Source organism: Leptolyngbya sp. KIOST-1 (assembly GCF_000763385.1).
Classification (GTDB): domain Bacteria; phylum Cyanobacteriota; class Cyanobacteriia; order Phormidesmidales; family Phormidesmidaceae; genus Nodosilinea.
The window spans coordinates 3,543,760-3,599,909 of sequence record NZ_JQFA01000002.1 but is presented as its reverse complement, the minus strand read 5'-3'; the positions used below and the strand labels follow the sequence as shown (position 1 = coordinate 3,599,909).

General features: G+C 58.0%; 56 protein-coding genes and 1 other RNA gene (2 of these 57 only partly in view). 24 read left to right on the top strand and 33 right to left on the bottom strand.

The features are described from left to right. Positions 1 to 298: the 3' end of a hypothetical protein gene (locus NF78_RS28360; protein ID WP_052050546.1), read on the top strand. The gene continues 1,799 nt to the left of window position 1, outside the view; only the last 298 of its 2,097 coding nucleotides appear in the window; its start codon lies beyond the left edge, outside the window; it ends in the stop codon at positions 296 to 298. Positions 299 to 717: 419 nt separating this feature from the next. After that, a complete protein-coding gene (locus NF78_RS15935) occupies positions 718 to 1,860 on the top strand; it encodes a hypothetical protein (RefSeq protein WP_052050545.1) in 1,143 nt (380 codons plus the stop codon). Between the two features lie 120 nt (positions 1,861 to 1,980). Here NF78_RS15935 and NF78_RS15930 read toward each other — a convergent pair whose 3' ends face one another. From NF78_RS15930 to NF78_RS15890, 10 genes are all read right to left on the bottom strand, one after another. Further along, positions 1,981 to 2,487, bottom strand: a complete 507-nt coding sequence (locus NF78_RS15930; RefSeq protein WP_035987841.1) for a PAM68 family protein — start codon at positions 2,485 to 2,487, stop codon at positions 1,981 to 1,983. A gap of 66 nt (positions 2,488 to 2,553) precedes the next feature. Then, the gene (rpsO, locus tag NF78_RS15925; protein ID WP_035987838.1) at positions 2,554 to 2,823 is read right to left on the bottom strand and encodes a 30S ribosomal protein S15; all 270 of its coding nucleotides are present in this window, start codon (positions 2,821 to 2,823) and stop codon (positions 2,554 to 2,556) included. An 82-nt stretch (positions 2,824 to 2,905) separates the two neighbouring features. Continuing rightward, positions 2,906 to 3,532, bottom strand: coding sequence for a Holliday junction branch migration protein RuvA (gene ruvA, locus NF78_RS15920; protein WP_035987837.1), 627 nt, complete (start codon positions 3,530 to 3,532; stop codon positions 2,906 to 2,908). Continuing rightward, positions 3,529 to 4,368: a hypothetical protein gene (locus NF78_RS15915; protein ID WP_225885310.1), complete on the bottom strand. Its 840-nt coding sequence runs from the start codon at positions 4,366 to 4,368 to the stop codon at positions 3,529 to 3,531. The genes ruvA and NF78_RS15915 overlap by 4 nt, the downstream gene beginning before the upstream one ends. Continuing rightward, positions 4,269 to 4,829 (bottom strand): pantetheine-phosphate adenylyltransferase, encoded by a 561-nt coding sequence (gene coaD / locus NF78_RS15910; RefSeq protein WP_035987833.1) that lies wholly within the window; start codon positions 4,827 to 4,829, stop codon positions 4,269 to 4,271. The genes NF78_RS15915 and coaD overlap by 100 nt, the downstream gene beginning before the upstream one ends. 76 nt (positions 4,830 to 4,905) lie before the next feature. After that, on the bottom strand, positions 4,906 to 5,424 hold the full coding sequence (locus NF78_RS15905; protein WP_035987831.1) for a GNAT family N-acetyltransferase: 519 nt from the start codon (positions 5,422 to 5,424) through the stop codon (positions 4,906 to 4,908). Positions 5,425 to 5,478: 54 nt separating this feature from the next. After that, complete coding sequence (locus tag NF78_RS15900; RefSeq protein WP_035987829.1) at positions 5,479 to 6,075, bottom strand: tRNA-(ms[2]io[6]A)-hydroxylase; 597 nt, start codon at positions 6,073 to 6,075, stop codon at positions 5,479 to 5,481. 69 nt (positions 6,076 to 6,144) lie between these two features. Continuing rightward, positions 6,145 to 6,600, bottom strand: coding sequence for a type II 3-dehydroquinate dehydratase (aroQ, locus tag NF78_RS15895; RefSeq protein ID WP_035987827.1), 456 nt, complete (start codon positions 6,598 to 6,600; stop codon positions 6,145 to 6,147). A gap of 132 nt (positions 6,601 to 6,732) precedes the next feature. Beyond that, a complete protein-coding gene (locus NF78_RS33010; RefSeq protein ID WP_263970617.1) occupies positions 6,733 to 6,864 on the bottom strand; it encodes a hypothetical protein in 132 nt (43 codons plus the stop codon). Between the two features lie 138 nt (positions 6,865 to 7,002). Beyond that, positions 7,003 to 8,316 carry a competence/damage-inducible protein A gene (locus NF78_RS15890; RefSeq protein ID WP_052050543.1) on the bottom strand — a complete coding sequence of 438 codons (1,314 nt, stop codon included), beginning with the start codon at positions 8,314 to 8,316 and terminating at the stop codon, positions 7,003 to 7,005. A gap of 155 nt (positions 8,317 to 8,471) precedes the next feature. Between NF78_RS15890 and NF78_RS15885 the strand changes: the two genes are divergently transcribed. Continuing rightward, positions 8,472 to 10,205, top strand: a complete 1,734-nt coding sequence (locus NF78_RS15885) for an ArnT family glycosyltransferase (protein ID WP_081972655.1) — start codon at positions 8,472 to 8,474, stop codon at positions 10,203 to 10,205. Here NF78_RS15885 and NF78_RS15880 read toward each other — a convergent pair. Together NF78_RS15880 and glyA are read right to left on the bottom strand one after the other, a co-directional pair. Next, positions 10,161 to 11,219: a glycosyltransferase family 4 protein gene (locus tag NF78_RS15880; RefSeq protein WP_035987825.1), complete on the bottom strand. Its 1,059-nt coding sequence runs from the start codon at positions 11,217 to 11,219 to the stop codon at positions 10,161 to 10,163. The genes NF78_RS15885 and NF78_RS15880 overlap by 45 nt on opposite strands. A gap of 347 nt (positions 11,220 to 11,566) precedes the next feature. Then, complete coding sequence (gene glyA, locus NF78_RS15875) at positions 11,567 to 12,850, bottom strand: serine hydroxymethyltransferase (protein WP_035987823.1); 1,284 nt, start codon at positions 12,848 to 12,850, stop codon at positions 11,567 to 11,569. A gap of 470 nt (positions 12,851 to 13,320) precedes the next feature. Between glyA and crtB the strand changes: the two genes are divergently transcribed. Beyond that, positions 13,321 to 14,247: a 15-cis-phytoene synthase CrtB gene (gene crtB, locus NF78_RS15870; protein WP_035987820.1), complete on the top strand. Its 927-nt coding sequence runs from the start codon at positions 13,321 to 13,323 to the stop codon at positions 14,245 to 14,247. Between the two features lie 234 nt (positions 14,248 to 14,481). Then, the gene (locus NF78_RS15865; RefSeq protein WP_035987818.1) at positions 14,482 to 14,949 is read left to right on the top strand and encodes a thiol-disulfide oxidoreductase DCC family protein; all 468 of its coding nucleotides are present in this window, start codon (positions 14,482 to 14,484) and stop codon (positions 14,947 to 14,949) included. Positions 14,950 to 15,249: 300 nt separating this feature from the next. On the opposite strand, the gene NF78_RS15860 is transcribed toward NF78_RS15865, so the two are convergent. The 3 genes from NF78_RS15860 to NF78_RS15850 form a co-directional block, all read right to left on the bottom strand. Continuing rightward, a complete protein-coding gene (locus tag NF78_RS15860; RefSeq protein WP_035987817.1) occupies positions 15,250 to 15,579 on the bottom strand; it encodes a DUF2973 domain-containing protein in 330 nt (109 codons plus the stop codon). A 103-nt stretch (positions 15,580 to 15,682) separates the two neighbouring features. Continuing rightward, positions 15,683 to 15,949: a TIGR02450 family Trp-rich protein gene (locus NF78_RS15855; protein WP_035987816.1), complete on the bottom strand. Its 267-nt coding sequence runs from the start codon at positions 15,947 to 15,949 to the stop codon at positions 15,683 to 15,685. Between the two features lie 11 nt (positions 15,950 to 15,960). Next, positions 15,961 to 16,413: a hypothetical protein gene (locus NF78_RS15850; RefSeq protein ID WP_035987815.1), complete on the bottom strand. Its 453-nt coding sequence runs from the start codon at positions 16,411 to 16,413 to the stop codon at positions 15,961 to 15,963. Between the two features lie 104 nt (positions 16,414 to 16,517). Here NF78_RS15850 and NF78_RS15845 point away from each other — a divergent pair, with 104 nt between their 5' ends. Then, positions 16,518 to 17,963, top strand: a complete 1,446-nt coding sequence (locus NF78_RS15845; protein ID WP_035987814.1) for a phenylalanine--tRNA ligase subunit alpha — start codon at positions 16,518 to 16,520, stop codon at positions 17,961 to 17,963. A 55-nt stretch (positions 17,964 to 18,018) separates the two neighbouring features. Here NF78_RS15845 and NF78_RS15840 read toward each other — a convergent pair whose 3' ends face one another. The 7 genes from NF78_RS15840 to NF78_RS15810 form a co-directional block, all read right to left on the bottom strand. Then, positions 18,019 to 18,306 carry a hypothetical protein gene (locus NF78_RS15840; protein ID WP_035987813.1) on the bottom strand — a complete coding sequence of 96 codons (288 nt, stop codon included), beginning with the start codon at positions 18,304 to 18,306 and terminating at the stop codon, positions 18,019 to 18,021. 53 nt (positions 18,307 to 18,359) lie between these two features. Beyond that, positions 18,360 to 18,974, bottom strand: coding sequence for a hypothetical protein (locus tag NF78_RS15835; RefSeq protein WP_035987812.1), 615 nt, complete (start codon positions 18,972 to 18,974; stop codon positions 18,360 to 18,362). 229 nt (positions 18,975 to 19,203) lie between these two features. Next, positions 19,204 to 20,388 carry an MSMEG_0565 family glycosyltransferase gene (locus NF78_RS15830; RefSeq protein ID WP_035987811.1) on the bottom strand — a complete coding sequence of 395 codons (1,185 nt, stop codon included), beginning with the start codon at positions 20,386 to 20,388 and terminating at the stop codon, positions 19,204 to 19,206. 75 nt (positions 20,389 to 20,463) lie between these two features. Continuing rightward, a complete protein-coding gene (locus NF78_RS15825; protein ID WP_035987810.1) occupies positions 20,464 to 20,811 on the bottom strand; it encodes a carbon dioxide-concentrating mechanism protein CcmK in 348 nt (115 codons plus the stop codon). Between the two features lie 119 nt (positions 20,812 to 20,930). Further along, positions 20,931 to 21,242, bottom strand: a complete 312-nt coding sequence (locus NF78_RS15820) for a BMC domain-containing protein (RefSeq protein WP_035987809.1) — start codon at positions 21,240 to 21,242, stop codon at positions 20,931 to 20,933. A gap of 64 nt (positions 21,243 to 21,306) precedes the next feature. Beyond that, positions 21,307 to 21,894 carry a hypothetical protein gene (locus tag NF78_RS15815; RefSeq protein WP_035987808.1) on the bottom strand — a complete coding sequence of 196 codons (588 nt, stop codon included), beginning with the start codon at positions 21,892 to 21,894 and terminating at the stop codon, positions 21,307 to 21,309. Positions 21,895 to 21,936: 42 nt separating this feature from the next. Further along, positions 21,937 to 22,872: a nucleoside hydrolase gene (locus tag NF78_RS15810; RefSeq protein WP_035987806.1), complete on the bottom strand. Its 936-nt coding sequence runs from the start codon at positions 22,870 to 22,872 to the stop codon at positions 21,937 to 21,939. A 112-nt stretch (positions 22,873 to 22,984) separates the two neighbouring features. Here NF78_RS15810 and NF78_RS15805 point away from each other — a divergent pair, with 112 nt between their 5' ends. Beyond that, entirely contained in the window at positions 22,985 to 23,971 is a 987-nt protein-coding gene (locus NF78_RS15805; protein ID WP_225885309.1) for an S-layer homology domain-containing protein, read from the top strand. Positions 23,972 to 24,083: 112 nt separating this feature from the next. Here NF78_RS15805 and NF78_RS15800 read toward each other — a convergent pair whose 3' ends face one another. Further along, positions 24,084 to 24,407, bottom strand: coding sequence for a TMEM14 family protein (locus NF78_RS15800; RefSeq protein WP_035989961.1), 324 nt, complete (start codon positions 24,405 to 24,407; stop codon positions 24,084 to 24,086). A 632-nt stretch (positions 24,408 to 25,039) separates the two neighbouring features. Between NF78_RS15800 and NF78_RS31225 the strand changes: the two genes are divergently transcribed. Together NF78_RS31225 and NF78_RS15795 are read left to right on the top strand one after the other, a co-directional pair. Then, positions 25,040 to 26,038: a glycosyltransferase family 4 protein gene (locus NF78_RS31225; protein ID WP_072016093.1), complete on the top strand. Its 999-nt coding sequence runs from the start codon at positions 25,040 to 25,042 to the stop codon at positions 26,036 to 26,038. Positions 26,039 to 26,314: 276 nt separating this feature from the next. Continuing rightward, the gene (locus tag NF78_RS15795; protein ID WP_035987804.1) at positions 26,315 to 27,772 is read left to right on the top strand and encodes a lipopolysaccharide biosynthesis protein; all 1,458 of its coding nucleotides are present in this window, start codon (positions 26,315 to 26,317) and stop codon (positions 27,770 to 27,772) included. Positions 27,773 to 28,434: 662 nt separating this feature from the next. Here the strand turns inward: NF78_RS15795 and NF78_RS15790 are convergent. Further along, a complete protein-coding gene (locus NF78_RS15790; protein WP_035987803.1) occupies positions 28,435 to 28,758 on the bottom strand; it encodes a TMEM14 family protein in 324 nt (107 codons plus the stop codon). Between the two features lie 514 nt (positions 28,759 to 29,272). On the opposite strand from NF78_RS15790, the gene NF78_RS15785 reads away from it, so the two are divergent. From NF78_RS15785 to NF78_RS15755, 7 genes are all read left to right on the top strand, one after another. After that, entirely contained in the window at positions 29,273 to 30,295 is a 1,023-nt protein-coding gene (locus NF78_RS15785; protein WP_081972654.1) for a glycosyltransferase family 2 protein, read from the top strand. 62 nt (positions 30,296 to 30,357) lie between these two features. Continuing rightward, positions 30,358 to 31,845: an NAD(P)/FAD-dependent oxidoreductase gene (locus tag NF78_RS15780; protein WP_035987799.1), complete on the top strand. Its 1,488-nt coding sequence runs from the start codon at positions 30,358 to 30,360 to the stop codon at positions 31,843 to 31,845. A gap of 19 nt (positions 31,846 to 31,864) precedes the next feature. Then, a complete protein-coding gene (locus tag NF78_RS15775) occupies positions 31,865 to 32,788 on the top strand; it encodes a glycosyltransferase (RefSeq protein ID WP_035987798.1) in 924 nt (307 codons plus the stop codon). Positions 32,789 to 32,889: 101 nt separating this feature from the next. Beyond that, positions 32,890 to 33,900: a glycosyltransferase gene (locus NF78_RS15770; RefSeq protein ID WP_035987797.1), complete on the top strand. Its 1,011-nt coding sequence runs from the start codon at positions 32,890 to 32,892 to the stop codon at positions 33,898 to 33,900. An 80-nt stretch (positions 33,901 to 33,980) separates the two neighbouring features. Beyond that, positions 33,981 to 35,459, top strand: a complete 1,479-nt coding sequence (locus NF78_RS15765) for an oligosaccharide flippase family protein (protein WP_052050541.1) — start codon at positions 33,981 to 33,983, stop codon at positions 35,457 to 35,459. Between the two features lie 121 nt (positions 35,460 to 35,580). After that, complete coding sequence (locus NF78_RS15760) at positions 35,581 to 36,492, top strand: glycosyltransferase family 2 protein (protein WP_035989954.1); 912 nt, start codon at positions 35,581 to 35,583, stop codon at positions 36,490 to 36,492. Positions 36,493 to 36,589: 97 nt separating this feature from the next. Beyond that, positions 36,590 to 37,798 (top strand): hypothetical protein, encoded by a 1,209-nt coding sequence (locus NF78_RS15755; protein WP_035987795.1) that lies wholly within the window; start codon positions 36,590 to 36,592, stop codon positions 37,796 to 37,798. Between the two features lie 81 nt (positions 37,799 to 37,879). On the opposite strand, the gene NF78_RS30420 is transcribed toward NF78_RS15755, so the two are convergent. Continuing rightward, on the bottom strand, positions 37,880 to 38,347 hold the full coding sequence (locus NF78_RS30420) for a response regulator (protein WP_156119792.1): 468 nt from the start codon (positions 38,345 to 38,347) through the stop codon (positions 37,880 to 37,882). 719 nt (positions 38,348 to 39,066) lie between these two features. Here NF78_RS30420 and NF78_RS15745 point away from each other — a divergent pair. Together NF78_RS15745 and NF78_RS15740 are read left to right on the top strand one after the other, a co-directional pair. Further along, on the top strand, positions 39,067 to 40,395 hold the full coding sequence (locus tag NF78_RS15745) for an AAA-like domain-containing protein (protein ID WP_225885308.1): 1,329 nt from the start codon (positions 39,067 to 39,069) through the stop codon (positions 40,393 to 40,395). Continuing rightward, the gene (locus tag NF78_RS15740; protein ID WP_035987793.1) at positions 40,389 to 43,919 is read left to right on the top strand and encodes an AAA-like domain-containing protein; all 3,531 of its coding nucleotides are present in this window, start codon (positions 40,389 to 40,391) and stop codon (positions 43,917 to 43,919) included. Before NF78_RS15745 ends, NF78_RS15740 begins: the two co-directional genes overlap by 7 nt. A gap of 439 nt (positions 43,920 to 44,358) precedes the next feature. On the opposite strand, the gene psaK is transcribed toward NF78_RS15740, so the two are convergent. Beyond that, positions 44,359 to 44,619 carry a photosystem I reaction center subunit PsaK gene (gene psaK, locus NF78_RS15735; RefSeq protein WP_318655476.1) on the bottom strand — a complete coding sequence of 87 codons (261 nt, stop codon included), beginning with the start codon at positions 44,617 to 44,619 and terminating at the stop codon, positions 44,359 to 44,361. 329 nt (positions 44,620 to 44,948) lie between these two features. Here psaK and NF78_RS15730 point away from each other — a divergent pair, with 329 nt between their 5' ends. The 4 genes from NF78_RS15730 to thiD all read left to right on the top strand — a co-directional run bounded on the left by NF78_RS15730 (position 44,949) and on the right by thiD (position 48,735). Further along, complete coding sequence (locus NF78_RS15730) at positions 44,949 to 45,374, top strand: hypothetical protein (protein WP_035987791.1); 426 nt, start codon at positions 44,949 to 44,951, stop codon at positions 45,372 to 45,374. A 99-nt stretch (positions 45,375 to 45,473) separates the two neighbouring features. Next, on the top strand, positions 45,474 to 46,316 hold the full coding sequence (locus tag NF78_RS15725; RefSeq protein ID WP_035987790.1) for a cell division protein FtsQ/DivIB: 843 nt from the start codon (positions 45,474 to 45,476) through the stop codon (positions 46,314 to 46,316). Positions 46,317 to 46,785: 469 nt separating this feature from the next. Beyond that, the gene (gene ftsZ, locus NF78_RS15720) at positions 46,786 to 47,916 is read left to right on the top strand and encodes a cell division protein FtsZ (RefSeq protein ID WP_035989948.1); all 1,131 of its coding nucleotides are present in this window, start codon (positions 46,786 to 46,788) and stop codon (positions 47,914 to 47,916) included. 3 nt (positions 47,917 to 47,919) lie between these two features. Next, positions 47,920 to 48,735 (top strand): bifunctional hydroxymethylpyrimidine kinase/phosphomethylpyrimidine kinase, encoded by an 816-nt coding sequence (gene thiD / locus NF78_RS15715; protein WP_035987789.1) that lies wholly within the window; start codon positions 47,920 to 47,922, stop codon positions 48,733 to 48,735. A 5-nt stretch (positions 48,736 to 48,740) separates the two neighbouring features. On the opposite strand, the gene NF78_RS28355 is transcribed toward thiD, so the two are convergent. The 3 genes from NF78_RS28355 to ffs all read right to left on the bottom strand — a co-directional run bounded on the left by NF78_RS28355 (position 48,741) and on the right by ffs (position 49,914). Beyond that, a complete protein-coding gene (locus tag NF78_RS28355) occupies positions 48,741 to 49,271 on the bottom strand; it encodes a hypothetical protein (RefSeq protein ID WP_052050540.1) in 531 nt (176 codons plus the stop codon). A 4-nt stretch (positions 49,272 to 49,275) separates the two neighbouring features. Beyond that, positions 49,276 to 49,665, bottom strand: coding sequence for a phasin family protein (locus tag NF78_RS15705; protein ID WP_035987788.1), 390 nt, complete (start codon positions 49,663 to 49,665; stop codon positions 49,276 to 49,278). A 152-nt stretch (positions 49,666 to 49,817) separates the two neighbouring features. Continuing rightward, positions 49,818 to 49,914: signal recognition particle sRNA small type (ffs, locus tag NF78_RS29580), an RNA gene on the bottom strand. Between the two features lie 24 nt (positions 49,915 to 49,938). Between ffs and NF78_RS15700 the strand changes: the two genes are divergently transcribed. Next, the gene (locus tag NF78_RS15700) at positions 49,939 to 50,529 is read left to right on the top strand and encodes an HD domain-containing protein (RefSeq protein WP_035987787.1); all 591 of its coding nucleotides are present in this window, start codon (positions 49,939 to 49,941) and stop codon (positions 50,527 to 50,529) included. 101 nt (positions 50,530 to 50,630) lie between these two features. Here NF78_RS15700 and NF78_RS15695 read toward each other — a convergent pair whose 3' ends face one another. Beyond that, positions 50,631 to 51,770 carry a HetZ-related protein 2 gene (locus NF78_RS15695; RefSeq protein ID WP_035987786.1) on the bottom strand — a complete coding sequence of 380 codons (1,140 nt, stop codon included), beginning with the start codon at positions 51,768 to 51,770 and terminating at the stop codon, positions 50,631 to 50,633. 435 nt (positions 51,771 to 52,205) lie between these two features. On the opposite strand from NF78_RS15695, the gene NF78_RS15690 reads away from it, so the two are divergent. Beyond that, positions 52,206 to 52,874 (top strand): sugar transferase, encoded by a 669-nt coding sequence (locus tag NF78_RS15690; protein WP_035987784.1) that lies wholly within the window; start codon positions 52,206 to 52,208, stop codon positions 52,872 to 52,874. Between the two features lie 131 nt (positions 52,875 to 53,005). Here the strand turns inward: NF78_RS15690 and proB are convergent, their stop codons facing one another. From proB to mltG, 3 genes are all read right to left on the bottom strand, one after another. After that, on the bottom strand, positions 53,006 to 54,133 hold the full coding sequence (proB, locus tag NF78_RS15685; protein WP_035987781.1) for a glutamate 5-kinase: 1,128 nt from the start codon (positions 54,131 to 54,133) through the stop codon (positions 53,006 to 53,008). Positions 54,134 to 54,451: 318 nt separating this feature from the next. After that, positions 54,452 to 54,961 carry a YqeG family HAD IIIA-type phosphatase gene (locus NF78_RS15680; protein ID WP_035987779.1) on the bottom strand — a complete coding sequence of 170 codons (510 nt, stop codon included), beginning with the start codon at positions 54,959 to 54,961 and terminating at the stop codon, positions 54,452 to 54,454. Between the two features lie 146 nt (positions 54,962 to 55,107). Continuing rightward, positions 55,108 to 56,150, bottom strand: the 3' portion of a protein-coding gene (gene mltG, locus NF78_RS15675; RefSeq protein WP_035987778.1) for an endolytic transglycosylase MltG. It continues 19 nt past the right edge of the window; 1,043 of the gene's 1,062 nt are visible here — the last part of the coding sequence; its start codon lies off the right edge, out of view; the stop codon is at positions 55,108 to 55,110.

Here is a 56,150-nt window from a genome sequence, read left to right as displayed (position 1 = left end):
CGCACCCACTACGAACTCGGATGCCCCCTCCATTCCCCCAGCATCCCCAGAGGCTGTTGACCAAGCGCTGCAGGTAGAACCAGCCCCTGCCGAAGAACAGATGTTATCTTCCCAAGGGCGTGACGGGGTGCTGGGCTTTGCCAAAGTTTCCCTAACCGAGTCAATCCTTGAGCCCGAGGCGGACTCGACCAGCCAGTTCAGCCCCATTCCCTCCACCGGTAACAACTCAAACGCCTCTATCGAACCGCCCCCAGCCTCCAACCCTGGAACCTCTAACTCTCAACCGGAACCTTTGTAGCGCTACGTTATGTTCAAAATAAGAAGTTGCAAATTTAATTCTTTTGAACGTCAACGTTTTAAGGACCCACAACGACAGTTTTTCTTCGCCAGGAGAATTTTTCAAACTAATTGCGAGACTACTCATCAATGCAGGCCTAGTCGGGTCAATATCTGCGATAGACATTATCTTTTTTGACGCCGCCCCTGATTATGGTTGGAAACCGTAGTTTCCCTACGGCGGATGGCCAACGTTGCCACCACATCGGTCATGTCCCGACAGTCTCGGCGATGGTTACAGACTGCGTGGGCAAATTTCTTTCGGGCTTGACCTAGAGCCATCCACTATAAAGATTAGGGAGTATGAGCTTAAGAATTGGCGGCTTGGCGTCTACGGCGGCATAGCATAGAGAGGATCCTGATCGTTAAATTGCTAGGCCTATGCCGAAGCCCGAAATTCCTGGGCTGTCTAACGACCTTGCTGCCCTGGACTTGAACAGCGGCAACGAATCCGTTGATAGCCGCCTCAATACAGCTCAAATGTTGTCGCTGATCGACAGCATTTTTCCCTTCGAGGCCTGTCTCTACCACGAAATCATTCCGCTGTCTGTGGAGTCTAGCTGTCTCCACCTGGGTATGGTCGACCCGAGCGACTCCTCTGCCGCTGACTATGCCCGCAAACAGGCATCCTTCATCCACTGCTCGATGGTGTCCTGGCCCATCCCCTCTGACTGGCAGCGAAAAATGCTCTCTAAGTATTTGAGCCATGCTGCCCGTACCAAACCCCATTCCCCTATTGCCGAAGACGCCTCTGCAACCCAGGATGCTGTGATTTCTAGCAATGAGTTGCTGACTTTTGTCGTCGACAGTCCTGAGGATTTGTATAGCGATCGCCCCGAGCCCAGCCCTCCTGTTCCTCAGCCCGCCGCTATCCCCCCTGTAGCGCCACCAGAGGCCCAGCCTCTGAGCCTGGATCTAGACCCAGCCCTAAGCGAAATTTCCCTCGACCAGCTTCCCGGACTGCCCCCACCTCAGCTGACCCAGGCGCTGCTGAACCAGGTGCTGACCGAAGGCATTGGCCGGCTTTACCTGGAGCAGCGCCCCAACCACGGGCGAGTGCTCTGGAGCAAAGACGGCGTCGTGCAGGCAGCGCTGACTGACCTGAGTTGCGATCAGGTGCAAAGCATTATCAATGAACTCAAGCGGTTGACCCACCTGCCGCTGCTGCCCATCAGCCAGCCCAAGCAGGCCGACATCGAGCGCCTTCACCACGGCGATCGCGTCCTTTTGCGCCTACGGCTGATGGCAGGCAAGCATGGCGAAGAAGCCACCGTACAGGTGCTGCGGGGAGCGGCGCTAAAATTTTATGAGCAACAGCAGATTCGCCAGCTGGGAGAAGAGGCCCTGGGTGTCGCCAACAATCTGCAAAAAAGGATTAGCGCCATCCGCCATCGAGCCCAGCAGACCCTCACCATTGAGGCTCCCTCAGCCCGCACCCTCGATGACCTGATGCAGATGCTGAAGACGATGGAAGCCCAGATCGAGCAAATTATTGAATCCTCTGCCCAACAGGACAGAGATTAAGGCGCTATCGCAAACCCTTTGTAGGCTGGAAAAGGTCTAAAGCCCATGCCTTTCCCTGGAATAATGAACACCTTCGGCTTTGCCCATCCTGCATTCAGCAAAGGCTACGGCGACGCTTCACTAGGACTCAGATTTTTTTTCCCAGGCACTGGTCACCCGGCCAAAGTTTACCTTAAACTCTTCAAGCCCCAGCCAGTCTCCCGCGCGGCCCTCGTCCCAGGAAGCTGATAGGACACCATAGGTGAGGCCCACTACCCCAAGCCCAAAACAGCCGAGGGTGACCAGCAACACAAAGTAGGAGGGCAGCTCTACTACCCGATTGACCACCAGATAATAGCTGACAAAAAACGTCAGAATACCCGAAAGCGTTGGAATACCCGAAAACGCCAGCATCCGTCGCAACATTCGACTGCTGACCTCTTCAGGAATAGCAGTGGCAGAACTGGCGGATTTGCCCTTTGAGGGTTTTGCAGCTTTAGAAGAGGCTGCTTTGGCCGGGCTTTTAGGCTTGGCAGGGGCTGACTTGGCCGACGGTTTGGAGTCTTTTTTCGGCTCTTTTGAGGTTTTGTCAGCCCCCTTGCCACCGGGTTCAAAGGGCAAACGTTTGCGGGAAGACTCTGGGGCCATAGGTCGAGATGATCACAACAGGCAATGACAGGAACCCGACTCGGTGGATCAGACTCGGTGGTGAACCTAGCCGCGAATACCGAGCTTTTGAATCAGAGCCCGGTAGCGCTCGGAGTCTTGCTTTTGCAGGTAGGCCATCAGGCGCTTGCGGTGGCCAATCATTTTCAGCAGACCACGGCGGGACGAGTAGTCTTTTTTGTTCTTTTGCAGGTGAGCACTGAGCTGATTGATGCGATCGGTGAGCATAGCGATCTGCACATCGGCAGAGCCAGTGTCGGTGTCGTGCACCTGATAGTCGGAGATTAGTTCCTGCTTGCGCGCTTGCAACAGAGTCATGGGACAGACGGCTTCTCTAGATGGATATTTTGACCAGGATTTTTCACTATAGCACAAGCGCGGCGGCGCTCACCCCTCAAGCTTACTGGCTCAACCAGGCGATCGCCTCCCGCACCCAGTTTTCTGGATCCGCCGTCTTTTGCAGGGTAGAGTTTTTGCCCACCGCCTGAAGGGCCTTGAGAATTTCGCTCTGGCTGTAGCCCAGGGCCGTGAGGGTCACCTCGACCTCTTCGTAGAGGGTGGGCACTGGCCCCGCCGCAGGCACCAGCCCAACCCCCGACTGGGTTTGCCAGTCCTGGAGCTTAGTTTTTAGCTCCAGCACCAGGCGCTCGGCGGTTTTACCCCCCACCCCTGGAGTGCGCGACAGCAGCCGCGTGTTGCCACTGACCACCGCCTGGGTCAGTTCGGCCTCGCCCAGGGTGTCGATCAGGGCCAGGGCCATCTGAGGACCAATGCCGCTGACGCCAATCAGCAGCCGGAACAAGTCGCGCTCCTGACGCTGGCCAAAGCCAAACAACACCGCCTGATCGTCGCGGAAATAGAGATGGCTAAACAGCTGCACCGCCTCCCCCATGGGCGGCAGCAGGGCCAGCTGACGAGCTGGCACCTGGAGGTCATAGCCCACCTGATTCACATCGAGGGTAACAATGATTTTGTGGCTACCGGGTTTTTGAATGTCGGCCAGCAACCCCTTCAGGTAGCTGATCATGGCTCAACGGCAGGCTTTTTGGGGGGGCGGGGGCGATTGGGGCTGCGATCGGGGGCTGCATCGGGGCGGGGGTCTGGGGCTGCCCCGCTAGCAGGGGCGCTCTGGGGCGCTCTGGGCCGCTGGGAGGGGGAAGGGGAAGGGGAAGGGGCGGGTTGAGCGGGCTGAAGGTGGCTGCGGCCATTTTGAATGATCCGCAGCATCTGGGCAAGCTGCTGTTCAACATTGGAAAGCACCTGGTCAGCGTAGACATCGGCCTCCTGCTGAATCAGGTCCTGCTCAGCCAGAGCCTTTTGCCGCATGGATTCCCATTCTCGCTGGGCCTGGATCTGCATTTGCTCAATGTCGCCCATCACCTGGGTACGCAGGCCGTCGCAGTCCTGCTGCACTTGAGCTTTAATCTGCTGGGCCATTTGCTCCGCCTGACGCACAATCCCCAGCTCGTCCAAAATTTGGGCGGCCTGCTGCTCTGCCGCTGAAATCAGCTCCTGGGCATATTGTTCGGCCTCAGAAATTAAGGCGCTGCGCTGCTGCAAAATTTGTACGGCCTGACGAAAGGCCGGCGGCAGGTTGAGCCGAATCGCATCGAGCTGATCGAGCAGCTGGTCTTCGTCGATCAGGGTGCGGCCGCTAAAGGGCACCCGCGGGCTGGCCAGAATGATCTCCTCCAGCTTGTTGAGATCCTGCTGTATGTCGATGTCGCCTGGGCTGGGTAGGGCCGACCCAGGCTCGGTCGCCTCTACAGACAATCCATTGGTTTGGCCACCGACTGGCTGGGCACCTCGGGGTTGACCATTGCGGGGTTGGGCATTGAGGCGGGCGGGATCTGGGCGTAGCATTGGTAAACGTCTCGCGCTACATGGTGAGGAACAAGGTGATCGATGGGGCCGCCAAAGCGTGCGATTTCTTTGACCAGGCTGCTGCTGAGAAAGCCGTACTCCGTCGAGGTTGAGAGAAAAAGGGTTTCGATATCATCGGCCAGGGTTTTATTAGTATGCGCCATCTGCAGCTCTTTTTCGAAATCGGAGAGCACTCGCAGCCCCCGCAGCAGCACCTGAGCCTGGCGCTGACGGACGTAGGTAATGGTAAGCCCGTCGTAGTGATCTATTTCAACGTTGTTGAGATGCCCCACCGATCGCTCAATTTGCTGCATCCGCTCAGCAGTGGAAAACATCGGCACTTTGTTGGGATTGCTAGACACCAGGACGATCACCCGGTCAAACAATCGACTGCCACGGGTGATGATGTCGATATGGCCCAAGGTGATGGGGTCAAAACTGCCGGGGTAGATGGCAATCAAAACGGCCTTGCCCAGTGTGAATATGGCCAGGATGAATGTGGCGATTATAGCTAAATTCTGGCGGTAGAGAACCAATTTAAGCGGTTGACGCCGGGGATGCAGGGGGCAACGGTTTGCGGTAGACCCGATCGCAGCGGGCAGTCTCTACCCCACTGGCGGGCTCGTAGCCGCTGGCTTCGTAGAGTCCCACCGCTGCTTTCAGCACAGAGGCGGTCTCCAGCCAAATTTCATTGAAGCCCCGCTGCTGAATGGCGGCCTCCAGGGTGCTCAACAGGTGGCGGCCCAGCCCCTGCCCCCGAGCCTGGGGCAGCAAGTACATTTTGCGCAACTCCACCGCGCGATCGCCCCGCTCAGTCGGCCGATAGCCCGCTGTGCCCACCAGGGCACCATCCGCTTCCACCACCCAAAATTCTCCACCGATTTGCCAGTAGCAGGCCTCCACCTCACGGGCATCGCGATCGCTGTCGGAGGGTTCGCAGGTCAGGCCGTATTCTTGCAGCACCTGGGCGATCAGGGCGACGGCGGCGGCGCGATCGCCGGGCTGCCAGCTGCGAATTAGATAGGGGCCAAAGGTGCTGTGGTGGGCGATGGGCATGGGAGAGCGCGAGTTGGGAGGCCGAGAGCTTGGCAGGTTGTGGGCCGAGCAGCCCTAGCTGTGGATGCGGGGCAAAGGGTGCAGGGTGGCTAAAATGCTGCTTTCGGCGGTGGCCAGGGCGATCAACCGGTCTTCAACCTCAGGGCGAGGAAATCGCTCAGTAGCGAGCACCCAGTAGGCGCCGTAGTGGCGAGCCTCCGAAGCCATCAGGCTGCAGTAGAAGTGAGCCAGCTCTGGATCGGAGATGTGCTGGCCCAGCAGCCCCAGCCGCTCGTGGCTGCGGGCTTCGATCAGAGCCGAGACCAGCAGCAGGTCGAGTTGGCGGTAGGGCTCGACCGACCGCACCTGCTGGCGCAGGGCCGCTCCGTAGGGCGGCGGGGGCAGGGGGCCGAGGGGAACCCCGCGCCGCTCCAGCCACTGGTTGACCTGGGCAAAGTGGGCCAGCTCCTCCTGGGCGATCGCGGTCAGCGCCTTTACCAGGTCACCATCGGAGGGGTAGCGGTTGATGAAGCTCATCGCCACTCCGGCCGCTTTGCGCTCGCACTGGGCGTGGTCGAGCAGAATCACATCCAGGTGGGCCAGAGCCTGCTCCACCCAGGCCGGTGAGGTCGGGGTTTGCAAAAACTTGATGGTGGCGGTAGCGACAGCCATAGGGACGGGGTGGCCAACGTAGTTGGAGTAGGGTGATTTGCGCAGAGTACCAGTTTAAATCACCCGCCGCTAAAGGGTCTTGAGATGCTGCGCCAGGGCCTGCAATCCCAGCCGGTAGCTGTCGGCTCCAAAGCCACAGATCTGCCCCACGGCTACCGCCGCAATGTAGGAGTGGTGGCGGAAGGGCTCACGCCTGTGGATGTTGCTGAGGTGCACCTCGACTGTGGGCAGGCCGACCGCTGCGATCGCATCTCGAATTGCCACGCTGGTGTGGGTATAGGCCCCAGGATTGATCAAAATACCATCCTGCTGCCCAAAACAAGCTTGGATGCAGTCAACCAGAGCCCCTTCACTATTCGATTGAAAAAACCCTAGCGCCAGATTGAGCTGACTGGCTTCCTGCCCCAGCATGGCCTCTAGGGTAGCCAGGGTCTGAGGGCCGTAAATTGCTGGCTCTCGTAGGCCCAGCATATTTAAATTTGGGCCGTGTATAACCTGAACTCGAAACGAAGGCTTAACGTCCAAGACCAGCTCCTAACCGCACCGCCATTTCAGATTATTGCACCTGACTTCGCTGGAGCTTAGCTCCATTTAGCCACTTGCCAAGCACGCACTCGGCTTTTTGTCACTCAGCCGTTTCAGCTTAGCCCAACAACATTAGCGACGAGGCTCGTCTATAGGAATGGGGATTAGCTCAGGCTCAACCTGGGTTTCGGGACCAAACAGAGCCTCAATGACTCGGTCGACCCACTCACGCAGTTTTTCGAGAGCCTCTTCGATGTAATCCATTAGGACAAAACTCCTTACTGGCACACGTTACCCCGCCTGCTCATGCTTGAAGCTGACCCTGCGTCAACTTAGTGAACTGGGGCTGCACTTTTCCATAATTACATAATAGCCATTTGAAGCAAATGATCAACCTGACCATTACAGGAGGTTGCGGCGTAGGGCATCCAGGGCCGAAAGGGCACTGAGCTGCCGCACCCAGTCGCGCCCCCGGTAGCCAGAAAACTCATGCCTGTAGCTCACCACGTCGCCCGTAGGTGAAGCTAAACCAATGTAAACCAGGCCTACAGGTTTGTCGGGACTGCCGCCCCCCGGTCCAGCAATGCCGGTGATACTCAGGGCCCAGTCGGTGTGCAGCAGCGCCTTAGCACCCAGGGCCATCTGCTCTGCCACGATCGCGCTGACCGCCCCCTGCTCCTCTAGCGCCACCCCATCGACCTTGAGCAGGTTGAGCTTAACTCGATTGTCGTAGGCAATAATGCCGCCGTAGAAATAGGCCGAGCTGCCGGCAATCTCAGTCAGCAGCTGGCCCAGGCCACCGCCCGTGCAGGACTCGGCAACCGCCACGCTCTGCTGGCGCTGCACCAGCAGCTGCCCCACCACCGAGGCCAGGGAGTCGTCATCGGCCCCGTAGCAGTCGTCTTTGACCAGAGCCCGAATACCCGCTTCCACCGGCTCAATTTGGGCCAGGGCCGCCGCTCTGGAATCGGCCCTGGCGGTAATGCGCAGCTTGGCCTCCCCCTTGCTGGCGTAGGGCGCCACGGTGGGATTACCCTGGCTCAGGTAAGCCGCCACCCGCTCCGACAGAGCCGACTCGCTGATGCCCCAGAACCGCAGCATGCGGCTGACAATCGTGGTCGTGCCCCAGCCCTGGGCGCGCAGGTAGGGCACGGCGGTTTCGCGCCACATGGCCTGCATTTCGCGCGGTACGCCGGGAAAGGTGATCAGGGTCAGGCCGGGGCGAGGGGACCAGATGATGCCCGGAGCAGTGCCCTGGGGATTGGGCAAGACCGTGGCCCCCTCTGGCAGCAGCGCCTGCTTGCGGTTGCTGGGCGGCATGGTACGCCCCCGGGCCGTAAATTTCGCTTCAATGTCAGCCACCAGGTCGGCATGCTCCACCAGGGGAACACCAAACAGATGGGCCAGCGTCTCCAGGGTAAGGTCGTCGGGGGTAGGGCCCAGGCCGCCGGTAAACAGCAACAGCTTCGAGTCGGCGTCGGCGCGATCGGCAGCCAGGGTCACCGTCTGCTGAATCCGGGCCGGGTTGTCTCCTACCACGGTCTGATAGTAGTGGGCAATGCCCAGGTCAGCCAGCTCTTTCGCCAAAAACTGAGCGTTGCTGTTGAGAATATCCCCCAGCAGGAGCTCTGTACCGACGCAGATGATCTCTGCACTTTTGGTGGTCGCATTTGGATCGTTGGGGGGTGAAATCTGCACGGCTGGGCTTGGGCGCATGGGTGGTGCTGAGGAGGAAGGAAGGGTAGCTGAAGCGCAATAGTGTCATTATGACCATGGCAGGGGAGCCAGGAAAAGCCCAATCGGCCGCTTAAAGCGGTTTCCCCGGCCGCTTGCATCGGTCATTGTGCAGTGGATGTAGCCAGGGAGGCCCAATGTCAGGTTGGAGCAATGGACACAGTCCCGCCCGCTGGGGCGGTGGCAAGCCGGGTGCAGCTACCGGGCTGCTGGGGCTGGTGTTGGGAGGCTTAGTCTACCGCACGGTTGTCGCAGTTTGGATGCTGCCCGGCTTTGATGAAGCCTACTACTATCTCTACGGCCGCTACCTGAACTGGAGCTATTTTGACCATCCCCCCATTGTGGCCTGGACCACCGGGGTAGGCTGGTGGCTCACCGGGGTGATTTCTCCTTTTACCCTGCGCCTGGGGGCGCTGGGGCTGTACTGCCTCAGCCTGGTTTTTCTCTACCTGGCGGCGGCGCGTCTGTTTTCGGCCGCAGTCGGACAAATGACGGTGGCCATTGTCACCCTGATACCGCTGTTTGCCATTGGCTTTGGCATTCTGACCTCCCCCGACAACGGGCTGATCCTGTTTTGGAGCGCCACGCTGCTGGTGGCGGCCTGGGAATTTTTCCCCCACAGCCGTCGCCTGGGCCACTACGGCCTGATCAAAGCCACCTACGTACCTACCTGGCGGATTGCGCTGCTGGGCTTCACGGTGGCCCTGGCCTGCCTGAGCAAGTACCACGGCTTTGTGCTGGGTCTTAGTCTGGTGGGGTTTTGTGTGGCCTACCGGCCCTACCGCGCGGCGCTGCGATCGCCCTGGGTGCTGCTGGCCGTCGCTGTCTTTGGCCTCACCCTGTTTCCCCTCTGGTACTGGAACAGCCAGCACGACTGGATCTCCTTTCGCTTCCAGCTGGGCATGCGCTTTGACGGCAGCCCCGACGACAGCAGCTTTAGCCTGGGGCAGATGGTGGGTTACTGGCTGCTGTCCAACGTCTACCTGTTTCCCCTGTTTGGGTTTCCGCTGTGGTGGGTAGCGGCCAAGCAGAGCGGTAAACAGGCGCTATTCTTGGTTTCTCCCAGCCTCAGCGGCGAGGAGGCCCAGGATCACTACAAACGGGCCCTGATTCTCTGGCTGTCGCTGCCGATCATGCTGCTGTTCACCCTGCTGGGTGGGAAACAACAGATCTTGCCCGCCTGGCCCGCCCCCGGCTACTGGGGGATGGCGATTTTGCTGGCGGCCCAGGTGCTGGTCTGGCAGCGCCAGCGGCCCCGGCTGGTGCGCCGCTGGCTGTGGGGGTCGGGGTTGTTTTTGGCGTCGCTGTCGGTGGTGGCGCTGCTGCACCTGCGGCTGGGGATTTTGCAGCAGCCCAGCACCTACGCACTGTTTGGCGGCCTGGTGCCGGTCGAGCAGGATGGCTCGACCGAACTGCTCGACACCACCCAGATGCAGCGCCTGCTGGCCACCACGCCAGAACTGCGGGAAGCGCTCAATCAGGTGGGCTTTGTCTTCACCAACGAATACTATCTGGGGGGCTACTTTGCCATGGCGATTCACCCCCTGGTCGATCGCCCCGTGACCGCCTTCAGCCAGGACCCGCGCGGCTTTGCCTTCTGGTTTAATCCCCAGGCCTGGGTGGGACAGGATGCCCTGTATATGACCCTCGATCGCTTCACCGAAACCGACGATATTCTCGACGGCTACCGCCCGCTGTTCGACAGCATTGAACCGCTGGGCACTCTACCGCTGCGGCGGGGTGGAGCCATCACCGAAATTATCCACATCTATCGGGCCAACAATCTGCTGCAGGCCTACCCCTATCCCTATGGCCCCTATAGCCCCTCAGCGGGTGCGCTGCCGCAGCCGCCAGCCGGTGTAGCTGAGTAGGGCCGTAGCGCCCAGGGCGTAGACCAGGCCGCTAGGAATACCGGCGAAGGCCAGGGCCAGGCTGCCCGCCCACAGGGTCAGCACGTAGATAAACAGCACCGTCACCCGGTGGGAGAGCCCCGCCTGGAGCAGACGGTGGTGCAGGTGGCGCTTGTCGGCCACAAACGGCGACTTACCCTCCCGCAGGCGGTCCAAAATTACCGCTGACATGTCCAGGATGGGTACCGCCAAAATCAGGTAGGGCAGCAGCACCGCCGCGGTAGTCACCGTCTTGACCAGGCCAATCACGCCTACCCCGGCCAGGGTGAAGCCCATAAAGTAGGCACCGCCATCGCCCATGAAGATCTTGGCCGGGTTGAAGTTGTAGCGCAAAAACCCCAGCGCCCCACCGGCCAGGGCCGCAGCGATCAGGGCGGCAGCGGGCTGGTTCATAAACAGGCTGACCACCAGCATCACCAGGGCGGCGATGCCAGAGACCCCCGCCGCCAGGCCGTCGAGGCCATCGATCCAGTTGATGGCGTTGGCCATCCCCACCAGCCACAGAATGGTGACCGGCAGGCTGATAAAGACCGGCAGCTGAATCAGGCCGTAGAAGGGAATGGTGAGAAAGTCAATGCTGACGCCGACGTACCAGGCCATAGTGGCCACAACCGCCTGCATAAATAGCCGACTGATCGGAGAGAGGCCAAACAGATCGTCGGTCAGGCCGATCAAAAAGAACGCCAGCCCTCCCAGGGTGACGCCCCAAATTTGAAATTCCTGGGGAGGAGCGAGGTGGGCACCGGTGACATCGATAAATCCGCCCAACGACCACACGGCCAACAGCGCCAGCAGCGTGCCCAAAAAGATGGACACCCCGCCCAGGCGCACCATCGGCTTATCGTGCACCTTGCGCCCGCCGGGCTGGTCTACGCGGCCACTTTTGAGGCCGATGCGGCGCACGATGGGCGTCGTACCCAGCACCACCGCGGCGGAGATCCCAAAGGCCAGCACGTGATAGAAAACAAACGGCATCCTCACCCCTCCTAGTTTGAGAACCCTTTACTCCGTCAGCCGGGTTCTTCCTCAGCAGCCTACTATGCTTTGACGGCACTCTTGTCCCAGGTTTGCCTTAAGCGCTGGGTGAGCGTGCGCCAGATCGAAGCCAGGGAGTATTCTGGCTCGAAACAGTCCATAGGATAGGTCGAGTCCGCTAAATAAGCAAAAACTCCATGCAATTATGACAGATCGTTAAGGTGCCCCCCAACTTTCTGCTGAATTACACAGAGTTTGTGCCTCTTTAAGGCGCTAAATCTTGACGTTTTGCAGTGGGGTTTCAGGTTAAGCCCACCCTGACCACCGCAATGCCCGCTGCGGTGGCGCTAGACCAGGGCAGGGACCAGCCCCCCCAGGTGTGCATAGAGGGGGAAGCGATCGCACAGGACCGCCACCCGGCGCTGGCAGTGTTCAACCATGGTGGCATCCTCGGGGTTGAGCAGGCGATCGGCAATGATATCGGCAATTTCGGTAAACTCGGCTTCACCCATGCCACGGGTGGTCATAGCCGGGGACCCCAGGCGCAGCCCACTGGTAACAAAGGGCGATTCGGGATCGTAGGGCACCGTATTTTTGTTGGCGGTGATGTTGACCTCGCTGACCAGCTGATCGGCCCGCTTGCCGGTCATGCCAATGGAGCGCAGGTCGCACAGCACCAGATGGTTATCGGTGCCATCGGAGACCACCTTGATGCCCCGCTGCTGGAGCTGGGCCGCCAGCCGCTTGGCGTTGGCGATCACCTGAATGGCGTAGGTGCGAAACTCGGGTTTGAGGGCTTCGCCAAAGGCCACCGCCTTGGCGGCTATCACGTGCTCCAGGGGACCGCCCTGGCTGCCGGGAAACACCGCTTTGTCAAACTTTTTGCCCAGTTCGAGGTCGCGGGTGAGGATGAGGCCGCCCCGAGGACCCCGCAGGGTTTTGTGGGTGGTGGTGGTGACCACGTCGCAGTGGGGCAGGGGATTGGGGTGCTGACCCGCGGCCACCAACCCGGCAATGTGGGCGATATCGGCCATCAGGTAGGCCCCGACTTCGTCTGCGATCGCCCGAAACTTTTCAAAGTCAATGGTGCGGGGGTAGGCCGAGTAGCCGCAGATGATCAGCTTGGGCCGGTGCTCCACCGCCAGGGCGCGAATTTGATCGAAGTCAAGCTGCTCAGTGTCACGGCTGACGCCGTACTGCACCACCTTGAACCACTTGCCCGACACATTGACCGGTGAGCCGTGGGTGAGGTGACCACCGTGGGAGAGATCCATACCCAAGATGGTGTCGCCGGGCTCGAGCAGGGCCAGAAAAACGGCAAAGTTGGCCTGGGCACCCGAGTGGGGCTGCACGTTGGCGTGGGCCGCGCCGAAGAGTTCCTTGGCGCGATCGATCGCCAGCTGCTCAGCCTCGTCCACAAAGGCGCAGCCGCCGTAGTAGCGCTTGCCAGGCAAACCCTCAGCGTATTTGTTGGTCAGCACCGACCCCTGGGCGGCCAGCACCGCCGCCGAGGTGAAGTTTTCGCTGGCAATCAGCTCCAGGTGGTCGCGCTGGCGCTGGAGCTCGCGCTGCACAATGCTGGCCAGCAGCGGATCGGACTCTTGCAGAAAATCAAAATTAGTTTGAGGCACGGGCAAGGCTCCCAACAATCGACAGAGGTATACGGACTAACGTAAAGGGGGCCGGTTAACGGGTAGTTGATAGCAGAGCTGCCTTCCCCCGAAGCATGTGCGGCTGCTTAAAGCCAGACTGCCTGCCCTCTCCGTGGCGCGCCGCAGCATGATCGCGCTACGGCTTTGCGTTAGGGTGACAGGGCAGCCATTGAGCAGTTTGCGCGCAGTCTATTATCTTATCTGGATGGCTTTGATTTTGGTAGCTCACTCCCCAATTCGGCTGGAGCAGACCGCATGAATTCAGAATTTGCAGGCAAATGTTACGGATTGCAACATATAATCTTTAACAACGGCGGGGGCAGGGTTGCTTCTGAGAATGGGCCGATTTCAACTGTTTTGCCAAAGTTGGGTGCAGTTGTGAGAGGCTAGGTTAAGCAGAATTGCCTGTAGTCGGTTTGAGATTTATATTCTCCAGGTTTGGGTCATTAATGCTGCAACTGACGGATTCCCCCCCCATCCAATCCCTATCCTCCGTTGAGGATGCCTACGAGGTATGTCGGCGCGTCACGGCCAAATATTCCAAGACGTTCTACACGGGCACCATGCTAATGGCCCCCGCCAAGCGGCGCGCCATTTGGGCCATCTACGTCTGGTGTCGCCGTACTGACGAGCTGGTGGATGGGCCGCAGGCGCAGTTTACCAGCGAGAAAACCCTCGATCGCTGGGAAGCGCAGCTAGAGTCAATTTTCGCCGGCTGTCCTGTGGACGATGAGGATGTGGCCCTCGTCGATACCCTGGAGCAGTTTCCCCTCGATATTCAGCCCTTTCGCGACATGATTGCAGGCCAGCGGATGGATCTGCACCGCAATCGCTACGAGACGTTTGAGGATCTAGAGCTCTATTGCTACCGGGTCGCCGGTACCGTGGGGCTGATGTCAACGACGGTGATGGGCGTCGATACCCAGCTCCAGACTGCCCCCTGGAGCCAGCATCAAACCCTTGATCCCACGCCCCAGGCGATCGCGCTAGGCATTGCCAACCAGCTCACCAACATTCTGCGCGATGTGGGCGAGGATGCCCGCCGAGGGCGCATTTATCTGCCTCTGGCCGACCTCGCCGCCTTCGACTACACCGAAGCCGACCTGATGGCGGGGGTGGTAGACGATCGCTGGCGTGCCCTGATGGCCTTTCAGATCGATCGCGCCCGGCAGTTCTATGCTGAAGCAGAGAGCGGCATTGGGCTGCTGAGCGAAGATGCCCGCTGGCCCGTATGGTCGGCCCTGGCCCTCTACCGCCAAATTTTGGACGTAATTGAGGAAAACGACTACGACGTCTTTAGCCAGCGGGCCTTTGTGCCCTCCTTGCGCAAGCTGCTCACGCTGCCCGGCACCCTGCTCAAGGCCCGGGTGCTCTAAGCGGTAAGCCTGGGAGAACGACTCAAACATCCCTGCGGCACTTCACAGGCCAATTCATTAAGATATATGTAGAGATACCCCTAGGAGCTGTCACCAATCAGCCTCTGACGACTCCAGCATCAGCGGTTGTAGCCCCTGCTAGGTTTAGGGCGGACGTAGCAACGCTGATTTCGGATTCTGGCCGGAAATGATGACCCGCCCTGGGTGCTCTGCTGTCTTGATCTTGGGGTTCCAATGACGACTACCGCTGCCGCTGCTGCTGAAGTGCCAAACGCCACCTGGAAAATAAAGCTGCTCTACGACGGCGACTGCCCCCTGTGCCTGCGGGAAGTGAACTTTTTGCGAAAAAGAGACGGCGGACGCGGCCTGGTGGCCTTTACCGACATTGCCGCCGCCGATTACAGTCCTGACGACAACGGTGGCGTTGACTTTGCCACCGCCATGGGGCGCATTCATGCGGTGCTGCCCGACGGCACCGTGATCAAAAATGTGGAAGTCTTTCGCCAGATCTACTCAGTCCTGGGCCTGGGCTGGATTTACGCCCCCACGGGATGGCCGCTGATTGGCCCGCTGGTGGACTGGGTCTATGGGGTTTGGGCTAACTGGCGGCTGGCGGTCACAGGCCGTCCCAGTCTCAAGACTATCCTGGCTGAGCGGGAGGCACGCCTGGGGTCAGGATGCAGCGATCGCTGCCAGGTTTGAGCGAGGCTAACCGTGAGTCAGTGCCCGGTGGGCTTTGGCGGGGGAAAACGTCCCAGGCACAATGGCCATCGTTGAATACGAAGTTCTGCCTGGCTATACCAGGTGGATTGAACAAACACTGTAAAGCCTCTGGCCTAGATTCGCCTATGCCCCTACGCAAGCCGTCGGTTGAAATCGAGGGGATGGAATTTGGACGAGAATCCTGACGTTTGGCTTTGACGCTGCGCTGGTATAGAAAGGAAGGGACAGGTATGACCCTCGGGAAGCCTGAAATACCGACACGCTAAGGACTTTGCTTCCCTACAACTCCGCCTCAGAGCCGTTGTCTTCGGCGTCATCGAGGGGAGGGTTGGTGCCGTTGTAGAGGGCGTCCAGCTGTTCGCGGGCGTCTTTGACCGAAATCGACTTCATCACCAGCAGCGGTTCGCGGATGACCTGGCCGTCCTGGTCGAGCAGTTCGGGGTGGGGCACGGAGCGATCGCCCTGACCGGTCTGCTGCCCACCCCCGTAGGTTCTAGGCGCCTGAGGATTGCGGGCGTTGCCGCCGAGCAAAATCAGGTTTCTAACCAGATTCGCGATCGCCATCATGGCCAGAACCGCAAATGCAATGATATAAATGACGTGCCACATAGCTACTGTCCTCTGGCCACCTTTGCCTGTATTGACTTTAGCGCGTTTCCAGCCTTCGTGCTGAACCAGCCCCAAAACCTGGGGGATCACCCGCCTATCCCCACTAGTTTAACCAGGAATCCTGCTCCCCATCCTCCGCCCCAAGGCGGCTGAGCGGCTGCCACCCAGGCTGCCAAAGGGCGCGATTTTTTAGCTGCTTGGCGTTGACCCACAGGCGTACCGTCGGATCGCAGGACGCCACCAGCTCAGCAAAAACCCATGCCCCCTCCTGCTTGCGGTTAGCCACCTGAAAGTGCCGCCAGCCTTCGGTCTTTTGGCGTGCCGTCCACTTGGAGCCCAGCAGATGGGGGTATTTTTGTTTACGGACCATTCCCTCCACCCCTACCGAATACCGCTGGCCTCAAGCCGTTTTTTAATACCGCCCATGTGAATGACCCGGCTGCTGATCTGGGCCTGTTTTTCGCCAATCAGCACATAGATACGACCGGAGAGCAGCTGGCGCACAAAGGGACGGCGGTAGACCAGAATGCCCTCTAACTGGGCGGTTTGATCTTCGGTATAGCCCATCTCCGCCAGGGCGGCATCCAGCTCGCGCTTGAAGGTTTTGCGGCTGCTGATGGGCAGTTCCAGGGTGGTACTGCGGTTAACCAGCGCCCCTGTCAGGCCTCCCACCGCTCCCAACAGGGTGCCGTAGAGATTGGGCAAGCCCGTATCCAGGCCAACGCCGAGGGTTTTGACCGCCAGCAGCGCCGTGACTACGGCTGTGCCCGCAAAGTAGTACAAGAACGTGAGGCCAAAACCAGGGCCAGAGGGCAGCGTGGGTTGATCGGACATGGGAGCATCTCGCAAAGGGGCGCTGGTATCTATCTTTTCATCAATCCTGACCCTTGGGAACGGTGGAGGCCTGGTAGGCTGATAGAGATTTTTGGGGCCTGGGTATGCTCGATCTGCTTCAGCTCAGCGGCAAACAGCGACAGTTTGTAGACCTCTTGCAGCAGCAGCAGACGGTGACAAGCCTGCGATCGCTCTGCGCCCAGACCGGTTTTGACGTCAACTTTATCAATGGCTTTTTGCGCAGCGGTGCCCTGGATGGCTACGTGCAGTGGCAGGAGCATAGCCAGCAACGGTGGGTGCTGACCGCCAAGGGAGAAGACTTGGGCGGCCTGCTGCCGGGGGTAGCCCTGGCCGATCGCCTGCTGGCGGGCATCCGCGATCGCGCCACCCTCCAAGCGGACCTGGGCCCGGCCTTCAGCCTCAACTACGGAGCCCTGCGGCGCGAGCAGGCGGTGGATCTGGTCGATGGCGATGGGGAAGGGGCGGTGGCGGTGCTGAAATCGTCGGTGCTGAGCGCCTATCAGCAGCGGCAGGGGGTATTTAAGGCGATCGCTTGCGGGGAAGTTCCCGCCGCCGGGGCGGCCTCCTCGCTGGAATGGCTCCAGCAGCAGGGCTACATCACCAGCCGAGTGGAGTCAGACTATAGCCTGACGGTGCTGCCCGCCCTGCAAGCCCTGGAACTGGGCAATGTGATCACGGCCCTGGGCAGCGAACTGATTCTGTCGGGGCAGTGGCGGGAGGTCGAGCTAAAACCCTACGACATTCACGCCGAAGTGCCCGACGTCGCCTACGGGCGGCCCACCATTCTGACCCAGTGCATTCAGCGCATTCGCGATATTTTTCTGAACATGGGCTTCAACGAAATGTCGGGCTACCTGGTGGAATCGGCCTTCTGGAACTTCGACGCCCTGTTTACCCCCCAGGATCACCCGGCCCGCGAGGTGCAGGATACGTTTTATCTGGCCCATCCCCAGACCCTACCGCTGCCGGAGGACCCCACCCTGGTGGCGCAGGTGAAGCAGGTGCACGAGGCCAACTACGGCGGCCAGTGGACCGAGGCCGAAGCCAGCCGGGCCATTCTGCGGGCTCACACCACCACCTCCACCGCCCGCCGTCTGCACCAGCTCCAGGGCAAAGACGGCAAGTACTTCTCCATTGACCGGGTGTTTCGCAACGAGACCGTAGACCGCACTCACCTGGCCGAGTTTCACCAGATCGAGGGCGTGGTGGTAGGGGAACTGCTGAGCGTGCGCACCCTGATGGGCTACCTCACCTACTTCTACGAGCGCCTGGGGTTTAAAAACCTCAAGTTTAAGCCCACCTACAACCCCTACACCGAGCCGTCCCTGGAGGTGTTTGCCTACCATCCCCCCAGCGATCGCTACCTGGAGGTGGGCAACTCGGGCCTGTTTCGCCAGGAGATGCTGGCCCCCCTGGGCGGTGGCGAAAAGTCCACGGTGGCATGGGGGCTGGGCCTGGAGCGGATCGCCATGCTGCTCTACGACGTGGAAAAGCTCTCGGACCTGATCGGCCCGGATATTCGTTTGTAGAAAACTGTATAGACAGCAATGACAAAAAATACCTGAATCGGAAAGTCAATCCGGATCAGGCAGCCGTTTCTTCGGGCAGATTTTCTAGGGAGCCGACCAGCACTTCTAACTCGAGGGTCAGCTGTTCAGCGGGTTCGGTCTCTGGCGCTGGCTCGGCCGCCGGTTCGGGCTTCGCTGCCTCTGAGTCATCGGCTTCGCGCTCTAGCCAGGGGGAGTCAAAGTGATGCCAGGGCAGCACGGGTTCGTTGGGCAGGCTTTCGGTGAGCACCGTAATATTGCTGACGTCTGGCTCGGGCAGGGCCACCCGTCGCTCTAGGGTTGTCTCTTGCTGTCCATCACTCATACTGGTTCCCGCTGAATGCGTTAAGCCCCCACGGTCAGGGGCTTTGAGGTTGGCTAGAGCGGCCCGAGGGACGACCCAGCCGCCACGTAAATTACCAGAATATGTACCAGCATAATAGCAGTTGTGCCCCAGATGGTGTAAGCCGCATATTTAAGGCTTTGGGAGGTGTCTTCGAGGCGCTGCTTGTTGGCGTTGTAGGTTTCTGACAGGTTAACCAGCATTTGCAGCTGGTAATCTTGCTCTGGCAGGGCCAGGTAGGTTTCTAAAAATTTGCGGTCCTCCAGGTTAGGGGTAACGGCCACCTGGCGGGGCAAAAACGCGCCCATCAGCAGCGAAAAACTGACCAAAAAGCCCAGAATTTCCGCCAGGCTAAACAGGCTACCGCTGACTAGCAGCCGCGAAATGCTGAGGCTGGTCAACAGCGCGCCATTGGCCACAAACAGAATGTTGAGCTTGGTGGTCAACAGCTGGCCCTGTTCACTCTGCTCGCGCAGCACCATCCGCACGTCCTGGGCGGCGAGGGCCAGCGTTGCCGGGGGAATGGGCGGGGGCTCCGGCGCGGGGTCTGCTACGGGCAAACTGAGCTGCACCTCGTCGACAGACGAGGCTGCATCTTCCCTAGCGGCGGGCGGTTCGACCGGAGCGGAGACCGAAACGGCGTTGACCATAATTACTGATGCAGTGAAAATCCCCTACCCCAATAGTAGTGAGGATTTCAGCGGATGGGCAGCCGATGGAATAAGGATTTGAGCCAGAATTGATGACAACGCCTAGGGGCTATCATCAATTAGCTGCCAAACGCCCAAAAATTAAGGGTTACAGCCCCTAGCCTGTCGTTTGGGTCGGGCGTGGCAAAGCTTGATATACCGAGCTTTCGACCACAATTGATGACACGCCCTAGGCTGGAGATCTGAGCAGACGGCGGTAGTGCTGCAGGTGCAGCTGCGCTGACTGTGCCCAGGTGTACTGGGTTAGAATGGTGCGGCTGCAGGCGACGAGCCTCTGCGCCAGGGCCGGGTTCAGGCTCTCTACCATCGCCTGGGCGATCGCTGCTGCCGAATTAGGATCCACCAGCAGCGCCTGGTCGGAGCTGAGAAATTCGGTAAAGGGCGGCTGATCGGCGGTGATCACGGGCAGGCCCGAGGCGATCGCCTCCAGCACCACCAGCCCCCAGCCTTCCTTGGTGGATGGGAAGCAAAATACGTCGGCGGCGCGGTAGAGAGCAGGCAGATCCCCATCGGGAATAACGCCCGGCAGCATGACCGATTTACCCAGAATTGGCCCCTGCTGCTGCTCTAGCCGGTTGGCCAGCCCCAGGAACTCCTGCCGGTAGGGCTCGTAGTCAAACAGGGTAGCTCCGCCCGCCATCACCAGCTGGGCCTGGGGATGGGTGGTCAGCACCTGGGCAAAGGCTGCTAGCAGGCGGAGAGAATTCTTGCGCGGTTCTATGCCCCCCACGGTGAGGAAAATGGGCGCCCCGGTTAGCCCGTAGCGGGCCTTGATGGCGGTCTCCTGGCCTGAGGGAGCGGGGGAAAACCGCCGCAGGTCAACACCATTGAGGACTCTGGGAGCGTCGATACCATAGTCGTGGCGGAGGGCAGCTTGCCAGCGATCGCTCACGCACAAACATAGATCAGGATCCCGAATTGAGCGATCCTGACACTGGTGCAGATAGGGACTGGGGTAATCTTCGACGTGGTGGACAGTGCGGACCAAATTGGTGGCGCGTCCCCGCTCCCGCAGCTGCACCAATGCGTTGGCTCCAATACAGTCCTGGGCGTGGTAGATATCGCAAACGATTGGATGGGCCAGAAAGTAATCGACAAACTCCCCAATCCGCTGACGAATCAGGGCGTCGATGGCGCGATCGGGACTCAGCCCACCGGGAGGCGGCTGGGCGGGAATTAGCTCAACCCTGGCCGCAATGTCTCGCTCAAAACCCTGCCCATCTTTGTCGAGGGCGTAGACACAGACATCGTGACCGAGCTGAGCCAGCGCCTGGGCCAGTTCCAGCGTGTGAACAACGCTGCCCCGCAGCTTGGTCGAGTAGGTAAGCAGGGCAATGGTGAGCGGTTGAGCCATGGGCGGAGGCAGAGTGAACCAGCCTCAGACAGCCCTGGGGCAGATCGCGAGACGACCTGAGGCGGTTGGTGAGACTTAGCGACCGACAGAACCGGGCAGTATCGGCTGTTCGACCGCCTGACGGTAGATCTCAGTCTCCTCGTTGAAGTCGATGGGCAGCACCGCCACCACGTTTTCGTGGGGGCGGGGAATGATCACCCAGGTTTCGAGAATGCCGCCGGGGGTGTTTTCGGCGGCTTCTACCCCGGCTGCCATGGCCGCCTTCACTTCGGAGACATCGCCTCGAATGTTGATGGCGAAGCGAGCACTACCGGCGCGAATATAGCCGATCAGCGTAACGCGCCCTGCTTTTACCATCGCATCTGCGGCGGCAAGCACCGGGGGAAACCCTCTGGTTTCAAGCGACCCGACGGCCTGTGGCATGGTTGTACTCCTGGGAAAGCTTTGTGGGTAAAAAATTCAACCTTAATTGTACGGGGCAGTGGTCGCGATCGCGCCGTGTCGATTTATTAAAGACTATGGGGGGGTCGTAATAGTAGAGCTTATACCCGGAAAGGTTCGGAGGCGGGGGTAAAGCCGATGGGCAGCACCGCGTCAATGTTGTCGGTGGGGTTGGGGATGATCACGTGGGTGGTGACTTCGGCCAGGTTGGGGCAGGCGTTAGCGGCGACCAGCCCCGCCGCGACGGCGCGCTTGACCTCGGCCACCAGACCGCGCACCACCACAAACTGTCGCCCACTTTCGGATCGATCCTGCACCGAAACGGTGACATTCCCAGCTTTGACCATGGCATCGGCGGCGGCTAGCACAGCCGGGAAGGTCTGGGTTTCAATGACGCCGACGGCAATGGCCATGGGGGATCCTCCTTAAAGTTGGCATAGCTGACCCTTGGGCAATGCCTTGGGGCCAACTATAACTTTATACCTTGATGCCGCTGGGTTCTCCGGCGGTGGCAATAATGCGATCGCAGCCCGATTCTGGCTTGGCCCAGTCGCAGTGACAGTCTTTGGGGTCGCCCCAGCACAGGCTGAGGTAGAGTTCGTCGCGGGTGGCGGCCAGCTCGGCCCATTCGCTGGCGGCAATGCGTTGTTCCACCTGCTCCAGGGTGACGGGCTGGGGCTGATTGCCGGCCATCCACAGCCGCAGGCCAGGAATCGACTCTCGCCAAAACCTCACCATGGCGGGGCGCGCCGCCACCAGTTCAGCCTTGTCGGCGGGGATCGCGATCAGCTGAGGGTGCAGTTCGGGCACGCGCAGGCTGCGGCCCGCAAACTGGCAGGTGTGCCAGACCAGCCCTGACACCCCGTGCTGGCGCTGGTAGTCGTGAATTTGGGCGCGAAAGTCTTGAATTGCAAATACTTTGCTCAGCTTCTCGGCCCCGATCGCTTTAGAAATGACCGGGTTGTCGAGGCGATCGGCAGAGGAGAGCACCACCCGCTCGCCCTTCCAGGTGGCGCGCAGTTCCTGATCGAGAAAGTCCAGGAGTTGTTCGGTGGTGTAACTCATGGGCCTATCTTATCAAGCCCAGTCAAGCAGTTTTGTGCCCAGCTATAGTTTCCCAAGTCGTTCTGTCAAAAGAGCATAGAGGCCCTCGGCATCGGCGGTTTCAACCACGGTAGCGTTGGCCGGGGTAGTCGGAGAAGGAAACGCATTGGCGACGGTGCGTCCCAGACACAGCGTGCCCTCCGTTTCCACCGCCAGCCGCATGGGTCGCCCGGTGAAGAGGTCGGGGCGCAGCAGGTAGGCGATCACGCAGGGGTCGTGCAGCGGGGGAGCGACCAGATTGTGGCGATCGCAGTCGATCTGGCCGTAGGGGCGCAGCAGGGCGGCGGCGGCTGTCCCCACCGGGGTACCCAGATGCTCCAGGGCCGCCAGGCGATCGGGGGTGGTGAGGACCTGGTGGGTGACATCCAGCCCCAGCATGGTCAGGGGCAGCCCCGCGTCTATCACAACCTTCGCCGCATGGGGATCGACATAGATATTGAACTCGGCGGCGGGGGTAATGTTGCCTGGGCCCAGGGCACCGCCCATCATCACCACTCGCTCGATGCCCTGGGCAATCTCAGGGCACTGAATTAGGGCCACCGCCAGGTTGGTCAACGGCCCCAGGGTGGCCAGGGTGATCGGGGTCGAGGCCGTCGTCAACTGCTCAATCAGAAAGGCAACGGCGTGCTGAGTCTGGAGCGGCAGGGTGGGCTCAGGCAACAGCCCTGGTCCCAGACCGGTGCTGCCATGAATATCTTCGGCGGTGACCAGCGATCGCAGCAGCGGCCGGGGGCAGCCCGCGTACACGGGGACATCCGGGCGCTGGGCTAGCTGACAAATGCGGCGAGCGTTTGCCGCCGTCAGCGCCAGGGGCACATTGCCCGCCACGGTAGTAATTCCAAACAGATCCAGTTCATCGGCAGAGGCCAGGGCCAGCAGCAGGGCGATCGCATCGTCAACCCCAGGATCGCAGTCAATAATTAACGGGCGGGAAGACATAGTCGTTACGGCAATCTCTACAGAGGGTGGCACAGGCGGCCCAACCGGGCCCAGGGGCACTGTCCTAAAATACATTAGGTATCGCTTAATGTCCCATTCAGGAGGCCGCCCCTTGTCTGCGTTTCGTCCTACGGCTCTTATCGTCTCTGGACTCAGTCTGCTGCTGGTGACGGGCTGTGCGGGCAGCGGCCTAGAACAGTCCCTCGAGGCCGATCCACAGCTGCAAGAACGGCCCGTGTTCGGGGACGACATTCCCGAAACGAACACTGCAGCCACCACCGATTCCGACGTGACGCCTCCCCCGGATCGCTCAGCCTCAGTCCCCACCACCGGCAACGCCCAGACGACCGGCGGCACTGGTGCTCTCCGCATCGCTCAGCTCCGCGAGGTGCCCGACGATCTGCGTCCCTTTGTGCAGGACTGGCTGGCCCTGGGCCTGGTTGAAGCCACCCAGCCTGCTAAGGTCAGCGACCCTGACGTTCAGGCTGGCTTTGAGCCCAACCAGCCCATTACTCGGAGCGAATTTGCCCAATGGCTGCTTGCGGCCAACAATGCGTTTTATCAGGATGTCCCAGCCCAGCGCATTCGCCCCGCCACCGCCAGCGCTAGCCCCATCTTTCAGGATGTACCGACGTCCCACCCCCACTTCACCGCCATTCAGGGGCTGGCCGAGGCAGGAATTATCCCCAGCGCCAAGACCGGCAATGCCACGGCGGTTACCTTTCGTCCCGACGCCCCGCTGACCCGCGAGACGCTGGTGCTATGGAAAGCTCCCCTGGACTCCCGCACAACGCTGCCCACCGCGACGACCGAAGCGGTCACCGCCGCCTGGGGCTTTCAGGATGCCGCTGCCATTGAACCCCTGGCACTGCGGGCCGTGCTGGCTGACCATCAGATCGGCGATTTTTCTAATATTCGTCGCGCCTTTGGCTACACCACACTGTTCCAGCCGCAGCAGAGCGTTACCCAGGCTGAAGCCGCCGCCGCCATTTGGCGATTTGGCAACCAAACCGAAGGTATTTCAGCTCAAGATCTGCTTAGACAGACATCCTCGCCGTCAGGTTCCCCAACTTCCGGACAATCCACAAACTCTCTTTAATCTCTTTGCAACCTTGCAGAGGTTGGCTCTTTCAAGCTGGGCTATAGATTGCCAGAACCGTCTGGTCTGTTCCGGCTCGGCACAGCCAGCTATGGCCCGATTGACTCACGACCTACTGCTGTGCGCCAACCAGCGATAGGCCCATGCCAATAAACGCCAGCACACCCGCCACAATCATAACGATGGCGGGCATGGCCTTGCGGGTTTGCATCCAGCGACGAATGAAGATGATCACCAGCGCGGCGGTTACGCCCATGGCCATACCGGCACCGCCAGCGGAACCGGCCTGCCACAGCCACGCTCCCACCAACAGCAGCGTGGCGCTGACCAGTCCACTAATTAAGGACACCTGGCTACGGGCCTGGGCGTAGCCAATCAGGCCACCGATCGCAGAGAGCGCGGCGTAGGCGATCGCGTACAGGGCTCCAGTAGGCATAGCCTTCTGACCACAAAAAGCTGCTTCAGTGGCTAGGTTTTTGCTGCTGCCCACGCCCTACAGCATTTCCTGCCACCAACCTCAAGCTGTATATGACTTTAGCTATAAATTACCGAGGACGGACTAGGGAATGCCGCTAACTGCTCTAAAGCCGCTGGCACTAGAATTTGTCCAAGAACAGTTATCAAAAATTTTCAATTTCGATCATAAAATATCTGTAAAGACCAGAAATATCCTTATGACTTGACCAAGTATTTATGATAGCTTCATCAATAATATAAAGTATTGCTAGGTCAACCTTTGACTATTCCTACTAGGAGCTTTTCAAAATCTCAAGCATTGGCAACAATTCAAATAATCAAGCTCTGGGTTAAACACTTGGCCTTTCCTGCGGTTAATCAGGGATAAAAACGTCATCGCTCTAAAAGTTTTATGCCCAGTGTAATAAGTCAATGGCCATAGTGCTGCCCGACATGGCCGCGATCGGTTGTTTCAGCTCAGTCATTATTCCACCCTATAATGTGGAACAGTTTTTCAACTACGCTTCAAAGGTCTGGGCCAGACAATCCTGCAGCCTGTAGAACTCCTAACCAAGCAGAGCGTTCCAAGGAATAAAATAAGGTCAAATTATTATGGTTGCCCAACATCGCCTAGTCTCTGATCACATCTACAAAGTTTTTGACGAGCCTGGTGTTTACATTTTCAAGGCAAGCTTTGAAGGGAAAGATGTTATGGCTAGGCTTGTAAATCATCTTAAACCAGGGGATTGGTGTTTCGAAAGCCTAATGTGGTTTTTCAACTGGGAAATTGCAAAAATTCGTTTCAGGAGGTGGAGAAGTCTGCATGCCATGGGGGTGAACTATATAGTCATGGCCAATTCTTTAGAAGAAGTTTGGCGCTGCAGAGCATTAGGTATTCCAGTACTATTAATGCCTCAAGGTCAGTTCATTAACGAGCAGGTTTTCACCTTAGCAAATGAGGATCGCGACTGTCGTTACGATGCATTCTATGCGGCTCAAGCTGTAGCCTTTAAACGATTACACCTAGCTGAGTACATTAAAAAACTTTATGTCTTAACTTACGCTTGTCCTGAAAACTCACTGGGTGAATATGACTTGAGGCAGTTTGAGCCTAAAGTTAAGCATGCAGATTGGAACAAACGCTATATATCCGACCTTCAGGAGATCACAAGCTTGATGCAAAAATCTCATTGCATCCTTGCTCTATCAAAAGTTGAAGGAGCCATGTGGGCTAGCTTAGAAGGCTTGCTCTGTGGCATTCCAGTAGTCAGCACCAGGTCTCAAGGGGGCAGAGCACGTTACTTTACTACGGAAAATTCCCGTATTGTCCCATCTAATCCCAAAGCCATTGCTCAAGCAGTGGAATATTATAAATACCATACTCCTGATCCTCAAAGAGTAAGAGATTCTGCCCTTGAAAAAATATTTATCGACAGAAAAAATACTTCAAAATATTTTGCATCAAAAGTTTTGCGGAAGCAGGGATGGAGCACCTGTCAAGTTGAACATCATCTTTTCCACTCAAAGACTGGCATAGGAAAATTCTTGCTAAAGGGACCTGATCAAGACAACTCTGCCTCAACGAATCATAATAGAAAGACAAGCGCTTGAGGAATAGTTTAGCCTTATCCAATATTTTTTGAAGATGCGCTTAACTCGGCACCTGCAAGGCTTGCCGCCAAAGATCTCTAACCCAAAGTTTTCTAATCGTCCTCACATTAGATTTGGTATTACCAGTTTTTGGCTCATGAAAACTCTCATATCAAACGAGTTCATTATCCTCTTAAAAATAAGGTTGCCATAATTTCATCAGACCACGCCTTACAGAGGACAAACGCTGCATTCCAAATTTTATATTTCTAAACACAAATAAGAGTTTTGCTAAGGATGAATATTAAGCAGCAAACTATTCGGGGGGTTGCCTGGTCGTTTCTTCAGAATTGGAGTAGCCAGATGGGTTCACTCCTCATATTTTTAGTCATGGCCAGATTGCTGGCTCCAGAATCGTTTGGTCTAGTTGCTTTAGCCAACTCTTTCTTAGCGTTTGTTAGCATTTCCATCAACCAGGGTTTAACTGCTGCCCTCGTCCAACGTCCTGATCTTGACTCCGAACATTTGGATTCGGCATTTTGGGCTCAAGTCTGCCTCGGGTTATTTTTCTCTCTTCTTGGCTTAGCTAGCGCTTCGACAATCGCTCTTATCTTCCAAGAACCGCTACTTAAATCAATTGTTCAAGCTTTTTCTATTTTGCCTTTTCTCGAATCTCTCAATATGGTTCACATTGCCATTTTGAGGAGGCAGATAGCATTTCAAAAAATTGCAACTAGAGTACTTATAGGTATTTTAGTCAGTGGTGTTGTAGGTGTTACGCTAGCCTTCCAAGGCTATGGCGTTTGGAGCTTGGTCGGACAGCAGATAACGTTTGAAGTAGTTGGAGTTGCAGCCTTTTGGAGCCTCAGCAGTTGGCGCCCCAAACTAAAGTTCTCTTTAGATCGCCTAAAAGAACTCTACAGCTTTGGAGCTCCTGCCTTATCGTCAAACATTTTAACCTATCTCAACCAAAATACAGATACTCTTTTAATTGGTTACTTCCTTGGAAGTATTTCTCTTGGTTATTATGCAGTAGCCTATAGGGTTTTTCAAGTATTAATTCAGCTTTTGGTTCAGACCCCAAACCAGGTTATATTCCCTGCACTTTCTCGCTTACAATCAGACACAGGAAGACTTGTTAACGCCTTTTACAAGGCCCTTCAGTTTTCAAGTCTAATTGCTTTCCCATTTTTTTTAGGGGTTGTCTCTCTAGCGGATGAACTCGTTTTAACTATTTTTGGAGAGCAGTGGTATCCGTCTATACCGATAATGCAAATTTTATCGGTAGGCGGCATGATTTACTTTATCATCCTGCTCAATCAATCTGTATTAATTGCGATAGGCCATCCATTCCAAAATGTAAAACTTGACATCCTAAATTCCACCTTAAATTTTATTTTCTGTTGGATGGCGGTGAAGTGGGGAGTTTTAGCAGTTGCCCTTGCTTATGTAGCCAGTGATTTTTTGGTCATTCCTGTCAGCATTTGGATGCTCAAAAAGTTTTTAAAAGTCACCTTCCTGGACTATTTAAATCGGTTAATGGCTCCGTTAGCTTACTCTATTGCAATGCTGGTGGTCATTGTTATGTTCAAAAGCTTCTTGTCAAGTTTGGTAGAATCCCATTGGGTTATAATTATCTCTACCATGCTGGGAGGTTTACTCTACATAGCAATGCTCTTTATATTTACGCGTCATCTTTTTTATGAACTATGGGGATTGAGGAAGTTGCTTATGTCCAGGCATGGAAAATCCTAGCTCCTAATTTTTCGCCTACAGTATTTTTTGCTTGTTAGCATCAACTCCCTTATTTTCAAATATGGAAATGGAAGCTGATGGTCGGCCTGTATCTAGCAGAGCATGCAGTTTCAGGGGTATACAGTCAGAGGTTACTGCTGCTGTTACCCAGAGAGCAGTGATTGGAGCTGTTCCCAATTTTCCAGACATTACTGCTGTCTATGCTTGGAAACGCTATTTGCCAGGTTACACAGTTGATTGATCTGCCGCAGCAACCCCTGCGGGCACACTCTGGAACCGTGGGGGGGTAGGCTGGGCTATAGCGATCGCATCTTTTTGGATTTGCATTCCCGGCGAGCACCTTCTTCTTCAACCATACATCGCTGACCATTGGCAATTTTATAGGGGTTGTGTAGGGCCTGCGGTTGCACCTCTAGCCGCCGCACTCTGGCGCTTTGACCACCAACCAGAAGGTGCAGCCATCACTATATTTCGGCTCAAGCTTTAGTGCAGACAGACATCCTCGCCGTCAGGTTCCCCAACTTCCAGACAATCCACAAACTCTCCTTAATGTTCTCTCAACCTGGCAGAGGTTGGCTCTTTAAAGCTGGGCTATAGATTGTCAGAACCGCCTGGTCTGTTCCGGCTCGGCACAGCCAGCTATGGCCCGATTGACTCACGACCTACTGCTGTGCGCCAACCAGCGATAGGCCCATGCCAATAAACGCTAGCACACCCGCCACAATCATAACGATGGCGGGCATGGCCTTGCGAGTTTCCATCCAGCGACGAATGAAGATGATCACCAGCGCGGCGGTTACGCCCATGGCCATACCGGCACCGCCAGCGGAACCGGCCTGCCACAGCCACGCCCTCACCAGCAGCAGCGTGGCGCTGACCAGTCCACTAACTAAGGACACCTGGCTACGGGCCTGGGCATAGCCAATCAGGCCACCGATCGCAGAGAGCGCGGCGTAGGCGATCGCGTACAGGGCTCCAGTAGGCATGGCAGATCTAAAGTCAGAATTATCCTCAGGCTAACCAGGTTTTGGTTGCGACACAACCCTAGCGGGAGAGTGGGCCTGAGGTGCCCATGGCAACTAACCCTTGTGGTTACTGGCACAATCATCCCAAGACTTTACCGAAGGCTACTGAGTTCGGCAGATTGATTTACGCAACCCGCGCACAAACAAAAACTACCCCTTTTAAGCATCCCCCTCAAGATAGATTTTGAGTAAAGTTTCAGCGGAGAAGCTATTGTAAAGGAATCGTAAAGATAAGGGAAATTTCATGATGCGGTTAAAACAGACATGTTAGTTTCCCTGATATATAGCGCTTTTTCGGGCCGAAAGACCTTGCTGAAGGGTGATTTGCAGATATTGTATTTAAGTCCTAAAAGTACTGAATCAGTTGCTGCGTTCTAGGAGCTTCTTCTATTGGGAAAGGTTTGGTGCACCAGTATCCTGCACTACCAACTCTTTTCCGTCAGGCATATAAGTATTTCTAGGAAGCGTAGATTCAATGAATTCCATGCCAGGTGATGCATCAGAACGGCTCAATATTTCTGTCATTATTCCTGTTTACAACGGTGGCGAGAGCTTCCGCCTCTGCCTCGACAGCCTGAAGCAGTCGAGCCGGTTGCCCGATGAGGTCATCGTGGTGGCCGATGGCGATACCGACGGCTCCTGGCAGGTGGCTAAGGAGTCTGGGGCAACGGTCTTTCGCTACGATTCAGCCGGAGGCCCTGCCCGTGCCCGAAACCAGGGGGCCAGACTAGCCCGAGGAGAAATCCTGTTTTTTATTGACGCAGATGTGACGGTCGGTTGCGACACTATTCTCGGCGTTGAAAAGGCGTTTCAGCAGGATATCAACCTGGCCGCGCTGATTGGCTCCTACGACGACCAGCCGGGGGCACCCAACTTTCTGTCCCAGTACAAAAATCTGTTTCACCACTACACCCACCAGATCTCCTCCGAAAAAGCGTCAACCTTCTGGGGAGCCTGCGGGGCTGTGCGAGCCGATGCCTTTAGAGCGGTGGGAGGGTTCGACGAGCGCTACCTGAAGCCCTGCGTGGAGGACATTGAGTTGGGCTATCGGCTCAGGCGGGCTGGATATACCATTCGCCTGTGCAAACATATTCAGGTCAAGCACCTGAAGTGCTGGCAGCCCGTTTCACTGCTACGGGCCGAGATTTTTTACCGAGCGCTACCCTGGACGGAGTTAATTCTTAGCCAGGGTCAACCGATGAATGATCTCAATCTAGACCGTACCAACAAGCTAAGCGTTGTGCTCAGCTGGCTGGCCTTGGGCTGCCTGGTGGGCGGATGGGTCAATCCTTTCCTGTGGATCGTTGCGATCGCCACCATGATCGGACTTTTGGTGGTTAACCAGCGGGTTTACCGCTTCTTTTGGCACAAGCGCGGGGCCTGGTTTGCCCTCCGGGTAATTCCCTGGCACTGGTTCTACTTTCTTTACGGCGGCGCAGCCTTTGCCTATGGCCTGGCAACTTACCAGTTCCGGCAGCTGTCTGCCTACGCAGATTAGTAGTCCGTCGTCTTTGCCCCCCTGGTTGTCACAATAGCTATCCTAATTCTGGAGTTGAATCAATGCAGTCATCCCCTGTAGTAATTATCGGTGGTGGGCCAGCGGGTCTGACCGCAGGCTACGAGCTGATGAAGCACGGCAAAAAATCAGTCGTATTGGAAAAAGCCGACAAAGTAGGCGGCATTTCCCGCACCGAAACCTACAAAGGTTACCGCTTTGATATTGGAGGGCACCGCTTCTTTACCAAGGTTGGTGAGGTGCAGGCCGTTTGGAAAGAAATTCTGGGGGACGATTTTATTCAAACCCCAAGGATGTCGCGCATCTATTACGACAACAAGTTCTACGACTACCCCCTTTCACTGATCAAAACGCTGAAAAATCTAGGCCCCGTCACCAGTGCTTTAATCTTATTTAGCTACCTGAAGGCCAAGGGGCATAAATATTTGAACCCTGATTTTGAGGCTGAAACCTTTGAAGAATGGGTAATCGATTGCTTTGGTGAGCGGCTCTACCGGATCTTCTTTAAGACCTACACCGAAAAGGTTTGGGGCATTCCCTGCAGCCAAATTCGAGCGGACTGGGCGGCTCAGCGCATTCAGAACATGTCGCTGAAGCAGGCGGTGATCAACGCTGTATTTGGCAGTCAAAATGCCAAAAGCCTGATTAAAAAGTTTGACTACCCCCGGCTTGGCCCTGGCATGATGTGGGAGCGCTGCCAGGAATTGCTCGATCGCCATGGTTCCCCGGTGCATCTTGACACCGAGGTTGTGCGGGTTGAGCGCGAGGGTAAGCGCATTACCAAGATTGTCGCCCAAAAAGACGGCAAAACCTTCGACCTGGTGGGGGAGCACTTCATCAACTCGATGCCCATTTCGCTGCTGGTTCATCGCCTCGATCCAATGCCGCCCGAGGAGGTGCTGGCCGCCGCCCGAGGGCTCAAGTACCGCGACTTTTTAATCGTGTCGCTGATTATCGATCAGCCCGATCTCTTCCCTGATAACTGGCTGTACATCCACAGCCCTGAATTTAAAGTGGGGCGAATTCAAAACTTCAAGAACTGGAGCCCGGAAATGGTGCCTGACCCCAGCAAAACCTGCTTGGGCATGGAGTATTTTTGCAGTCAGGGGGATGAGCTGTGGGAAATGTCCGACGAAAAGCTAATTGCCCTGGCCTCCGGTGAGATTGCCCGTCTGGGTCTGGGTGTAGCCCTCAGCGATGTGGAGGACGGCTGCGTGATTCGCCAGTTTAAGGCCTACCCGGTGTACGACGGTGAGTACCGTCAGCATCTCAAGGTGCTGGAGGACTACATCCGTGGGTTTGAAAACCTGCAAACCGTGGGTCGCAATGGCATGCACCGCTATAACAACCAGGACCACTCCATGCTGTCCGCCCTGCTGGCGGCCCGCAACATCGTCGGCGAAAACCACGACATTTGGAACATTAATGTCGAGCGCTCATACCACGAGAACTTTACTGACCAGGAGTGGTCAAAGCTGAAGCAGGGTGCCGAGCTGGTTACCGCCGGGCGATCGCTGTCCCAGGCGGCCTAGGCAACCAAAAGGACGCGCTATGCACCGCTCTGACGCTCCCTTTGTATCGGTGATTATCCCCGTCTTCAACGACGGGGAGCGGCTGCAGCAGTGTTTAGCCGCCCTAGCCCAGCAAACCTACCCGCGATCGCGGTTTGAAATCATCGTGGTCGACAATGGCTCTGACGACCTGGCGGGGCTCAAGACCCTGGTCACCGCCTACGACAACGCCACCCTGGTGGTCGAAACCAGACCCGGCTCCTACGCTGCCCGCAACCGGGGCCTGGCGGTGGCCAAGGGAGAGGTGATTGCCTTTACCGATGCCGACTGTGTTCCTGCAGTCGACTGGCTGGAGCGGGGCGTAGCCAGACTAAGTCAGGATCCTAACTGTGGACTGGTTGTAGGGCGGATCAACTTATTTTTTGCCGACCCCCAGCATCCTACGGCAGTGGAGCTTTTTGAGAGCCTGACGGCCTTTCCCCAGGAGCAGCTTTTGCGTGACCATCACGGCGGGGCCACCGCCAACGCTATCACCTGGCGACGGGTGATTGACCAGGTGGGACCTTTCGACATGCAGCTGAAGTCAAACGGCGACCTGGAGTGGGGACAACGGGTATTCGAAGCCGGATTTCAGCAGGTCTACGCCGATGAAGTTCAGGTAGATCATCCGGCACGGCGATTGTTGAGGGAACTATATCAGCGCACGGTACGACTAGCAGGTGGCTACTACGAGGTGCAGCTCAAACAGGCTAAGTCTCTTGGTCAGCGCCAGCGTATGTTTGTGCAAGCGTTGCTAAAAAACTTGGTGCCGCCGGTCTTTTTTGTGGTCAATGCCTTTGGCGATGGGCGGCTAAAAAACCTGAATCAAAAACTTAAGGTTTCACTAGTGATGGTGATGGTGCGCTACATCAGCGCCTGGGAAGTAGTGAGACTTAAACTGGGCAGGACTTCGAGTCGAGTATAAGAGATCGAAGCTTGAGCTGACAGCCCTTTACCTCAATGTAAAAACAATTCCAGAGCGACGTGAAAATTGACAACTTTCAAGAGATATAGGAGATAGCCATAATGGCCACACAATTAGAACACGGTGTAAAACTACCCAGCTTTTCTATTGTTGTTGAGACCGAAAACTTGTCTACTGCCGAAATTGATGGATTGTCCCAGTGTCTGGACACGTTAGCCGCTCAAGATTTATCGCCCGATCAGGCCAATGAGGTTTTGATTCTTGAAAGTGGTGATGTGCCTGAAGAGGTCATGCAGCAGCTATGCGCTCGGTATACTTGGCTGAAGGTCAGAAAGATTGAGGCTGGTACTAATTACTACGAGGCCAAGATGAAAGGGTTTTCGTTAGTGACAGGAGAAATATTAGTTCTGTGTGACTCAGATTGCCAGTATGAATCCTCCTGGTTGCGTAGCCTTTTGACACCCTTTGCCCTCGACCCTGAGATCCAGGTTGTAGCTGGCGAAACATCTCTTGCAGCTTCCAGTGCCTACGACATAGGCATTGCAATAACCTATATTTTCCCTAGGTTTTCTCGCAAAAGGGAACTGGATTGCTCCGCCAACTACTTTTGCAACAACGTTGCTTTTAGACAAAAGTTTTTGTTGAGTCACCCGATTCCCTGCGATCTTCCTATCTATCGAGGAAACTGCGTAGTCCATGCCCACTCATTAGCGAACAAAGGCTACCAGATTTGGCAACAACCTTCAGCTCGGGCTGTTCATGCAGCACCGAATGGACTCTCCCACTTTTTCTGGCGGTTTCTACTGCTCGGTTACGATGCTCTGGCTGTGGCCAGAATGACTGGAAACCCAGAGCAAAAGGATCAGCTAGTAGCCAATCCTCTGTTTGACCTAGTGGCCTGCGTCGGCATTACGGTCAGGAAAACCAGGGAAGTCTTGCAACGCACCTACCGGCTGATCGTAGAGGATCCTAAACGGTTAGTCTCCCTGCCCCTTGCCCTTCCTGTGGTGCTGGCATCCTACGGGCTATTTCTAGTCGGGTTGGGAATTGGCTTTGTTCGTCCTCGGCTGCTGCTGAATGACGACATTCTCGAAAAATATTTTGAGGCCTAGGCCAACCGATAGTACGACTGTTTTTACCCGTCTATCTATCGTCGAGGGTCCGATCGGATGTATTCAATGTGGCTAACCGTATGTCTCCCGCAGTTTCCCATACAAAACGACAACTGGTTAGTGGAACCATCCAGATTTTCTTGGCCGAAGCTCTGCTTTTGCCAACTGGAATTATTACTTCGGGCTTTCTGACACGCAATCTAGGCCCAGAGGGGTACGGACTGTTTACGCTGGTTGCATCATTGATGTCCTGGATTGGCTGGACAGTGACCTCTGCCTTTACCCGAACGACGATTAAGTTTGTGGGAGAGGCAGAGGATTGGCGGCCGATTGGAACAAAGGTGCTGCAACTACATCTCTTGGCGGGCTGCGGGTTTACTACACTGATTTGGCTGCTGGCCGACCCGATCGCGGCATTTTTGAATGAACCCGCCACTGCCAACTACCTCAGGCTATTTTCCCTAGACATTCCCCTGTTTTGCCTAGGCTATGTACACCGCAGTATTTTAGTGGGCACAGGCGGGTTTACGCAGCGGGCTATCACCACAGCCGGACGTTGGATTGCACGTCTGCTGCTGATTGTAGCTCTGGTAGCGATGGGGCTCTCAATTGAAGGGGCAATTCTGGGCAGCCTGGGTGCATCTCTGGTGGAGCTACTGCTGAGCAGATTCTACATTCGCCCCACCCTGTTTAGCCCATCCTCCTTTCCCATCGGAAAACTGTGGGGATATGCCGTGCCACTGTTCATGCTTTCCATGAGCCTGCGCTTGTACGAGAAGCTAGATTTGTTTGCACTCCAAATTTTTGGTGGCACGGCGGCTCAAGTTGGGTTTTATGGCGCTGCTCAAAATCTGGCGTTGATCCCCGGAATGTTTACGCTGGCCTTTTCGCCACTGTTGCTGTCGACCCTGACTCGTACCCTGTTTAAAGAAGATTTGGCTGCGGCCAAAAATATGAGTCGGGAGGCGATGAGAGCAATCTTGCTGATGATTCCTTTTGCCAGCTTAATGGCAGGATCTGCTACTCAAATTGTCACGCTGATCTTTGGCAACACGTTTTTAGAAACAGCATCCTTTTTGTCGGTACTCATCTTTGGGGCTATTTCATTAGCCATGATTTCGGTGACCACCTCAATTCTTACGGCGGCTGGAAAACCAAACTGGACCTTTGCCCTGGTCGGGCCTCTGGTCCCGATCGCGATCGTAGGGCACTGGGTACTTATTCCGCGTATTGGTTCAATTGGGGCCGCTTGGGTATCGAGTGCTGTAGCTACTCTGGGTGCATTGGCTACGGTCTATGCTGTTTATGTTTACTGGAAAATTATCCCCAGTTTCAGTACATTGCTTCGCAGCGTTGGCCTGAGCCTCATTTTTTATACTTTGGCATCTAGCTGGTCCTCTGAGGGAATTCTACTGCTGCTTCAGCTTTCGGTATTAGCTGCCCTCATTCCCCTTGGCTTTCTTACCTTGGGCGAGTTTAATTCCCATGAATTAGGCATTGCCCAAAGGAAATTCTCTGCTGTGGCTGAATTTATTTTTGGTAGAGGATGGTCAAATTGATCTCCCAGGCCGCTTATTTCTGTCCACGATAGACAACTCGTTTACCGCTATGCTCGGCATTGTTCTCTGGCTAAAGCGAAAAGTGAAACAGTTATGATGGTTTAGCTCCATGGAAAACTCGATGAAAAACTCTTTGCTCTTCTCGATCGTGATTCCCACCTATAATCGGCCTGATCGCCTATCGAGCTGTCTGCAAAGCTTGGCCGAGCTAAGCTATCCCCGCGATCGCTTCGAGGTAATCGTGGTAGACGACGGCAGCAGCCCGCCCATCGCCCCGGTGGCAGAGCCCTTCAAGTTGACCCTCAACCTCACCCTGCTGCGTCAAAACAACAGCGGCCCCGCCTGCGCTCGCAACACCGGGGCAGCCCAGGCCCAGGGGCAGTACCTGGTGTTTACCGACGACGACTGCCAGCCCTACCCCGACTGGCTCACGGCCCTAGAGGCCGCGCTGCAGCCGCAGCCCAAGGCGCTGGTGGGCGGCTACACCGTGAACGCCCTGCCTGAAAACCTGTTTTCAACCGCTAGCCAGCTCCTAATCGACTACCTGTACGACTACTACAACAGTCGCCACCAGCCCAGCTTTTTTGCCTCCAACAACTTTGCGATGGCGACCGAGCAGTTCCGCCAGAGCGGCGGGTTCGACACTTCCTTTCCGCTGGCGGCGGGGGAAGACCGCGAATTTTGCGATCGCTGGCTCCAGCTGGGCCTCCCCCTGGTCTATGCACCGACGGCCAAGGTCAGACATACCCACCACCTGTCGCTGCGGCGATTTTGGCGGCAGCACTTTAACTACGGGCGCGGGGCCTACTGCTTTCACCAGGTCAGGTCTCGTCGGATTGATGAGCAGGTCAAGGTGGAGCCGCTGCGGTTTTACTGGCAGCTGCTGATCTACCCGCTTACGCGTCAACCTCAAATTCAGGCGGTGGCGTTGTCGGGGCTGCTATTTTTGTCCCAGGTAGCCAACGTGGCGGGCTTTTTCTGGGAGCGCAGCCAGCAGAAAGCCACTCCCTCAACCTCAACCGCTTCCTGCTAGTCCTAGTTCACTGAGTCGGATTTGCCATGCTTAGCGGGCATGCTATTGATGTGAATGCCCACCCGCCGTTGTCTATGTTCAAAGATCTCTTTTCCGCATGAAACTGCAATCCTTCAGCCATTCCCAGCAAAAGATGCTCTTTCTTGGCGGCATCACCGTTATCTATCTGGCGATTGTGGCCTGGCTCGATTTTTTGCAGGGGCCGCCCTACTGGGATGAAGTCAATTTTTGGAAGTCGAGCCTGACCTTTAGCGATAGTCTGCTACCGACGCTCTCAGACCTGCGGGAATATCACAGCTTAAATACCCCCCTGCCTTTCATGATGTTTGGTTTTCTGGAATACCTGTTTGGCCAGGGTATGGTGGCGGGGCGATTGCTCAATCTCATGCTGTCGCTCGTCATTGTGGCGATCATTGGCTGGCCCAGCAAACAAAAGGGCGGTCGGGCCATTGTCTGTTTGATTGGTCTTTTTTTGTGCCCGTATTTTTTGTTTCTCAGCGGCCGGCTCTACACCGAAATGATTGCCTGTACCTGGGTGCTGCTGGGGTTTGTGGCCTATGTGCGCGATCGCCACTGGCTGAGCGGCCTGGCCTTTGTGCTAGCGATCGCTTCACGGCAGTACATGCTGGCGTTTCCTATGGCGATCGCCACCTACGAGTTTTTAGCGATCGCCCACCAGTACCGCCAGGGGCAGCCCGTAGGTTCGCTCCAGCACCAGCGATGGCTGGCCCCGGCCCTGGCCAGCCTGACGATTTTGGGCTGGATCGCGCTGTTTGACGGATTGGCCCCCGCCAGTGCGATCGTCTCCCATGCCCCCGAGGTGCAAAAAAGCACCCTGTCCCTCACCCCTGGCGGTGCGATCAACTTTCTCGGCTTTGTGGGTGTTTACATCGTGATTCCAGAATGGCTGCTGTTTCGCCCCACCAATCCACTCCAATCCCTGCGCAACAACCAAAAAAAATGGCTGCTGATCGCCGCCGGACTGCTGGTTTTTTGCCTGATTTTCCCCCCGCTGGAAACCCCCTACGGCAATATGGGCAAAGTGGCCGACTTCCTCCCTTTCTACGGCTTAACGCTGGCGATGTACTACGGGTTGGCCCTGTTGACCTGCCTGCGCTTTGCTAAACCCGACCTGCTGTTCTGGATAGTGACCTTCAATGCCCTGATTATGATGAAAGCCATCCCCTGGGATCGCTACGTGCTGCCCCTGGTGGTCGTTTTTTGGTACCTCAAATCGATTCACTATCCCAAAACCCAACCCGCTGCTGCCCCCTTGCCAACCGACAATGAGATTCGTATGGCCTAGCCCAGGGCTCAGGCTGCTGGAATAGCCCCTGTCCGTTCTGAACCAATCCTGAACGAATCGGGCCGGGCGACCTGGCCAACGCTATATCCAGTGGAGCAGTTGGGCAATCCGGCGGCCAAGCGTAACCGGGTCAAAGGGTTTAGGAATCACCCCAGCTACCCCCATTTGCTCAAACTGAGCATAGTCCCTCGCCCTCACCTGGGAGGTCAGCAACACAATGGGAATGTGACCGGTACAGGGGTGCAATTGCAGGGCGGGAACAAGCGCAACTCCCGTCAGCCGCGTCACCGAAATCTCTAGCAAAATTGCATCCCAGGGGCCACAGGTGCTGAAATCTAGATCTCTGGGATCGCAGTAAGTTGTTACCCGCCAGCCCTCAAACTCCCCCAGAGCATCCTGAACCAACGCACAAATATCGGGTTCATTGTCAATCAGCAGTAGCTCCCGAATAGCGCCTTTCGTCTCAAAGCCCCGATAATCGATCAAATTGGGAATCAGACCAGAACATGGGGATGGGGACGGTGGATTTATTGCAAGAGAGTTGGCCATACGCTCGATAGTTAACCCTGAGTGGTTAGCGGTGAGGACATAGCGGTGCAGAACCTTGATCCTGAGGGCCCGGGTCAGGGTAAGAAAAATAACTGAAAATTGGCGGCCATACTGACGTTTTAAGCACCTTTGAATTGCTTTTTCAGCGTTCAAATCGACTACAGCAGCGGCCACTCATCACCCCAAGCGAGCCGGACTAGAGCCTGGGATGGACGGGGTTTATCCACCCAGGTGCTCCGCCAGGTTAAGGCTTTTTGCAATTCACCAGGACTTGGCCCAATGGACTGCTGCCAGCCTGATCTGGAGGTGGCTCACGGATAATCTGCCCTAACATAATTTGAGAAGCAATTGGCCGTCTACTCAAGATCGCAAGATATTTCGGCAAGATAAAATTACTGCCCTTGAGGTTTATAATTTAGACTTATTTTTGGTCGTTTTTCAGCCATGGTCGGTCTATAAAGGGAGCGTGTTTTGAAGCATTTCGACCACAGATACAGCGACAATCGGCTCTCGTAGGAGCTGTCATCAATCAGCTGCTGAATACCTACAAACCAAGGGTTACAGTCCCTAGCCTGGTTTTTGGGTCGGGCGTGGCAAAGCCTGGTATACAGGCGCTTTGGCCACAATTGATGACACGCCCTAGGGCCAGTCGCTGTGGGGCGATCGCCGACGCTCAAGCTAGGTACTCAACCATGTCCGGGTGACGAATGATTCACGCTATGAACTCAAGCGATCGCCGCAAGCGGGGCGTTGTGCTCAGCTCCCAGGGCTGGCAGCGACTGCGCGCCGCTGAGCAGCAGCTGTCGGCCCTACAAAACGGCGGCAACCCCTACACCCTCGATCAGCTGTGTGCCATTACTGGACTGAGCGCCAACACCCTGGTCAAGGCCCGACGACGGCAGAAGCCCGTGGACTTGACCACATTGGATACCTACTTCGCCGCCTTTAGCCTGGGGCTAACCGCCGATGACTACCTGCTGCCTGAAGATACTCAGCGACTCGACCCACCCCAAACCGTCCAGCGTAGCCCCCTCAACGGTCCCCTACCCCAGGATTCGCCCTTCTACATTCATCGTCCCGGCATCGAAACTGGCAGCACCCAGGAAATACTGGCAGCGGGGGCGATGGTGCGTCTCAAGGCCCCGCGTCAGTTTGGCAAAACCTCCCTACTCAACCTGATGCTGGGCCATGCCCAGGACTATGGCCTGCGGCTGGTGGTGGTCAGTCTGCGGGCCATCGACCGCCGCTGCCTGGGCGATCTCGACCAGACCCTGCGCTGGTTCTGTGCGGTGGTGGCCCGCAGCCTGGATCTCCCCAACCAGCTTGACCAGCGGTGGGACGGGGTGTTTGGCAGCATTTACAGCTGCACGGACTATTTTGAAACCTATCTCTTGCCGGCTTCAGAACAGCCCCTGCTGCTGGTGATCGATGACCTGGATGAGCTATTTACCTACGATAGTGTGGCCACCGACTTTCTGGGTATGCTGCGGGCCTGGTACGAGCAGGGCCGCTATGGCACCGAGCAAAACCTCTGGCCCTACCTGCGGCTGGTGTTGGCCTATTCGACCGAAGCCTGGATGCCCCTTAGCATTCACCAGTCCCCCTTTAATGTTGGGGTTTCAATTGAGCTCCCTCCCTTTACCCTCGACCAGGTGCAGGAACTGGCCCTGCGCTACGGCCTGGCCCTGGGCGACGACGACCTGCAGCGGCTGGTCGATCTGGTGGGGGGACACCCCTACCTGACCCAGCTCAGCCTGTTTTACCTGGGGCAGCAGCAGCCGTTGAGCGCCATTGCCGAGCAGGTCACAGCCTACGACGGCATCTACAGCGGCCATCTCCGCCGCCAGCTAGAAATCCTCGAAGCCGAACCCGCTCTCCGCCAGGCCATGGCTCAGGTAGCGGCCAGCCCAGAGGGGATCAAGCTCCCGCCTCAGCTATCCTTTCGACTCCAGGGGCTGGGTCTGGTACGCTTTAGGCAACAGCTGGCGATCGCCAGTTGCCAGCTGTACCGCCAGTATTTTGCCAGTCTGCTGGAGAATCAGTGCTAACCCGACCCATCCAGTCGCCCTACCAGGTGGGTGGATGTCTACCGCCGACTGCCCCCACCTACGTTAAGCGGCAGGCCGATACCCTCCTCCAGCAGCGGTTGCTAGACGGTCAGTTTTGCTACGTGTTCAACGCCCGGCAGATGGGTAAATCCAGCCTGCGGGTGCATACGATGGCGGCGCTCGACCAGCTGGGCGTCCACAGCGTAGCGATCGACCTGACCGCGATCGGCAGCCAGCACATCACGCTGGAGCAGTGGTATGCCGCGATCGCAGCGTACCTGGTGCGGGGGCGGCCCCTGACCTTTGCCCTCAGCCAGTGGTGGCGCGACCACACCCACCTGCCCCCGGTCGCTCGCCTGGCCGACCTGATCGATCGGGTGGTGCTGCCCAGCCTGACGGCGCCTCTGGTCATCTTTATCGATGAGATCGACAGCCTGCTGGCGTTGGCCTTTCCCACCGACGACTTTTTTGCCCTGATCCGCACCTGCTTCAACCGCCGGGCGGACAACCCTGCTTACCAACGGCTGACCTTTGCCCTGTTTGGGGTCACCACCCCCAGTGATCTGATCGCCGACAGGGTCCGCACCCCCTTCAACATTGGCCAGGCCATTGGGTTGGAGGGGTTTACCCTGGCGGAGGCCCAGCCCCTGGCGGCATCCCTTCAGCCCTGGGTGAGCGACCCTCAGCCGGTGCTGGGGCGGGTGCTGCACTGGACGGGTGGGCAACCCTTCCTGACCCAAAAGCTGTGCCACCTGATTGTCAGCCACGCCCCGGCCCTAGGCCAAGGCTCCGTGGCGGACTGGGTTGATCGGCTGGTGCAGAGATACCTGATCGAGAACTGGGAACTCCACGACCAGCCGGAGCACCTCAAAACCATCCGCGATCGCCTCTGGCACCAACCCCAGCGCCTGGGCCAGCGGCTGGGGCTCTACCAGCAGGTGCTCGACCACGGGAAGGTGGCGGTCAGCGCTTCCCCCGAGCAGGCCGAACTGCTGTTGGTCGGCCTGGTGGAGCGCCGAGGCGGCTACCTGCAGGTTAAAAATCCAATCTACCAGGCTGTTTTTAGCACCGCCTGGGTCCAGCAGCAGCTCAACGATCTGCGGCCCTACGCTGCTCCCCTCAATGCCTGGGTAGCCTCGGACTGTACCGATCAGTCGCGACTGCTGCGGGGTCAGGCCCTGCAAGAAACCCTGAGCTGGGCGGAGCACCAGCGCCTTAGCCCCCTCGACTATCGATTTTTGGCCGCCAGCCAGGCCCTTGACCAGCGGGAGGCGCTGGCCCGGGTCGAGGCCGATCGCCTGGCCGAGGTGGAGGCGCGGCTGACGGTAGAGCACCGGCAACGCCTGGAGCAGCAGCGGCATCTGGAGCGGCAGCGGCTGCTGTTGGGGGCCGTAACGATCGCCCTGGTGACGGCCATCGGGCTGGGCTTTGTGGCCCGTCGCCAGTACCTCCAGGCCAGCCAAAACGAGGCCTATGCCATTCTGCGCAGTGCCGAGGCGCTGCAATCCTCTCGGCGGTCCTTTGAGGCGCTGTTGGAGGCTGTGCGAGGCCAGCAGCGGCTGCGGCAGATACCAACCCGTAACCCCGCCTTGCAGGCCCAGGCCGACGCTATTTTGGAGCGCATCGTGCTGGGCATTCACCAAAACAATCGCCTCAGCGGTCACCGGGCAGCGGTGCTGGCCGCCAGTTTCAACCCCAACCCAGACCAGGCTGGACAACTGGCCACCGCCGGGGTCGATGCCACCATTCACCTCTGGCAGCTCGACGGCACTCTGATCAAGACCCTCAAGGGCCATCAGGCCACCATTCGGGCCCTTCGCTACAGCCCCGACGGTCGCCGCCTGGCCTCCGCTGGCGACGATGGCACCATTTACCTGTGGACGACTGCCGGAGAACTGGAGCGCACTCTGCCCACGGGGATGGCTTCAACTTGGGGACTGGCCTTCAGCCCCGACGGTCAACGGCTGCTGGCCGGGGGCAACGGTAGCCGGGCTGAAATCTTCGATTTGGCTACCGGCAACGTCCAGTACCTGGAGCATCCGGGGGAGGTGACCGGCCTGCGAGCGGTGGCCTTCAGCCCCGACGGCAACACGATCGCCTTGGGCGGCAACAACTCAACAATCTCCCTCTGGCAGTCCGGGCAATACCGCACTACCCTGACCGACCATGAAGCTCCAGTGCACACCCTGGCCTTTAGTCCCCAGGGCGATCGCCTGGCCAGCGGCAGCATCGACAAAACCATTAAGCTCTGGGACTCGGCGGGCAATCTGCTGGGTACCCTGGTTCACCACCAGGCTCCGGTCAAAGATCTTGCCTTCAGCCCCGACGGGCAGGAATTGGTGTCCGCCAGTTGGGACAAAACCCTGGCTCTCTGGAGCGTCAGCGGCACCCTGCTGACCACCCTGGAGGGCCACAGTGCTGCCGTCTGGGGTGTGGCCTACAGCCCTGACGGCACCACCATTGCCTCCGCTGGGGCCGACAATCAGGTGCTGCTCTGGCAGGCCCAAAATCCCTTCCACCAAAAGCTTCAGGGGCTGAGCAACCTGGCCCTGGGGGCGGTGTTTAGCCCCGATGGGCAGCGGCTGGCCACGGCTGGCAGCGATCAAATTGTCAGGCTGATCGCCCCCGATACAGCTACAACAACCACTCTAGTCGGCCACCAGGCCGGCGTGACCAACCTGGTCCGACACCCGCGCCAGCCCTGGTTGACCTCCACCAGCGAAGACACAACCATCCACCTCTGGGACTTTGAGGGCAACCTGCTGCAGGCGATCGACGGCCACGATGCCGCCCTGTTGGGGGCAGCCTGGCATCCCGATGGCCAAACGCTGGTGGCGGCTAGCGTCACCGGGCAGATTTACCGGCGGCGGGCCGATGGCACCCTGCTCCAGCGCTGGCAGGGTGCAGCCGCCCCGATCTGGGATGTGGCCTACAGCCCAGACGGCAGGCAGTTCGCCACCGCCAGCAACGACGGCACCCTCAAGCTCTGGAGCCCCACTGGCAAACTACTGCACACCCTTGAGCACGGTTCAACGGTATGGCGAGTGGCCTATAGCCCCGACGGACAGTGGATTGCCACCGGCAGCGGGGACAATAGGGCTCGCCTGTGGCAATCCGACGGCACCCTGCTGCACACTCTGTCAGGTCACCGGGCGGCGGTCTGGGGGGTAGCCTTCAGTCCGGACAACCGCCTGCTGGCCACCGCCAGCATCGACGAAACCGTGAAACTCTGGAGCCTCCAGTGCCTGGGTGGCAGTGGCTGTCCGGGGCAACCCCTCGCCCAGCCAGACGATGCCCTGATCACGACGCTGCATCAGCACAACTCTGGGGTACGCAGCGTTGCGTTTAGCGGCAATGGCTCCAGGCTGGCCTCGGTAGGCGACGATGAAACCCTGGTACTTTGGGCGATGCCATCCATCTTGAGCCTCGATCCTCTCAGTCATGGCTGCGCCTGGCTGAGCAACTATCTGCGCACCAACAGCGAGGTTGACGAAGCCGATCGCCGCCTCTGCGCGGGACTGTAGCGATGGCCATTGCACTTAGGACATTGGCCTCTTCCAAAGGCAAAAAGGCGTTGCTGAATGCAGGTATGACATGCCCCCCAGCCCCCCAATTTTGGGGGGAGTCGCAATCTCAAAGTCCCCAGAATTGGGGGATTTAGGGGGCAACGAAAGGACGTCAAGTTTACAGATTCATGACTCAATCCAGCAACGTCGGCAAAAAACTGGGGCGGCGCAATGGCGTATTGCCAGGCTTAGCATCCCCACGCCTTATCCTTTCGCCCTGAACGAACCAGGGATGCCGGTGAACCAGCCACCGACATCCCTGGGACAAACAATAGACTTTTATTCGGAGCAGAGATAGCTGTGGCCAGGGCCAGGTTGCCGCGCGGCCTCACAACCGATGCAGCAACCTGACCTGTGACTGTTGACTGTGACTGTCGCCTGTGGCGATCGTGACTCCCTAGAGCACGCCCAGATTGGCCAGGCCCAAGATTGCCCCAGCCCCTAGCAGATGGCCGAAGCTGGTGGTACCCAGCAGGGCAGGCAACCCCATGCCGCCGAAAAACTCGGGGGAGGGTAGGGACGGCTTGGCATCGGGAATCTGGATGGTAAACCGGCCAATGGCGATGGCCAGAATGTTGCAGACAATCATCACAGCGGCCACTTTAGGACTCCAGGCCGCCGTGTGGGGAACCGTGGCTAAAAGAGGTAGAAATGCCAATGTACCAGCCTCCATAAAATGCAGTGGGTCAGCAAATCGCTTGCTTAGGCCTACTTTTCCATGAGGCCAGGAAATTCTGTCGGCAGCCGTTGCAAGACTTTACAATTTACAGAGCCGGGCATCGTTTCGGAAAATGGTGGCCGTGGGGCGATCGCGAGTCCAGGCACCTGGCCTCAGCCCCCGGCTTAAACGAGCGATCCCCCATCTCTACGGCCCTGGTTGAGAGCGATCCCCGCCCGACGCTCCTACGCAACGGGCGGCCAACGTCCCGCAGCCACCTGGCAGCCAATTCCTGAAGCCCATTTCACCGCGAGGTCAAAATACTCCCTATGGAACGAGGACTGTTGTGGCTACCCCTGCTGGCGGTGTTCATTGGCCTGGCCTGGGCGGGCTGGCACGAATACCAGAAAGTCCAGGCCTACGAAACCTGGGCTACCGACTTCGATCGCAGCAAGTACGACATTCAATCCATGCTGGGGCAACGGGGTAACGAGATTACCTGGGGCCGCCCCACCCGCCGCGGCCCCGTTGCCATCACCACCCTTTCGTTACAAGTTGTTACCGAACTTCGGCTCGAAATCGACGGCCTGCCCGTAGCTGACGAGGGTCAGGTACCCAGAGGAGATGTGGCGCTGGCGCTGACCACCGCCAGTGGCGAGACCCACCGCATCCCCTTTACCGACAGCGATTTAGCCCAGCGCTGGGAAAAAGCGTTGCACCAATCGCTCCAGGCGCTAAAATCTGCATCAGCCTAAAGGCGGCCAGGCCTGGCGGGGGTTTTAGCCCCTTGCCCCCTGCGATCGCGCTGGTGGCCAATTCAATCACCGGGCTGCTAAAGTCCCTACCCTGGTGCCATGACCCGCGTTTCCTCCCTTTCCCCCGACGAACTCCGGAATCGCCGCAAGAGCCTGCGGCGGCGGCGGCGCATTTCTATCAGTCAAGCCCTGTGGCGTTTTTGGGCCCTTTCAGGTCTCACCGCCGCCATTTTTTGGGGGGCTACGCGCCCGGTGTGGCTGATCCATGGGCCTGAGCAAATCAATGTCAACGGCAATCACCTGCTCAGCGATGAGGCGGTCCAGACCCTGGTGCCCCTCCAGTACCCCCAGCCGCTGATGAAGGTGGAGCCCGAGATTCTGGCCCGGCAGCTGCGCGATCGCGGCCCCATCGTCTCGGCGGAGGTCACGCGGCAACTCCTGCCGCCGCGACTCAATGTCCGGATCGAGGAGCGGGTGCCCGTTGCCGTCGTGCTGCCGGTGGGCAACGGCGATCGCAGTACCGATACCCAGTACCTCCAGGCGGGGTTCCTCGACGCCCACGGCGCCTGGATGCCCCTGACCAGCTTTGGACTGGGCAGCGCCTCACCGCAGCTACCCACTCTGCAGCTGCGCGGCATTCAGCCCCAGTACCAGCGCTACTGGCCTCAGATCTACGAAACCATCAGCAGTAGCCCCGTCGCTATCACCGAGATCGACTGGCACGACCCCAACAACCTGGTGCTCGAAACCGCCCTCGGTACCGTCTACCTCGGCCCCTACAGTCCAGAACTCGAGCAGCAGCTCGCCACCCTCGACCGCATGCGCAACCTGCCTCAGCAGCTTGCCAACACCGAGGTTGCCCGCATCGATCTCAGCAACCCCAATGCCCCTTCGGTGGCCGTTGTCGAAGCCGACCCCCCGGTAACACAGTCCCAACCCTAAGCCAGGGCTAGGAGCAAGTCCCAGCCCTGGCATTGCCTGCTCAAAACATTTCCTAGCCAAGTCGGTTGAATATCTTTATAGAATGGCGTTGATTTTTTGGGTTTCAGTGGTTAAATCAGGTAGTTTAAGACTTGCCAAGGCGATTTGTTTTTTTCCAGCGAAGTACTCTATAGTTGTCTAGAATCAGCCGGGGCTTAGATTTTCAGGACTTAGGTGCTATCTTCGGTTATCTAGTACGGGTAATTAATATATATTGTCTACGGCCTTAAATTCTATGCTCCCCGACGACCCCCACGGCAATGGTGCTGGCCACCGCAACGCTGACTACCAGGCCTACGTGCCTCACCAGGCAGAATCGGTTCCCGCCGATTCGCGGCCCTCAGCTGACGCTGTGACCGCTTTCGCTGGCCCGTCTAACCCCTTTAGCCAGGGCGAGCTTAACTCCAGTCAACCCCACAATGCCAGAGCTATGCCCGGAGAAACGTATTCCAACAACACGGCTTTGCCCAGCAGCGTCGCCCGCATTAAGGTAATTGGGGTCGGCGGCGGCGGCTGCAATGCCGTCAACCGCATGATTAGCAGCGGCCTGGCGGGAATTGAATTTTGGTCGGTCAATACCGATGCCCAGGCCCTCGACAACACCACGATGACCAACAGCCTGCACATCGGTCAAAAGTTGACCCGTGGGCTGGGGGCTGGGGGCAACCCGGCCATTGGCCAAAAGGCGGCCGAAGAGTCCCGCGAAGAAATTGCTGCCGCCCTGGAAGAGTCCGATCTGGTCTTTATCACCGCCGGCATGGGTGGGGGCACGGGCACGGGGGCGGCTCCCATTGTGGCCGAGGTGGCTAAGGAAGCCGGTGCTCTGACCGTGGGCGTGGTCACCCGCCCGTTCACCTTTGAGGGTCGCCGCCGGATGAATCAGGCCGATGAGGGCATTGCTGCGCTTCAGGGCCGGGTCGACACACTGATTATCATCCCCAACGACAAGCTGCTGTCGGTAATCTCAGAGCAAACTCCCGTCCAGGAAGCCTTCCGCACCGCCGACGACATCCTGCGTCAGGGGGTGCAGGGCATCTCCGACATTATTACTATCCCGGGTCTGGTCAACGTTGACTTTGCCGACGTGCGGGCGATCATGGCCGACGCAGGCACCGCGCTGATGGGCATTGGCACAGGGTCGGGCAAGTCGCGGGCGCGGGAAGCCGCGATCGCAGCCATTTCATCCCCGCTGCTGGAGTCCTCCATCGACGGGGCCTCCGGGGCGGTATTCAATGTCACCGGTGGCTCCGACCTCACCCTCCACGAAGTCAACGCCGCCGCCGAGATCATCTACGAGGGGGTCGATCCCAACGCCAACATCATCTTTGGTGCGGTGATCGACGATCGGATGCAGGGGGAGGTGTGTATCACCGTGATCGCAACCGGCTTCAACCACCGGGCCGGGGCCCAACCCGAGCTCGATGTCGCCCGCGTCACCCCCTTCAAGCGCAATCTGACGACTCCCCCCGTCTCCCCTCCGGCCAGCAGTGGCTCCAGTGGCCTGGGGGCTGGGCTTGACATTCCTGAGTTTTTGCAGCGGCGACGGCCCAACAACCGCTAACCTATGACCCCACCGATCCCCTGGCCTACGGCCCTGACCATCGCTGGTTCCGACAGCGGTGGTGGGGCCGGGATTCAGGCCGATCTTCGCACCTTTGCCTTCCATCGCGTCCACGGCACCAGCGCCCTCACCTGCGTCACTGCTCAGAATACCCTGGGGGTAACGCGAGTCGATGCGCTGGCCCCAGAGGCGGTGGTTGCTCAGCTCGACGCCATTACCAGCGACATTGCAGTCCAGGCGATCAAAACAGGCATGCTGCTCAACCAGGACATCATCCAGGCGGTGGCAACGTCCCTGGAGCAGCGACCTACTCCGGTGGTTGTGGATCCGGTCATGGTGTCCCGCACCGGAGCACAGCTGATCGACGACAATGCGATCGCCATCCTGATCCGTACCCTCATTCCCCAGGCCCACATCCTCACCCCCAATCGCCACGAGGCCCAGTTGCTCAGCGGGCTAGACATCTCTACCCTGGCCGATATGGAAGCCGCCGCCCGCCGTATTCACCAGCTCGGGCCCCAGGCGGTGCTGGTGAAAGGGGGCGGCATGGGCGAACCCCTGCGCGGCACCGATGTCTGGTTTGACGGCCATGAGGTGATGGTGTTGGCCACCGAGGCTGTCGATACCCGCCACACCCACGGCACCGGCTGTACGCTATCGGCGGCGATCGCCGCCAACCTGGCCCTGGGCAAAGCGCCCCTCACCGCCGCCAAAGATGGCAAAGACTACGTTACCCGCGCCCTCAACCACGCCCTGGCGATCGGGCAGGGCCAGGGTCCGGTCGGTCACTTCTTTCCGCTGCTGGTCGATCAGCCGTAACGCGATTATGGGTTGGGGGGCTGGGGCCAGACCGACTCCCAGTCGGGGCAGTGGCGCTCTTCGTCGGGGCCAAAGGGGTGCATCGCACACACCAGGGTTTGCCCACCGTGGGCCTGACCGTAGAAATTGCGGCAGCCGACGCAGGCGGGATAGTTTTGCAGCAGCGGCTCAACGGTGCTGGTGATCGGGCTTGAGACGTCCTCAAACCACTGGTCAATACCCGAAAGCCCCGTTACCAGCGGCCCCAAAATGCCGTCCAGCTGATCGACCACTTCGTCGACCTGTCCATTGAGCTGAAACCGAAAGGGTTCCACCGCGCGGTTGATCTCAGCGACCAGGCGATCGATCTCGGGATCGATCGCCTCCTGCGCCTGCTCAGCCCACTGATCGGTGGTCTGCACGAGGGCATCTGACGCCTGGATCAGCTGCTCCGTGAGGTCATCTAGCCAGCGCTCGGTGTCCTCACTCAGCTGCTGGGTGAAATCCTGCACGGCGCTGCCAAAGGCATTAAAAAACTGCTTCGACCACTCATCCATAGGGCTAATTACTCGACTTACGCTTGAGGTTTTCTAGCTCCTGGCGCAGCGCCGCCACCTGGTTGCGCAGTGCCTCGGTCTGGGCATCGGTCGCTGAACCGCCGACCCCACCAGGCCCATCGTCATCTAAAATCTCAATCGGACGCGGCTGCGGCAGGGGGTCTGAAGGGTTGGCCGAGCTAGCCGCCGTACTCTGAGCGCGGCTGACCATCTCGTTGACGAGCCGCTGGGCTTCCTCGGCGGTAATTTCACCGCGGGCCACCAGTTCATTCACCAGGGTTTGAGACTGCTCTCGCAAGTCCTTAAAGGTACCGCCCGCCTTCTCACCGGCGTAGGAAGCGACCCCAACCCCTAAATAAAACGCTTTTTTGACGACGTCTCCGAAACCTGCCATGGTCAGCGGTCTCCTTATTCGCTCTGCAACGACTCTAGCGTACAGGCTGCGAAGACCAGGTGCCCAGGGGGTAATGCCGCCCCTATCATGGGTAAAACCCGTCGCCATTGCCTTCCCATCCGTTCGGGAATGGCGTCAGCGGCCAAAACGCAAAAGACCCGGAGTCCACGCCTGTCACAAGCATCCCGTAATGCTGCTACCTTCCGGTCCTGACATGATTTGGGCGTTGCGACCGCATGGGTCCGAGTCTTCTCTACTATAACACTCCCCTCCATGACCAACCAACGTCTTCAGCAACAAATCGCCTTTGTAATCGAGATCGATCGCCTCAAAACCGTGCTGCGCCAGACCCAACTCATGGATGGCTCCCGCCGCGAAAACAGCGCCGAACACTCCTGGCATCTGGCTATGATGACGCTGGCGCTGGCCGACTATGCCCCCGCCGGAGTCGATATGCAGCAGGCCCTCCACCAGGTGCTGATCCACGATCTGGTGGAGATTGATGCGGGGGATACTTTTTGCTACGACGCCCAGGCCCACCTCGACAAGGCCGAGCGCGAGCAGCGAGCCGCCGATCGCATTTTTGGTCTGCTGCCTCAGGCAGACAGCGATCGCCTGCGCCAGATCTGGGAGGAGTTTGAGGCTCAGAGTACCCCCACGGCCCGCTTTGCGGCGGCCCTCGATCGCATTCAGCCCCTCTTGCACAACTGGCAAACCGGCGGCGGCACCTGGAAACAGCACGGCATTTGCCGCGCCCAGGTGCTGCGGCGGATGGCCCCGGTAGAAACCGGGGCTCCAGAGCTGTGGCCCTTTGTGTTGGGGGTCATTGAAGACTGCGTCAACGCTGGGTGCCTGCGGCCCTAGGGAAATAGCCCATCGCCGGAATGTTCGGCACGGGCTTTGGCCCTATGTCCAGCCTACGCAAGTCTTATTTTCAGGTCATATTTTGAATAGCGCCTTCCTACTCAGGGCGCGTCAGTCTGGGTCCGCAGCTCTTGAGCGCGCAGGTAGAGCTGCACCCACTGGGCCTGAATTTGCCGATGCTTGAGCCCCAGACGCCGGGCCAGGGCTTCGGTGGACTGCCCTTCTCGATAGGTGGTTAAAATCGCCTGCTCCTCGGGCGACAGGCCTTGCCAGTACTGATCCCACTGGGTGGGGGTGAGGCCAAAGTTGTGCTCCTGGAGCGAGGTCTGGAGCCAGCCCAGCACCATTACGGGCTGCTCACGCAGGGCAAAGATCCGCACGGCGTGGTAGCTAATTTTTTCGCGCAGGCGGTAGACCTGCTGCACCGGCAGATCGAGGCTTTGGGCAATCTGCTCCTGGCTCAGTCCTTTCAGGTGCAGCTCCAGCCAGCGGGCGGCGGTGTCGTCGAGGTTGCGGCTGAGGTAGTTGACGAATGAAGCTTTGACCTGGTGTCGCAGACTCTGCTGCTCCAGCTCGGTTTGCGATTCCTGGTACTGGTTCCAGGCTTCGACGTCGAGCAGGCTGAGGGAGTCTTCGCTGTCGCCTGAGGAGATTTCGTCGGAGACCAGGCGAATTAGTTCGCCAGTGGGGACCTGGGTCATGCCGCCCTTCTGGCTGCGCCGCAGGTAATTGACAAAGCGGTAGATGATTAGAGGCTGGTTGCGAATGGGGCGCAGGCAGTACTCTTCGATGCTGGCCAGCATCAGGAGATTGCGCAGCCGCGAGTTTTGGGTGCAGGTGGCAATCCACTTCAGCTGCTCGCCCAGGTGGCGATCGCTGCGCATCATTTCCTGAATCACCTCCTGAATTACGTCCACTACTGACCGACGGCGATCGCGGCTGAGGGAGATCCAGGTTTTGATCTTGCTGCGCACCAGGAACAGGCTGCTCAACCGCTTAATCAACCGCTGATAGCCCTGTTCGGGGCTGACCCCCCAGTAGCGCTGCTGCAAAATACGATAGCGGTACTCGATCGCCTGCCGCGCGATCGCCAGATCCGCCTCAGCCAGGGTGGAGAAGCGTTCGGGAGCCTCCCCCAGCAGCCAGCTGACAATACTCTGGCAGACAGACTGGGGCTGATCGGGAAAATCGTCTCGTAGGCGGGATAACCAATCCTCCGCCATAGTGTCTGCCCCTGCCATGCAATCGATCCTTTTGGTTGTTTTGGTTGGCCGTAGGCTTATCTTAGTATCTGTTCCCTTCAGACTTACGGGTTAAGGCAGGTTTTTAGCTTCACCGTCCCGCCTCAACCAGCACCTCGGCCAAAGCTTCACGGGGACTTCACATTAACCTCTCCTTTGGCAAGTTTTTGCAAAGGGCTACCCCCAGCGGCCCGGCTTGCCGTCTAGGGATTGGTAGGGTGCAAATGGCACAGCTGGGGCTTATACGTGATCTTACTGTGACAATCGTCACAGTAAGCACCCGACACCTCCAGTAAAATTTGGGCTAACCCGTGGCCCGCTCTTGCGAAGGTAAAAATAAGCACCAAGGCAACCACGATATCGGCAAATATACGGCCAATCTGGTATAAAATATTTCAAAGCCTAAGCACACGAATTCTGTCAACAGGGTCTACCATGCTATCCCTCCGTCCAGGCAGTTCTGGAAGCCTTGCTCCGGAGTCTTCAGGAGCCGTTATTCATCCTTCTGCCAAATGCCTAATTAAGCGATCTATCGATATCTTAGGAGCGCTGGTGGGCCTGGTTCTTCTGGGTTTAGTCGCGGGGCCCATAGCCATAGCCATTCGCCTGGACAGCCCCGGCCCTATTTTCTACGCCCAAACCCGTTACGGCCTCAAAGGCAAGCCTTTCACCATTTGGAAGTTTCGCTCCATGGTGCAGAATGCTGACCTGCTGAAGCAAACCGTCTCTAACCAGGCCCAGGGGCTCATCTTTAAAAACGAGAACGATCCTCGCATTACTCGGGTTGGGCGTGTGCTCCGCAAAACCAGCCTGGATGAGTTTCCACAGTTCTGGAATGTGCTCAGGGGGGATATGAGCCTGGTGGGTACCCGCCCGCCCACCGAAGACGAAGTCTCCCACTACAGCTCCCACCACTGGCGACGGCTGGATGTCAAACCCGGCATTACCGGGCAGTGGCAGATCAGCGGGCGATCGGCAATCAGGGACTTTGAGGAAATTGTTCACCTCGACCTGCATTACCAGGACATCTGGTCGCCCTGGTATGACCTCCAGGTAATCGTCAAAACTATCACGATACTTCTCGATCGCAGAGGCGCTTACTAGCACCAGTTAGCAGGTGTGGAACAACTTGGTTGGGATGGCAGGTTCAGGGTTCCGGGTATCGGGAACGATGAGCTGAGTTGTGCTATCAGGCCCTAGAGCAGCAGGTTCACCGGGCTGGAGCTATCTGGCCGTCACTCGGGATCGGTTGCAATCACTAGGTTGTCGCGGTGAACCACGGTATCGACGCCGGCATAGCCCAGAATGTTGGCAATGTCCTCTGACCGATGCCCCAGGATGCGCTGTAGCTCTGCGGCGTTGTAGTTGACAATTCCCCTGGCGATGTCTGTACCACTGGTATCGCAGATAACGACGGCATCCTGGGCTTCAAAATCCCCTTCAATTCGGGTGATGCCGGCGGCCAGCAGGGATTTACCCCCCGTCAAAATAGCCTTGGTTGCCCCCGGATCCAGGTAGAGCCGCCCGGCCGGGGGGAGACCCGCCACAATCCAGCGTTTGCGGGCCCGGTTGGGCTGAGGCAGGGGCGCAAACTGGGTCCCTACGGTTTCCCCGGCCAGGGCCCGAACAACATTTTGCGGCTGGCGACCATCGGTAATCACCGTGCGAACGCCAGCGGTCGTGGCAATTTGGGCAGCCTCCAGCTTGGTGAGCATGCCCCCCGTGCCCCAGGCCGACCCCTGCCCTCCGGCCACCGCCTTGAGCGACTGAATGTCGGCCTGACGGTCAATCGAGATGATCGGCTCTGCCCCCGGGTTAGAGCGGGGGTCGGCGGAATAGAGGCGATCGACATCGGTCAGCAAAAACAACCACTGGGCCCCAATCAAACTGGCGACCAGGGCCGAGAGGGTGTCATTGTCGCCAAATTTAAGCTCTTCGACGGCGACAGTGTCGTTCTCGTTGACGATGGGAATCACCCCGAGCTGCAGCAGCTGGCGAAAGGTGCGGTAGCTGTTGACGTAGCGCGATCGCTGGGCCAGATCGCTGCGGGTGAGCAGCACCTGGGCGATGGGCTGGTTGAGCGCCGAGAACAGGTCATCGTAGATGCGCATCAGCCGGCCCTGCCCAACAGCGGCCACCGCCTGCTTCATGGCCAGGGTTTTGGGGCGATCGCTCAGGTGCAGCCGCCGACAGCCAATGCCCACCGCCCCCGACGAGACCAGAACTACCTGGTGCCCCTGCTGACGCAGCATGCAGAGGGTTTCAACCAGGGCCGCCAGGGTCGAGAGGGCAAACTGACCAAACCCACCGCCGGTCAGACTAGAGGTACCAATTTTTACAACCAGAGTTTGAGCTGAGCTCACGGGCAACCATCAACCCCGAGTAGAGATAGCCCTGGCAGTATAGCAATCGCTCTGGATCTAAAGACAACCCAATTGCCCGCAAACCACGGCATAAAAAACTTTGGGTGCCAACCCCAAGGCTGACACCCAAAAATGGCTTATTAAATTAAGGGCCTCTAAAAATGGCTGGCCCCTGTTTATGTAATCCTACTATCGCAGACTTTTTCAGGTATCAAATTAACTCTAATGTTTTCTTTATGTTTTCCCCTGCAAAGTTTCTTGGTTGATCACTAAGCTATGTAAAGTCGGCTTCAGATTGCGGTTTCGGGGGTTAGGCGACTACAGGGTGACTCCCAGGTACTGAGAAATAATCACCTCCAGGCTGCGCAGGGGAGAGGTGCGGACGACCTGATTCAGATCGGGCATGGGGCTGACCAAAATCGTGAACAGGCCCACCCGATTGCCCGCCAGGACGTCGGTAAACAGGCGATCGCCCACCATTGCCACCTGATTGACAGGCAGGTCCATGGCGGCCAGGGCAAGTTTGAGCTTGCGCCCCGAGGGTTTGCCCGCACTGGTCAAGTAGGGCACCTCCAGCAGATCGGCGATCCGGCTGATTCGGTGGGCATTGATATTGTTGCTCACCAGCCAGACCGAGGCCTCGGCTTTAATTTGATTCATCCAGCGGGCCAGGTCAGGGTTGGTTTCCGCCTGGCGCAGGGGTACCAGGGTATCGTCCACATCTAGGATCAGTCCCTTGAGACCATGCTGAATCAGCAGGTCTGGAGAAATGCTGAGCACATTTCCGCTCAGCACCAGATCGGGTTGCAATAGACGAGAGAATGACATAACAAAACCATAGGCCCAAAGGTCAGCATAATCTAGATCGGTGGCCTGCGCCTGGGGCCTGGGTATGGCTTTTGGCGCGATCGCCCCTCACCTAGCTGACTTCACCCGACCGGCAGAGAGCTATCGGGTAGGTCAGGGGCTAGTTGCTAATTGTCTATGGTGGCTCGAATAGCGTCGCGGGCGGCTTCGTGCTCAACCAGGGTACGGCTAAACACATGGGTGCCGTCGTAGCGAGCCACAAAGAACAGGTAGTCAGTGCTGGCCGGGGCGAGGGTAGCTTCGAGACTGGCCTGCCCCGGACTGGCGATGGGAGTGGGGGGCAAACCAGGGTTGATATAGGTGTTGTAGGGTGACGGCGTACCTACCTGAGCCCAGGTCAGCGGTTGTTCTTTGGTTTGGGTAATGCCCAGGCCGTACTCCACCGTGGGGTCAGCCCCGAGGGGAATATTTTGCTCCAGGCGGTTGGTAAATACCCCGGCAATCAGGTCTCGCTCGTCGGGCACCACCGACTCTTTTTCGACAATACTGGCCAGCGTAGCCCAGTCCAGCAGTGACAGGTCGGTGGCAGCCTGCTGGTACAGGGGCAGGGCCGCGGTTTCAAACCGCCGCAGCATGGCATCGACAACCGCTTCAGGCGTTACCCCCTCAGCGGGCAGCTGGTAGGTGTCCGGGAATAAAAACCCCTCCAGGTGGGGAATGGTGTCCGGCAGCCAGGGATAGCGGTCCCTGGGAATTTGCTCCGTTGCCGCCAAGAAGGCATCGGCGGAGAACAGCCCCACCTGCTGAAAATAGGCGGCCATTTGCCTGCGGTTCCAGCCCTCGGGAATGGTAAACGACGCCTGCACCACCCGACCGCTGCGAATCACGTCGGCGATCGCCGTCATCGAATCGGTGGGGTTGAGGGCATAGGTCCCGGCCTGAAAGCCCTGGCCAGGGTTTTGCCAGGTCTGCCAGCGCGACCACAGCTTCCAGGCCAAAGCGGAGCGAATTAGGCCCGCCGCCTCTAGATCTTCACCGATCTGCTGGCCTGGGGTACCCGGAGGAATTTGCAGCTGCACCACCGGAGGAGCGGCTTCAGCGGTGCTGGCACTGACAGGCTGGTTGGCCCAGCTCCACCAGGCCCAGCCCTGCCAGGCGGCCGCCCCAGTGGCAAGGGGCAGCAGCAGACCCAAGAAACCCCAACGAACCC

Coding starts and splice junctions, on each gene's coding strand:
- NF78_RS15935 (WP_052050545.1), top strand. CDS start 718: ATGCCGAAGCCCGAAATTCCTGGGCTGTCTAACGACCTTGCTGCCCTG.
- NF78_RS15930 (WP_035987841.1), bottom strand. CDS start 2,487: ATGGCCCCAGAGTCTTCCCGCAAACGTTTGCCCTTTGAACCCGGTGGC.
- rpsO (WP_035987838.1), bottom strand. CDS start 2,823: ATGACTCTGTTGCAAGCGCGCAAGCAGGAACTAATCTCCGACTATCAG.
- ruvA (WP_035987837.1), bottom strand. CDS start 3,532: ATGATCAGCTACCTGAAGGGGTTGCTGGCCGACATTCAAAAACCCGGT.
- NF78_RS15915 (WP_225885310.1), bottom strand. CDS start 4,368: ATGCTACGCCCAGATCCCGCCCGCCTCAATGCCCAACCCCGCAATGGT.
- NF78_RS15905 (WP_035987831.1), bottom strand. CDS start 5,424: ATGCCCATCGCCCACCACAGCACCTTTGGCCCCTATCTAATTCGCAGC.
- NF78_RS15900 (WP_035987829.1), bottom strand. CDS start 6,075: ATGGCTGTCGCTACCGCCACCATCAAGTTTTTGCAAACCCCGACCTCA.
- NF78_RS33010 (WP_263970617.1), bottom strand. CDS start 6,864: ATGGATTACATCGAAGAGGCTCTCGAAAAACTGCGTGAGTGGGTCGAC.
- NF78_RS15890 (WP_052050543.1), bottom strand. CDS start 8,316: ATGCGCCCAAGCCCAGCCGTGCAGATTTCACCCCCCAACGATCCAAAT.
- NF78_RS15885 (WP_081972655.1), top strand. CDS start 8,472: ATGTCAGGTTGGAGCAATGGACACAGTCCCGCCCGCTGGGGCGGTGGC.
- NF78_RS15880 (WP_035987825.1), bottom strand. CDS start 11,219: ATGCCGTTTGTTTTCTATCACGTGCTGGCCTTTGGGATCTCCGCCGCG.
- crtB (WP_035987820.1), top strand. CDS start 13,321: ATGCTGCAACTGACGGATTCCCCCCCCATCCAATCCCTATCCTCCGTT.
- NF78_RS15865 (WP_035987818.1), top strand. CDS start 14,482: ATGACGACTACCGCTGCCGCTGCTGCTGAAGTGCCAAACGCCACCTGG.
- NF78_RS15860 (WP_035987817.1), bottom strand. CDS start 15,579: ATGTGGCACGTCATTTATATCATTGCATTTGCGGTTCTGGCCATGATG.
- NF78_RS15855 (WP_035987816.1), bottom strand. CDS start 15,949: ATGGTCCGTAAACAAAAATACCCCCATCTGCTGGGCTCCAAGTGGACG.
- NF78_RS15850 (WP_035987815.1), bottom strand. CDS start 16,413: ATGTCCGATCAACCCACGCTGCCCTCTGGCCCTGGTTTTGGCCTCACG.
- NF78_RS15845 (WP_035987814.1), top strand. CDS start 16,518: ATGCTCGATCTGCTTCAGCTCAGCGGCAAACAGCGACAGTTTGTAGAC.
- NF78_RS15840 (WP_035987813.1), bottom strand. CDS start 18,306: ATGAGTGATGGACAGCAAGAGACAACCCTAGAGCGACGGGTGGCCCTG.
- NF78_RS15835 (WP_035987812.1), bottom strand. CDS start 18,974: ATGGTCAACGCCGTTTCGGTCTCCGCTCCGGTCGAACCGCCCGCCGCT.
- NF78_RS15830 (WP_035987811.1), bottom strand. CDS start 20,388: ATGGCTCAACCGCTCACCATTGCCCTGCTTACCTACTCGACCAAGCTG.
- NF78_RS15825 (WP_035987810.1), bottom strand. CDS start 20,811: ATGCCACAGGCCGTCGGGTCGCTTGAAACCAGAGGGTTTCCCCCGGTG.
- NF78_RS15820 (WP_035987809.1), bottom strand. CDS start 21,242: ATGGCCATTGCCGTCGGCGTCATTGAAACCCAGACCTTCCCGGCTGTG.
- NF78_RS15815 (WP_035987808.1), bottom strand. CDS start 21,894: ATGAGTTACACCACCGAACAACTCCTGGACTTTCTCGATCAGGAACTG.
- NF78_RS15810 (WP_035987806.1), bottom strand. CDS start 22,872: ATGTCTTCCCGCCCGTTAATTATTGACTGCGATCCTGGGGTTGACGAT.
- NF78_RS15800 (WP_035989961.1), bottom strand. CDS start 24,407: ATGCCTACTGGAGCCCTGTACGCGATCGCCTACGCCGCGCTCTCTGCG.
- NF78_RS31225 (WP_072016093.1), top strand. CDS start 25,040: ATGGTTGCCCAACATCGCCTAGTCTCTGATCACATCTACAAAGTTTTT.
- NF78_RS15795 (WP_035987804.1), top strand. CDS start 26,315: ATGAATATTAAGCAGCAAACTATTCGGGGGGTTGCCTGGTCGTTTCTT.
- NF78_RS15790 (WP_035987803.1), bottom strand. CDS start 28,758: ATGCCTACTGGAGCCCTGTACGCGATCGCCTACGCCGCGCTCTCTGCG.
- NF78_RS15785 (WP_081972654.1), top strand. CDS start 29,273: ATGAATTCCATGCCAGGTGATGCATCAGAACGGCTCAATATTTCTGTC.
- NF78_RS15780 (WP_035987799.1), top strand. CDS start 30,358: ATGCAGTCATCCCCTGTAGTAATTATCGGTGGTGGGCCAGCGGGTCTG.
- NF78_RS15775 (WP_035987798.1), top strand. CDS start 31,865: ATGCACCGCTCTGACGCTCCCTTTGTATCGGTGATTATCCCCGTCTTC.
- NF78_RS15770 (WP_035987797.1), top strand. CDS start 32,890: ATGGCCACACAATTAGAACACGGTGTAAAACTACCCAGCTTTTCTATT.
- NF78_RS15765 (WP_052050541.1), top strand. CDS start 33,981: ATGTCTCCCGCAGTTTCCCATACAAAACGACAACTGGTTAGTGGAACC.
- NF78_RS15760 (WP_035989954.1), top strand. CDS start 35,581: ATGAAAAACTCTTTGCTCTTCTCGATCGTGATTCCCACCTATAATCGG.
- NF78_RS15755 (WP_035987795.1), top strand. CDS start 36,590: ATGAAACTGCAATCCTTCAGCCATTCCCAGCAAAAGATGCTCTTTCTT.
- NF78_RS30420 (WP_156119792.1), bottom strand. CDS start 38,347: ATGGCCAACTCTCTTGCAATAAATCCACCGTCCCCATCCCCATGTTCT.
- NF78_RS15745 (WP_225885308.1), top strand. CDS start 39,067: ATGAACTCAAGCGATCGCCGCAAGCGGGGCGTTGTGCTCAGCTCCCAG.
- NF78_RS15730 (WP_035987791.1), top strand. CDS start 44,949: ATGGAACGAGGACTGTTGTGGCTACCCCTGCTGGCGGTGTTCATTGGC.
- NF78_RS15725 (WP_035987790.1), top strand. CDS start 45,474: ATGACCCGCGTTTCCTCCCTTTCCCCCGACGAACTCCGGAATCGCCGC.
- ftsZ (WP_035989948.1), top strand. CDS start 46,786: ATGCCCGGAGAAACGTATTCCAACAACACGGCTTTGCCCAGCAGCGTC.
- thiD (WP_035987789.1), top strand. CDS start 47,920: ATGACCCCACCGATCCCCTGGCCTACGGCCCTGACCATCGCTGGTTCC.
- NF78_RS28355 (WP_052050540.1), bottom strand. CDS start 49,271: ATGGATGAGTGGTCGAAGCAGTTTTTTAATGCCTTTGGCAGCGCCGTG.
- NF78_RS15705 (WP_035987788.1), bottom strand. CDS start 49,665: ATGGCAGGTTTCGGAGACGTCGTCAAAAAAGCGTTTTATTTAGGGGTT.
- NF78_RS15700 (WP_035987787.1), top strand. CDS start 49,939: ATGACCAACCAACGTCTTCAGCAACAAATCGCCTTTGTAATCGAGATC.
- NF78_RS15695 (WP_035987786.1), bottom strand. CDS start 51,770: ATGGCAGGGGCAGACACTATGGCGGAGGATTGGTTATCCCGCCTACGA.
- NF78_RS15690 (WP_035987784.1), top strand. CDS start 52,206: ATGCTATCCCTCCGTCCAGGCAGTTCTGGAAGCCTTGCTCCGGAGTCT.
- NF78_RS15680 (WP_035987779.1), bottom strand. CDS start 54,961: ATGTCATTCTCTCGTCTATTGCAACCCGATCTGGTGCTGAGCGGAAAT.